This is a genomic window from Paenibacillus sp. SEL3 (genome assembly GCF_054602585.1).
The window spans coordinates 5,613,774-5,660,000 of the sequence record NZ_CM137725.1; the positions used below are offsets into that span (position 1 = coordinate 5,613,774).

45 protein-coding genes and 1 pseudogene (1 of these 46 cut by a window edge) are annotated in these 46,227 nt (G+C 45.8%); 37 read left to right on the forward strand and 9 right to left on the reverse strand.

What is annotated here, in order from left to right; genetic code table 11:
* From ACYCS5_RS25995 to ACYCS5_RS26045, 11 genes are all read left to right on the forward strand, one after another.
* Positions 1 to 810: the 3' portion of a FecCD family ABC transporter permease gene (locus ACYCS5_RS25995; RefSeq protein WP_029519159.1), read on the forward strand. 315 nt of this gene lie to the left of the window's left edge; 810 of the gene's 1,125 nt are visible here — the last part of the coding sequence; its start codon lies beyond the left edge, outside the window; it ends in the stop codon at positions 808 to 810.
* Positions 807 to 1,595, forward strand: a complete 789-nt coding sequence (locus ACYCS5_RS26000) for an ABC transporter ATP-binding protein (RefSeq protein ID WP_029519160.1) — start codon at positions 807 to 809, stop codon at positions 1,593 to 1,595. Before ACYCS5_RS25995 ends, ACYCS5_RS26000 begins: the two co-directional genes overlap by 4 nt.
* Positions 1,596 to 1,659: 64 nt before the next feature.
* Positions 1,660 to 2,682 (forward strand): ABC transporter substrate-binding protein, encoded by a 1,023-nt coding sequence (locus tag ACYCS5_RS26005; protein ID WP_459760326.1) that lies wholly within the window; start codon positions 1,660 to 1,662, stop codon positions 2,680 to 2,682.
* Positions 2,683 to 2,899: 217 nt separating this feature from the next.
* Positions 2,900 to 3,607: a metal ABC transporter ATP-binding protein gene (locus tag ACYCS5_RS26010; RefSeq protein ID WP_039273487.1), complete on the forward strand. Its 708-nt coding sequence runs from the start codon at positions 2,900 to 2,902 to the stop codon at positions 3,605 to 3,607.
* Positions 3,553 to 4,401: a metal ABC transporter permease gene (locus ACYCS5_RS26015; protein ID WP_029519163.1), complete on the forward strand. Its 849-nt coding sequence runs from the start codon at positions 3,553 to 3,555 to the stop codon at positions 4,399 to 4,401. The genes ACYCS5_RS26010 and ACYCS5_RS26015 overlap by 55 nt, the downstream gene beginning before the upstream one ends.
* Before the next feature lie 54 nt (positions 4,402 to 4,455).
* Positions 4,456 to 5,445, forward strand: coding sequence for a metal ABC transporter substrate-binding protein (locus ACYCS5_RS26020; protein ID WP_459760327.1), 990 nt, complete (start codon positions 4,456 to 4,458; stop codon positions 5,443 to 5,445).
* A 332-nt stretch (positions 5,446 to 5,777) separates the two neighbouring features.
* Positions 5,778 to 6,140 carry a response regulator gene (locus ACYCS5_RS26025; RefSeq protein ID WP_029519165.1) on the forward strand — a complete coding sequence of 121 codons (363 nt, stop codon included), beginning with the start codon at positions 5,778 to 5,780 and terminating at the stop codon, positions 6,138 to 6,140.
* Positions 6,141 to 6,225: 85 nt separating this feature from the next.
* A complete protein-coding gene (locus tag ACYCS5_RS26030; protein WP_459760328.1) occupies positions 6,226 to 6,714 on the forward strand; it encodes a hypothetical protein in 489 nt (162 codons plus the stop codon).
* A 104-nt stretch (positions 6,715 to 6,818) separates the two neighbouring features.
* Entirely contained in the window at positions 6,819 to 7,013 is a 195-nt protein-coding gene (locus ACYCS5_RS26035; RefSeq protein ID WP_013310131.1) for a hypothetical protein, read from the forward strand.
* Between the two features lie 12 nt (positions 7,014 to 7,025).
* On the forward strand, positions 7,026 to 7,361 hold the full coding sequence (locus ACYCS5_RS26040; protein ID WP_029519167.1) for a YolD-like family protein: 336 nt from the start codon (positions 7,026 to 7,028) through the stop codon (positions 7,359 to 7,361).
* A 124-nt stretch (positions 7,362 to 7,485) separates the two neighbouring features.
* A complete protein-coding gene (locus ACYCS5_RS26045; protein ID WP_069010190.1) occupies positions 7,486 to 7,827 on the forward strand; it encodes a cupin domain-containing protein in 342 nt (113 codons plus the stop codon).
* 61 nt (positions 7,828 to 7,888) lie between these two features.
* On the opposite strand, the gene ACYCS5_RS26050 is transcribed toward ACYCS5_RS26045, so the two are convergent.
* Positions 7,889 to 8,758: an aminoglycoside 6-adenylyltransferase gene (locus tag ACYCS5_RS26050; RefSeq protein ID WP_165147213.1), complete on the reverse strand. Its 870-nt coding sequence runs from the start codon at positions 8,756 to 8,758 to the stop codon at positions 7,889 to 7,891.
* A 402-nt stretch (positions 8,759 to 9,160) separates the two neighbouring features.
* Between ACYCS5_RS26050 and ACYCS5_RS26055 the strand changes: the two genes are divergently transcribed.
* Complete coding sequence (locus ACYCS5_RS26055; RefSeq protein ID WP_459760329.1) at positions 9,161 to 10,114, forward strand: GNAT family N-acetyltransferase; 954 nt, start codon at positions 9,161 to 9,163, stop codon at positions 10,112 to 10,114.
* A gap of 42 nt (positions 10,115 to 10,156) precedes the next feature.
* Positions 10,157 to 10,318: a hypothetical protein gene (locus ACYCS5_RS26060; protein ID WP_340955343.1), complete on the forward strand. Its 162-nt coding sequence runs from the start codon at positions 10,157 to 10,159 to the stop codon at positions 10,316 to 10,318.
* 42 nt (positions 10,319 to 10,360) lie between these two features.
* Here the strand turns inward: ACYCS5_RS26060 and ACYCS5_RS26065 are convergent, their stop codons facing one another.
* The 4 genes from ACYCS5_RS26065 to ACYCS5_RS26080 all read right to left on the reverse strand — a co-directional run bounded on the left by ACYCS5_RS26065 (position 10,361) and on the right by ACYCS5_RS26080 (position 13,223).
* The gene (locus ACYCS5_RS26065; protein ID WP_459760330.1) at positions 10,361 to 10,810 is read right to left on the reverse strand and encodes a DUF5301 domain-containing protein; all 450 of its coding nucleotides are present in this window, start codon (positions 10,808 to 10,810) and stop codon (positions 10,361 to 10,363) included.
* Positions 10,811 to 10,847: 37 nt separating this feature from the next.
* A complete protein-coding gene (locus tag ACYCS5_RS26070; RefSeq protein ID WP_459760331.1) occupies positions 10,848 to 11,678 on the reverse strand; it encodes a class I SAM-dependent methyltransferase in 831 nt (276 codons plus the stop codon).
* A gap of 155 nt (positions 11,679 to 11,833) precedes the next feature.
* Entirely contained in the window at positions 11,834 to 12,715 is an 882-nt protein-coding gene (gene hslO / locus ACYCS5_RS26075) for an Hsp33 family molecular chaperone HslO (RefSeq protein WP_318626561.1), read from the reverse strand.
* Positions 12,716 to 12,746: 31 nt separating this feature from the next.
* The gene (locus ACYCS5_RS26080; RefSeq protein WP_080658677.1) at positions 12,747 to 13,223 is read right to left on the reverse strand and encodes an Rrf2 family transcriptional regulator; all 477 of its coding nucleotides are present in this window, start codon (positions 13,221 to 13,223) and stop codon (positions 12,747 to 12,749) included.
* A gap of 244 nt (positions 13,224 to 13,467) precedes the next feature.
* On the opposite strand from ACYCS5_RS26080, the gene ACYCS5_RS26085 reads away from it, so the two are divergent.
* From ACYCS5_RS26085 to ACYCS5_RS26100, 4 genes are all read left to right on the forward strand, one after another.
* Positions 13,468 to 14,481, forward strand: coding sequence for an LLM class flavin-dependent oxidoreductase (locus tag ACYCS5_RS26085; protein ID WP_029519174.1), 1,014 nt, complete (start codon positions 13,468 to 13,470; stop codon positions 14,479 to 14,481).
* A 1,000-nt stretch (positions 14,482 to 15,481) separates the two neighbouring features.
* Positions 15,482 to 16,558, forward strand: a complete 1,077-nt coding sequence (locus ACYCS5_RS26090) for a glycosyltransferase (RefSeq protein WP_209948114.1) — start codon at positions 15,482 to 15,484, stop codon at positions 16,556 to 16,558.
* Between the two features lie 517 nt (positions 16,559 to 17,075).
* The gene (locus ACYCS5_RS26095) at positions 17,076 to 17,429 is read left to right on the forward strand and encodes a hypothetical protein (protein WP_029519178.1); all 354 of its coding nucleotides are present in this window, start codon (positions 17,076 to 17,078) and stop codon (positions 17,427 to 17,429) included.
* 513 nt (positions 17,430 to 17,942) lie between these two features.
* Positions 17,943 to 20,672 carry a hypothetical protein gene (locus ACYCS5_RS26100; protein WP_459760332.1) on the forward strand — a complete coding sequence of 910 codons (2,730 nt, stop codon included), beginning with the start codon at positions 17,943 to 17,945 and terminating at the stop codon, positions 20,670 to 20,672.
* Between the two features lie 130 nt (positions 20,673 to 20,802).
* Here the strand turns inward: ACYCS5_RS26100 and ACYCS5_RS26105 are convergent, their stop codons facing one another.
* A complete protein-coding gene (locus ACYCS5_RS26105) occupies positions 20,803 to 22,332 on the reverse strand; it encodes a glycosyltransferase (protein ID WP_459760333.1) in 1,530 nt (509 codons plus the stop codon).
* A 236-nt stretch (positions 22,333 to 22,568) separates the two neighbouring features.
* On the opposite strand from ACYCS5_RS26105, the gene ACYCS5_RS26110 reads away from it, so the two are divergent.
* The 10 genes from ACYCS5_RS26110 (at position 22,569) to ACYCS5_RS26155 (ending at position 34,565) form a co-directional block, all read left to right on the forward strand.
* Entirely contained in the window at positions 22,569 to 23,435 is an 867-nt protein-coding gene (locus ACYCS5_RS26110; RefSeq protein WP_029518455.1) for a glycosyltransferase family 2 protein, read from the forward strand.
* Positions 23,436 to 23,469: 34 nt separating this feature from the next.
* Positions 23,470 to 24,609, forward strand: a complete 1,140-nt coding sequence (locus tag ACYCS5_RS26115; protein ID WP_342435087.1) for a DegT/DnrJ/EryC1/StrS family aminotransferase — start codon at positions 23,470 to 23,472, stop codon at positions 24,607 to 24,609.
* A complete protein-coding gene (locus tag ACYCS5_RS26120; protein ID WP_039275128.1) occupies positions 24,606 to 25,247 on the forward strand; it encodes an acetyltransferase in 642 nt (213 codons plus the stop codon). The genes ACYCS5_RS26115 and ACYCS5_RS26120 overlap by 4 nt, the downstream gene beginning before the upstream one ends.
* A 288-nt stretch (positions 25,248 to 25,535) precedes the next feature.
* Positions 25,536 to 27,605 (forward strand): bifunctional aldolase/short-chain dehydrogenase, encoded by a 2,070-nt coding sequence (locus tag ACYCS5_RS26125; RefSeq protein WP_459760334.1) that lies wholly within the window; start codon positions 25,536 to 25,538, stop codon positions 27,603 to 27,605.
* A gap of 242 nt (positions 27,606 to 27,847) precedes the next feature.
* The gene (gene rhaI, locus ACYCS5_RS26130; protein WP_340885249.1) at positions 27,848 to 29,068 is read left to right on the forward strand and encodes an L-rhamnose isomerase; all 1,221 of its coding nucleotides are present in this window, start codon (positions 27,848 to 27,850) and stop codon (positions 29,066 to 29,068) included.
* Positions 29,065 to 30,540: a rhamnulokinase gene (gene rhaB, locus ACYCS5_RS26135; protein WP_459760335.1), complete on the forward strand. Its 1,476-nt coding sequence runs from the start codon at positions 29,065 to 29,067 to the stop codon at positions 30,538 to 30,540. Before rhaI ends, rhaB begins: the two co-directional genes overlap by 4 nt.
* Positions 30,541 to 30,560: 20 nt before the next feature.
* Positions 30,561 to 31,319, forward strand: a complete 759-nt coding sequence (locus ACYCS5_RS26140; RefSeq protein WP_029518449.1) for a DeoR/GlpR family DNA-binding transcription regulator — start codon at positions 30,561 to 30,563, stop codon at positions 31,317 to 31,319.
* A 252-nt stretch (positions 31,320 to 31,571) separates the two neighbouring features.
* On the forward strand, positions 31,572 to 32,300 hold the full coding sequence (locus ACYCS5_RS26145; protein ID WP_029518448.1) for a (Fe-S)-binding protein: 729 nt from the start codon (positions 31,572 to 31,574) through the stop codon (positions 32,298 to 32,300).
* Complete coding sequence (locus tag ACYCS5_RS26150; protein ID WP_029518447.1) at positions 32,297 to 33,817, forward strand: LutB/LldF family L-lactate oxidation iron-sulfur protein; 1,521 nt, start codon at positions 32,297 to 32,299, stop codon at positions 33,815 to 33,817. The genes ACYCS5_RS26145 and ACYCS5_RS26150 overlap by 4 nt, the downstream gene beginning before the upstream one ends.
* Entirely contained in the window at positions 33,810 to 34,565 is a 756-nt protein-coding gene (locus tag ACYCS5_RS26155; RefSeq protein WP_029518446.1) for a LutC/YkgG family protein, read from the forward strand. The genes ACYCS5_RS26150 and ACYCS5_RS26155 overlap by 8 nt, the downstream gene beginning before the upstream one ends.
* 34 nt (positions 34,566 to 34,599) lie before the next feature.
* Here the strand turns inward: ACYCS5_RS26155 and ACYCS5_RS26160 are convergent.
* Together ACYCS5_RS26160 and ACYCS5_RS26165 are read right to left on the reverse strand one after the other, a co-directional pair.
* A pseudogene (locus ACYCS5_RS26160) lies at positions 34,600 to 34,944 on the reverse strand (acyltransferase family protein); the annotation flags it as partial.
* A gap of 223 nt (positions 34,945 to 35,167) precedes the next feature.
* Complete coding sequence (locus ACYCS5_RS26165; protein ID WP_023988435.1) at positions 35,168 to 35,593, reverse strand: CHRD domain-containing protein; 426 nt, start codon at positions 35,591 to 35,593, stop codon at positions 35,168 to 35,170.
* Between the two features lie 168 nt (positions 35,594 to 35,761).
* Between ACYCS5_RS26165 and ACYCS5_RS26170 the strand changes: the two genes are divergently transcribed.
* The 3 genes from ACYCS5_RS26170 to ACYCS5_RS26180 all read left to right on the forward strand — a co-directional run bounded on the left by ACYCS5_RS26170 (position 35,762) and on the right by ACYCS5_RS26180 (position 38,011).
* Positions 35,762 to 36,184: a hypothetical protein gene (locus ACYCS5_RS26170; RefSeq protein WP_029518442.1), complete on the forward strand. Its 423-nt coding sequence runs from the start codon at positions 35,762 to 35,764 to the stop codon at positions 36,182 to 36,184.
* A 227-nt stretch (positions 36,185 to 36,411) separates the two neighbouring features.
* Entirely contained in the window at positions 36,412 to 37,572 is a 1,161-nt protein-coding gene (locus ACYCS5_RS26175; protein WP_029518441.1) for a rhamnogalacturonan acetylesterase, read from the forward strand.
* A 115-nt stretch (positions 37,573 to 37,687) separates the two neighbouring features.
* Positions 37,688 to 38,011, forward strand: coding sequence for an MGMT family protein (locus tag ACYCS5_RS26180; protein WP_029518440.1), 324 nt, complete (start codon positions 37,688 to 37,690; stop codon positions 38,009 to 38,011).
* A 155-nt stretch (positions 38,012 to 38,166) separates the two neighbouring features.
* Here ACYCS5_RS26180 and ACYCS5_RS26185 read toward each other — a convergent pair whose 3' ends face one another.
* Positions 38,167 to 38,355: a hypothetical protein gene (locus ACYCS5_RS26185; protein WP_459760336.1), complete on the reverse strand. Its 189-nt coding sequence runs from the start codon at positions 38,353 to 38,355 to the stop codon at positions 38,167 to 38,169.
* Between the two features lie 318 nt (positions 38,356 to 38,673).
* Here ACYCS5_RS26185 and ACYCS5_RS26190 point away from each other — a divergent pair, with 318 nt between their 5' ends.
* The 7 genes from ACYCS5_RS26190 to glpX all read left to right on the forward strand — a co-directional run bounded on the left by ACYCS5_RS26190 (position 38,674) and on the right by glpX (position 46,041).
* Positions 38,674 to 39,837 (forward strand): TolC family protein, encoded by a 1,164-nt coding sequence (locus ACYCS5_RS26190; RefSeq protein WP_318628436.1) that lies wholly within the window; start codon positions 38,674 to 38,676, stop codon positions 39,835 to 39,837.
* A 13-nt stretch (positions 39,838 to 39,850) separates the two neighbouring features.
* Positions 39,851 to 41,311, forward strand: a complete 1,461-nt coding sequence (locus ACYCS5_RS26195) for an efflux RND transporter periplasmic adaptor subunit (protein ID WP_029518438.1) — start codon at positions 39,851 to 39,853, stop codon at positions 41,309 to 41,311.
* Between the two features lie 6 nt (positions 41,312 to 41,317).
* On the forward strand, positions 41,318 to 42,037 hold the full coding sequence (locus ACYCS5_RS26200; protein ID WP_029518437.1) for an ABC transporter ATP-binding protein: 720 nt from the start codon (positions 41,318 to 41,320) through the stop codon (positions 42,035 to 42,037).
* On the forward strand, positions 42,034 to 43,245 hold the full coding sequence (locus tag ACYCS5_RS26205) for an ABC transporter permease (protein WP_029518436.1): 1,212 nt from the start codon (positions 42,034 to 42,036) through the stop codon (positions 43,243 to 43,245). Before ACYCS5_RS26200 ends, ACYCS5_RS26205 begins: the two co-directional genes overlap by 4 nt.
* A 239-nt stretch (positions 43,246 to 43,484) precedes the next feature.
* Positions 43,485 to 44,099: a helix-turn-helix transcriptional regulator gene (locus ACYCS5_RS26210; RefSeq protein WP_223822107.1), complete on the forward strand. Its 615-nt coding sequence runs from the start codon at positions 43,485 to 43,487 to the stop codon at positions 44,097 to 44,099.
* A 13-nt stretch (positions 44,100 to 44,112) separates the two neighbouring features.
* A complete protein-coding gene (locus tag ACYCS5_RS26215; protein ID WP_029518435.1) occupies positions 44,113 to 44,916 on the forward strand; it encodes a pyruvate, water dikinase regulatory protein in 804 nt (267 codons plus the stop codon).
* Between the two features lie 147 nt (positions 44,917 to 45,063).
* The gene (gene glpX / locus ACYCS5_RS26220; protein WP_165150815.1) at positions 45,064 to 46,041 is read left to right on the forward strand and encodes a class II fructose-bisphosphatase; all 978 of its coding nucleotides are present in this window, start codon (positions 45,064 to 45,066) and stop codon (positions 46,039 to 46,041) included.
* Positions 46,042 to 46,227: the final 186 nt, after the last annotated feature.

A 46,227-nucleotide genomic window follows, 5' to 3' on the forward strand; every position in this document is an offset into this window, starting at 1 on the left:
GGACTAGCTGTTACAGGGGCGACTATACAGGCATTAATTCGTAATTCGTTAGCGGATCCCTATATTTTAGGTGTCTCGTCTGGGGCTTCGGTGACAGCCACATTGGTAATTGTGTTCGGAGCTTTCGGGTTTTTAGGACGACTTGCGCTGCCTTTATCTGCTTTTATAGGATCGTTAGCTGCAATGCTTATGGTGTTCGCGTTAGCCCGTGTAGCTGGGAGCATATCGACGACCCGCTTATTGCTGGCAGGGGTGGCGGTGTCTATGATGCTGTCGGCTGTGACTAGCTTTATCGTGACGATGGCCCCGAATGAAAAAGGCATTCGTGACGCGATGTATTGGATGATGGGAAGTCTGGCAGGTGCTCAATGGGACACGCTTTTCATTCCAAGCCTTATTGTAGTCGTTGGAACGGCTGTGCTTCTGACCCGATACCGGTCGCTGAATGCTTTGCTAACGGGTGAAGAGACCGCAGTAACGCTTGGTGTGAACGTACAGGCGTTCCGCGTATTACTGGTTGTGGTGGCGTCTCTTTTAACCGGGGCAGTCGTATCCGTTAGTGGCTCGATTGGCTTTGTCGGACTAATGATTCCGCACATCGTTAGGCTGGTAGTGGGATCAGATCATCGGCGTGTACTGCCCGTCAGCCTGTTGGCGGGAGCTATTTTTGTCGTGTGGGCTGATGTATGTGCCCGGCTTGTGCTGGCTCCACAGGAGCTACCGATTGGTATTGTGACGGCTGTGTGCGGAGGACCTTTTTTTGTGTGGCTGCTGCGTCGTAGTTCCTACTCGTTTGGAGGCGAAAAATGAATATAGAAGTCGAATGCGTGACCTTCAGTATTCACGACAAACGGCTGATCGACGGCATCTGTCTCCAGGTAAAAGCAGGGGAGCTAGTCGGATTGATCGGTCCGAATGGCAGCGGGAAATCAACGTTGCTCAAAAATATGTATCGTGTGCTAAAGCCTGATAGTGGTGTAGTTACGTTGGATGGCCAGGATATGCTGCGGATGAAGTATAAAGAGACGGCCCGACAAATGGCAGTGGTGAGTCAGGATGCGCCGCAAACGTTTGATTTCTCAGTACGGGACATCGTCCTGATGGGTCGCCATCCGCATAAGAAACTGTTGGAAGCAGATACTGTCGTCGATCATGAACTGGTCGAGCAGGCGCTGGAGCGGGTAGGCATGAATGCTCAGGCAGATCAGGGCTTTGCCACCTTGTCTGGCGGCGAAAAGCAACGGGTATTGATCGCCAGAGCTTTGGCCGGGCAGGCGAAATTTCTTGTTTTGGATGAGCCGACGAATCATCTGGACATCCGGTATCAGCTGCAAATTCTGGATTTGGTCAAAACACTTCGGATAACTACGCTAGCTGCACTGCATGATTTGAATTTAGCGGCATTTTATTGTGATCGAATGTATGTATTAAAAGAAGGCAAAGTGGTAGCCTCCGGCATAACAGAGGATGTGCTTCAGCCAGACCTGCTGTGGAGTGTATTCGGGGTCGAGACAGAAATCTGCATTCATCCAAAAACCGGAAAGCCGAATATTACCTTCTTACCGGATTCTCTCAGGAGAGGAGGCCATCCATGATGTTAACAGAAAAGGCGATACGATGAGGTAAGATTAACTACAAATAAAAGAGGAGACGGTACATATGAAAAGATATAGCAGGCCCGCGTTACCGCTGGTTATGCTCGCTTTGGCAATGATGCTGTTTTTATCAGCCTGTGCAGCAGGAAACACGGCCCAAACAAGCGATCCATCCGCAAACGGGCAGCAACCTGCCGCATCCCAATCAGCAACCAAGGAGACGTCGGTAGAGCTTGAGAACATGGGCGTTAAAATGGCATTTCCCGAGGCGCCTAAACGCGCGGTTACACTGAACCAGCACGCGACTGAGGTTATGCTGGCTCTTGGACTGGAATCCTCTATGGTAGGAACTGCGTATTTGGATGATCAGATTTTGCCAAAATATAAGGCTCAATATGACAAAATCCCGGTACTGGCCGAACAATATCCGTCCAAAGAGGTGTTTATGGCCGCTGCACCGGATTTTGCCTATGCGGGCTGGAAGAGTGCCTTTAATGATAAAAATCTGGGTTCCCGTGAGGAGCTAGCCAAACAAGGGGTGCTGACCTATATACAGGAGTCCTCAAATAAGTCGGGCCCCACATTAGAAGATGTATATCAGGATATACTAAATATTGGGCGTATTTTTAGGGTTGAGGAGCGTGCAGAAAAGCTGGTAAATGAAATGCGTGAACAAGTGCAGTCCATTCAGACTCAAATTGGTGTTGTTGAACAGGCACCCAAGGTGTTTGTTTATGACAGCGGAGAAGACAAGCCCTTTACGGCTGCCAACAATTATCTAACGTCTTTGATTGAAAGTGTGAAGGCGAAAAATATTTTTGATGATATCGACAAAAGTTTTACTGAGGTAAGCTGGGAAGAGGTTGTGAACCGTAATCCTGACGTCATTGTCATTCTCGACTATGGAGATACTTCACTGGCGGATAAAGAGAAGCTACTCCTGAGCAAGCCTGCATTAGCTGGTGTGGAAGCGATCAAAAATAAACGCTTTATAGTCCTGCCATTGTCCGCGGCGGCTGAAGGCGTGCGTGCACCAATTGCACTGAAAACCTTGGCTGCAGGCTTGTACCCGGACAAAGTGAAGTAAACAAACAAAAGAGTTGCCAAATCATTGACGAACCTTGCCTAAACTGTTAAACTTGCTAATGCGTAAAGGTTACGTTTATCAAACGCTTATTTTTTTATCACCAAATCGTAATAATTACGGTAGATGGTTTAATGATCATAAACGACCTGGAGAATCTGCGCAAAGGATGATTGCTCAGATGGCTCCAGGCTTTTTAAAGGAAAAGGAGATTTGCGTCATGTTATTGGCCTCATTGGAACAGGTCACATTTGGCTACGGAGATGTTCCTAACTTGGTGGATGCCAATGTTGAAATTTTTTCGGGAGAATTTGTAGCCATTACCGGACCGAATGGTGCTTCCAAGTCAACCATGCTCAAACTGTTGCTCGGCTTGCTTCAGCCTTGGAAGGGCAAGGTGTTCATGTCTAATCGTACAGGTGAAGGCAAAAAGCTCGTTGTTGGATTTGTATCCCAACAAATTGCCGCCTTCAATGGCGGATTTCCAAGTACGATTTTGGAATTTGTCCGTTCAGGAAGATATACTCATGGCTCTTGGTTACGCCGTATGCGGTCTGAGGATCATGATCTGACGGAGCAGGCGCTGCGTCAGGTAGGCATGTGGGATTTGCGTCACCGTAAAATCGGCGAATTGTCCGGTGGACAGAAGCAACGTATTTGTGTGGCGAGAGCACTCGCTCAGGAATCCGATTTGCTCATTTTGGATGAGCCCACGACCGGCATGGATCAGGAAAGCCGCTACCACTTCTACGATCTGATGAATCAGCAGGTTAAGGAATATGGAAGAACCGTGGTCATGGTGACCCATGGACTATCGGAAGTACAACATTATCTGGATCGAATTATTGAGCTTGAAAGGAAGGAAGATGGCGGATGGAAATGCTGCACTACGACTTCATGCAGCGGGCATTTTGTGCCGGTGGGGTAATTGCACTGCTGGCCTCGGTGCTTGGAGTATACCTGATGCTGCGGCGTCAGGCTCTCATGGCGGACATGCTATCGCATGTATCGCTGGCAGGGGTGGCAGCGGGTGCCTATTTAGGCATTAACCCGACGATAACCGGATTTATTGTTGCCGTAATCGGCGCGATTATCGTTGAATACGTCCGCAGGTCTTATAAAACATATAGTGAGATATCTGTGGCTATTATTATGGTAGGTGGCCTCTCGACGGCCGTTATTTTAATGAATCTGAATCAGAGCATCAACAAAGGATTTTCCGCTTATTTATTTGGTTCGGTAGTAGCTGTCAATCAGACAGAGCTGATGTTGATGATCGTTGTGGCTGTCATCGGAGGTATTTTCTTTTTTGTATTCCGGCGTCCTTTGTATCAGATTACCTTTGATGAAGAAACGGCGAAGACCAACGGTCTTCCTGTCAAGTCCATCTCATTTGCATTTAGTATTTTAACAGGGATGATTGTAGCTGCTGCAATGCCGATTGTCGGTGTGCTGCTTGTCTCCTCACTCATCGTGCTCCCTGCAGCGCTGGCGATTCGAATTGCACCGAGCTTCGCGGCAGCCATCTGGATATCTATGGTCACTGCATTGATCGGCGTATTTATGGGTTTAACGGCATCGTATGAACTTAGTACACCCCCAGGGGGGACAATTGCCATGGTGCTGTTATTATTCCTGATTGTAGGAGCTGGTATACAAAAGCTGGTCCGCAAGCTGGGCAAGCAACAAGCTTCCCGACGGCAGAATGCGGCAGGTCAGTGAGTGTAATTACAGTGAGAATAACTAAAAAATCTAACGGATAAAGGAGTAATGAATATGAATACATGGTTCAAAAAATCATTTGTATTGTCTGCGGGACTAGCACTTATTTTGTCTGGCTGCGGAGCCAAATCTGATAATACAGCTACAAACGCTTCCCAAACCGAGCCGAATGCGGCACAAACAGCAGACAAGCTGAATGTGGTCACCACTTTTTATCCAATGTATGAATTTACCAAGCAAGTTGCTGGAGACCATGCTAACGTAATCGCGTTGATTCCTGCTGGTGCTGAGCCGCATGACTGGGAACCGAGCGCCAAAGATATGGCACAGGTAAAGGATGCTGACGTGTTTGTTTATAACGGTATCGTCGAAGGCTGGGCAGAACAGGCTTTGAGTAGCACGTCCAATAATAAGCGTGTTGTAGTTGAAGCGAGCAAAGGGTTAAACCTGATGGAAGGCACCGCTGAGGAGGAAGAAGGAGAAGAAGCACATGCAGAGGAAGGCCATGATCACGATCATGTGATGGACCCTCATGTATGGCTTAATCCAGTCTTGGCCCAAAAAGAAGTGGAGTCCATTGAAGCAGGGCTTGTAGCAGCCGATCCAGCAAACAAAGCTGATTATGAGAAAAACGCTGATGCTTATATCGCCAAGCTGAAAGAGCTGGATACCGAGTTCAAAACAGGTCTGAAAGATGTAAAACGTAAAGACTTTATTACGCAGCATGCTGCTTTTGGTTATTTAGCTAAGCAATATGGTCTGACCCAAGTACCCATTGCCGGATTATCTCCAGAGCAAGAGCCTACACCGGACAAGCTGGCGGGTATTATCAAATTTGCTAAAGAAAATAATGTTAAAACGATTTTCTTCGAAACTCTTGTTGATCCGAAGGTCGCTGAGACCGTAGCTACTGAAATCGGTTCAAAAACCGATGTACTGAATCCGCTCGAAGGATTGACGGATGAAGACAAACAGAAGAACCTGGATTACCTTGGTGTGATGAAAAACAATCTGGAGGCTTTGAAAAAAGCTCTGAATGAATAAGAAATGCTAAACGAATAAGTTTATAAACTGACGTCGGAATGATACCGACGTCAGTTTTTTTATAACTATCCAAGAAGATTGTGCTTTTATGGCTAGTGCTCAAGATACAGTAGATATATAGTCCTTTGTAATTTGCTTTTCAGAAATGATTTACGTCATTGTGAAACGTTTTTTTGAAAACTAATTCTGTAGTAGCTAGTTTCAAATTTCTTTTATAATTCATTGGTAGCGTTTTTATTTTTACAGATTCTTTCTATTAATTTTACCAGTTTTTTCACCGATATTGAAGTTTGGGCGTGCATATCATTTGACAACGGATTGGAGAGATTAATTTGGCAGCAGTTATAGTAGTGGATGATTCTTTGTTTATGCGTTCTGTACTTAAAGATATTCTTTTGGATTTAGGTCACGCTGTTATTGCGGAAGCAGAAAACGGGTATGATGCTGTTTTGAAATACGCACACTTTCGTCCCGATTTAATCACCATGGATATTAATATGCCTAAGATGGACGGGCTTGAGGCTGTTAAAAAGATCATAGAACTTGATCCCCAAGCCAACATTTTGATGTGTTCTGCTTTGGGGCAGCAGGAAGCGATTATAAAAGCATTTCAGGCAGGTGCAAAAGACTTTATTGTTAAGCCATTTGAGATGGAAAGGGTCGTGAATGCAGTCACAAAATTGCTTGATAGTTAATGAATCAAGATTTTTAATACATAATTATTGAACATGTAGAAGCAGGAATTCCATGCTTATTTTCACGAATATGGAGATGAATAGAATGAGCAATCGAGTGTTGTCTCAAAAAGTATTTATAGACGAACTGATCGCTACGATCAAGAAAGGAGGGCTTGTCCCTGTAAATTATGAACAACTCGTCAGCGAACAAAGAGAAAGAATGGATGCTCTTAACAATGAACTCACCCTTCGAATTGAGGGATTAGAGACAGATTTGATCTCTGCTTCGACATATTCCATTCCTTTTTCCAATGGCGAAATTATGTTTCTTGCTCGCTATATTGTACTCATTGGGGATCATACCGAGGGATACTTTGTGTTCTATCGAGCAGAAGACTGTGAAAGCCCAGAGGAATATCAGTTTTTAACAAGCTCTTATCAACTTCCCCATTTATTACTTGAATTATCTCTTTCTTTAAAAGAACATGGTACTAATGAGCCGCTTGATATTCTCACTTATTGGAATGGCCCTGTCCATCCTCTGAAAGATTTGAATAAAGAAGATATTAAGCTATCCACTTATGAATTTTAATTCCCTTGAGAGAGTCAAATCCCTCAGGGGATTTTTTTACATTGATAATCAAACGCATGTTCGCATATAATACAAACAAACGTTCTGATAAGGAGTGAAGGATCATGTTGGAAAAATACGTGGGGCAGATCGTGGAAATCGTGTATTTGGATCGGAAGGGCAAACTGTCTCATCGGCGTATCGAGGTGCATCGTGTGCAGAATGGCTTGATACGAGCCACCTGTTTACAGACAGGCCAGCCACGTGTTTTTCGATTAGATCATGTATTGGCATGGCATCCGGTAACCAGAACAGCATAGGAGGGGCTTACGATGGGGAAAAAGCTTGAAGGAAATGGCATATGGGAAAGCTCGCGCATGATTTTGCCTGAGCATCGGGAGGCATATTTAAGACTGATGAAGGAGCAAGGTAGGCGCGGCAAACCGACACTGGACGATCAGGAAATGCAGCAGATTGAACAGGCCATCATCGTATCCTATAACGAACGTAAGCCTATTACGCTAAAAGTGTTCAATCCATTTGATGATGAGGAGCTGCGTGGACTGGTCACGGTGATTAACACAAGTCGGCGAGAAGTGAAGCTGTCCCGTGGGGAAGAGGATTTTAGCTGGATTAAGTTGGAGGAAATTATCGAGGCGGATATATAAAAAACAGTCTGACTAAGTCGGAGTGCTTTTTACATTTGTCCCGCCGTTTTTTTAAAAATAAGATTGTAGCTCTATGAATTCATATTTAAAATAAAACTGTAATTGCAAAAAGGAGGAGTTCAATATGAAAATAAGTAAAAATAATGCTGAACATTATATATGGGGAGATCAATGTGATGGTTGGCGCTTAGTGAAAAATAAGGATTTGAGTATTATTCATGAGCGGATGCCCGGAAATACTCATGAGGTCAGACATTATCATCATCATGCACGCCAATTTTTCTTTATTTTATCAGGTACAGCGGTACTTGAAGTGGATGGTGAACAAATCCAATTAGGATCTCAGGAAGGGTGTGAGGTTCCTCCTATGGTACCTCATCAAATGTTTAATGAAACGAATGAGGATGTTGAATTTTTGGTTATCTCTCAGCCTGCGAGCAGAGGTGACCGGGTTCTGACCGAATAACTTAGAGTATAAAAATAAAACCAGCCTAGCACATATAAATTAAGTGCCGACTGGTTTTTTATCAATAAATGTCCTTAGCATCTGCTGGGAGAGCTTTTACGCGATGGAGATAGTTCGTAACACGTTGATCGTCCAGAGTCGGATATTCGTAACCATAATGGTTCGCTACTTCCAAGGCAACTTCTCTAAATAAATTTCCCATGATCAAAAGAGACTGCCACATATGTTCATAATCTGCATCCGCAAACGTTTGGATGTAGAGCGTCCAAAGTTCAGGCTCAAGATGGTTCTCGAAATATTTTCCCTGTTTACCCGGATCTGCAGTGAAGTCTGTTCGTATACCAATATGCCATTCCAGCATCAAGTGAAGCGCATCCCTTACAGGCCGATCTAGCATAAATTTGGCATAGGGCAGCTCCTGTCGCCATAATCCTTTAGCTACATAAGTACTGACCCACCAGAACTCGTTGCAGGAATTCGCATAGACTTGGGCAGTTGGAGGTATCGTCTTATAATCTTGAAGACTTGGCGGTAGGAAAGGCTCCACCAGTCCATCTTTATCCAGCAGCAGTACACTTAAGCTGTCTCGGGTCCAATTGGCGATGTTATTCGCAGGGTAGAGTGTAAGATCTATGCGATTGCCGTCCGTAAATAACATGAGAAAAACAAAGCGATCATGGGGCGTCGAAGTAGGTTCCATATGCTCATCGGGCGTCTGCATAATGATCAATTCACCAAAATGGTTGATCCAGCGACGTTCCTGAATAAAGCTGTCCATGGAAGATACGAGAAAGACGATATCAAAATCCTGAAAAACGTCTCGTGGAGCATGTGGATTAGCGCGTGAACCATTCATAATCACGGCACGCACCCGTTCGTCCTCTTGAGAAAATTGGAGAATGGTATGCAGCATCTCTTGTTCACTTCTCACTATAGTTGTCTCCACAAGCGGTATCGAAAGGAAAAAAACGTAGATAAGACAGCAGTAGAAATAATGGCCACCAGTTCAATGATCATCAAGAAAAACGACCTCCTGTAGTTCAGTTTATCTGGAAAAAGTCTCCTGTACTTACAATAGCCTATACACAGAAGCTATTCAACAGTGCAGCCGAGGCCATCTTTATTACCAAAAGTACACTTGACCGAATTGTATGTGTTATCCATAATGAAGCGGAGGCATCAAGTACAGACCATCTTAGAGCCTAATCCTCTAATACGTTTAAAGGAGTGATGATGTTTGAATACGAACAAACAAATCAAAAAGCTTATGAGAGGTTTATGTCTTTAGATGAATAAGAATCTCTCATAGGCTTATGGGAGGCAAAACAGACAAATGTGTGCTCATCACATGATTCAAGAAATGGAACTCGCGGAATCTTATTTTTATAAGGCATTCGGTCTTTTTGATACAATGAAGCATCACATATCGATTCAAGGTGTCATTAGCGGCATCATACCGGGTAGAATTTTTTTATCTAATGATGGGAATACCGCTGTATTGAGCAACCCCCAAGGCATTTTTCTGGGAGGAAGTCCGGACAATAAAGCCTTCTTTAAAGAAATCAACATGTTGCTTCAAGAAATCCTATTACCTCAACTTGCATTTAAAGGAAAATTAGACTATGTGCTATATTACCCGGCAGATGAGAAGTGGGAAGCTGCTCTTGAAACCGTGATGAAGGATGTACGGCCTATGAAGAGTGGCCGAATGACGTTTACTCAGCATTTAGACGGTATAGCTAGCCCGCTTGGGGAGGATATCGTAGCAATAGATCGTGAACTATTAAAGCAGCGGCATCTGGCGGGTCTTGAGGATATCATTCATGAGATCCTGGACGGTTGGCCCTCTCAAGCCGCTTATGAAAAAAATGGATTTGGATGCGCTGCCATTCAACATACGGAGGAAGGCCCGGCCATTGTCAGCTGGTGCTTGACCGATTGGGTCGTGGGTCAAGAGTGTGAGTTAGGCATTCAAACTGTTGCGAGCTATCAGAAAAAAGGATGGGCCCGAAAGGTAGCTCTCGGTGCGCTTTCTCTGGCCAAACAACGGGGGATCGACAGCGTCGGCTGGCAGTGCTGGTCCGATAATATAGCTTCTCAAAGAACAGCCTTATCTGTAGGGTTTACAGTGCTTGCGGATTTTCCGGTTCTGTTTGGATGGAATCTTCCCTTAAACAATCTTCTGGTGAACGGGAACTATTATATGCATGGCAATATAGAATATGGTGTAGCACCTGATTACGCCCGCTCAGCCTGGAGTTACGCACAAGCACTTGATCAAGGCTGAGATTGGAGTGGAGATGCGGGGCTATATTGGAATGCCGCCTGCATGTTTTATTTGACGGGTGAACAAAAACGCGCACGACATTATTATCAGAAGGCAATCGAGAAGGGATGGATCGACATCCATCAGCCACATTATCATGATTTTATTTATAAGGAAGCAAACAGCGAGCAGATTGCTCGTACTCTTGCTGAATCGATTGAATAAAAGGATAGAATGCAATAGAGGAAGGCCGCCATATCTGGTGGCCTATTTGAATAGTTTACGAATGGGCTCTACATCATAATCACTCGTAATTTTATAGGAAGTAACTTTATTTTTCGTTTTGGTTTCATCATATATTTCTATATAGTTTTGGTCATACAGTGTTATGCCAAATAAGTCCCTTTCGTTTTCGTGATCTACGAAAATACTGAGCATGTATACAGAATTAAGACCTTTATCTAATACACTGGATTTTCTTAATTTCATTTCAGCAAGAGCATTGAGGATACTTTGAATTTCATTTTTGTCTTTTACCAATTGGTCTGTATAGTCTGGCGATTTACTAATGAGAATAGTATTAATCTTGGCTGTATCCATGCGATCCAAAACGACTTTTCTAAAAGAGGTATCCAGATTTACGATATAAACCATTCCGATTATAGCTGCGATCAGAATGATTGCAGACTTAACGATGTAACGATTACGTCTTCTCATAGGCTATATCTCTCCATAGTTGTAGAGGTGATGAGCTTCAAGACTTGGTACCGACTGCAAGCATATGCGGGCTCATACCGATCACAGATTCCTGCTCTTCAACCTGCCGTGCTATATCCAGCAAACGGCTGCGATGGGAAGGAAACGCCCACTTTTCCTCAAATCCGGGTGCAATCCAGACGGGTCCTTCCACGCCCAGTACACGAGGCTTCGGCAATCCAGCCGCCTGCCAGTCTGCGCGCAAGGCATCCGGTGTATGAAAGTAGGGCCGTGTGATAAAAGAGGGATAGGCCGCCGGTCGTACATGCTGACCATCTGTCAGCTCCTGTCTGACCATATCCATGAACGCATCTTCCTCCACAATGGTATTGCGCTCGTCGTACGATAGCCCCCACAGTAGCGAGCCAAACCTGGAAATAGCTGAAGTAATCAGCGTTCCGCCCTTCTTTAAGACACGCGCCGCTTCTTGTAGTGCTTTTACTCGTTCCTTCTGTTCCGTTAAATGATATAAAGGTCCCATCAATAGCACGATGTCCGCGCTTTCATCTTTACGATGAAGATTTCTGGCATCCGCGGTTTCCAGCTTACTGATGATGGGGTTATTCAGTTGCTGCTGACGAGCGAATTCAATGGCTTGGGAAGATAGATCAAATAGATGAACTTCGTATCCCAGCTCCGCCAGCCACGAAGAATAGACCCCTACACCGCCGCCGATATCGTAAATAACATGAGTAGACTCGCTGAGATAACGTGAAATGATTTCTTTTGATCTTTCCAGTTCTATTTTTCCTATGCCTCGCTCTAACCTGCCTATTTCTGCACCGCCATCATAATAAGCCAGAATTTCATGCGTATCATTTTCAAGCATAGCGCACCTCATCTCAGGTGATTGGAATAATATAACATTATCACTTACATCATGAACAAGTCTACCGTATTTAGGATAAAGAAATCGTCGGAAGCATTGGGAAAGAAAAAGCTGTTCCCCAGTAGCTAGACCTACTTTTTGGGAACAACCCATATTTAAATGATGTTTGTTTCCAGCATCCCTTCGAGATCTTCTTTGGTGAGATGGTAGTGTGCATTACAAAAGTGGCAATGAGCTTCAGCTTGTCCATCGGTATGGATCATATCTTCTATTTCCTTATTCCCTAAGCTGATAATGGCATTGGTAACACGCTCTTCTGAGCAGGGACAATGAAATTGTACAGGCATGGTTTCCAGTATGTTCAGGTTGCTTTCTCCCAAAATCTGACCCAGAATCTGCTCTGGCGTAAGACCTTCCATGACCATTGCGGAGATGCTTGGAATGCTCTCAATGCGTCTCTCGATAAAACTGATAACTTCCTCCTGCGTATCTGGCATCAGCTGAATAATGAAACCTCCAGCCGCCTGAATAGAGTTATCCGGGTTAACAATAACTCCCGCTCCTACAGAAGAGGGGATTTGTTCGGATTGGACGAGATAAGATGTGAAATCCTCGCCCAACTCACCCGATATGAGAGGGATTTGTCCAACAAACGGGTGTTTTAAGCCGATATCTTTGGATACAATGAGCGCTCCATCTGTTCCTACAGCTCTGGCGACATCTAATTTCCCTATCTGATTAAGCTCAAAATGGGTTTGTGGATTTTTTACATAACCCCTAACTTCACCTTTGGAGTTGGTATCGACAAGAATAGTGCCGATAGGCCCGCCACCGTTGATTCTGATCGTCAGTTTATCCTCATCTTTAAGCATGGCTCCCAGCATGACGCCGACCGTCATAGAACGTCCCAATGCAGCCGATGCTGTGGGCCAGGTATAATGACGCCGTTGGGCTTCACTTACCGTTTCCGTTGTTCTCACGGCATAAGCCCGTACCTGATTATTGTAGGCAAGAGCTTTTACTAAGTAATCGTTCATGTTCATGTTCCTCTCTGATAATTAGTGTTCTTTACAAGACCATTTTTTCCTGAATCCAGTTCTCCAAAGAAGTAATTTTGGCATCATATCCTTCTTTAAAAAAGTCAGCGGATAGTGACGCGATGGTTTCCCTTTTCAGAACGGCCTTCCAGGAGGCTTCCGCTTCTTCCATCAAATTTGTCAGTAAACAACACTGATCGTCTTTCTTTAATTCAAGCATTTCGTTGTATATACCACTGGAAGAATAAAGGGTTTGTTGTCCCTCAATCGCTAGGTAAATATCAAATACCCGTATATCCTCAGGTTTTTTCTTTAATTTGAACCCGCCCTTGACACCAGGTACAGAAGTAATCAAATCGGAGCTAACCAATTTTCGTAACAGTTTATGAAAATAAGTAGGTGAAGCACCTAACTGCTGGCTAATGGCCTCCCCAGGTAAAACAGCTTTGTCCGGCAGCATCGTGAGTAGAAGAAGAGCGTAGACAGATTGTTCGACACCTGTTTTCATATGCACTAGCAATCACCTCAATATTTATAACCAGGCTAATGTGGATAACCATTATCCACATATTTGCATAATAGATGAGCTTATCATAAAAGTAAACTGATTTTTGATAAAAACTAAAAATTTAAATCATTTGCAATTCATAACGGGACACATTATTATAATTGACGTATCAATTGATAGGTCAAAGAATTAAGGCGTTGAGGGAAATACGTATAATAATATTTTGACAGGGGGTTTATATATAATGACTACGCGGAACGTTGCACTATCTATATTAGATCTTGCACCTGTCATTGAAGGCGGCACTCCTGCCGATTCCTTCCGCGACACGGTGGATCTTGCCCAGCATGCAGAACAATGGGGGTACCATCGGTACTGGCTAACGGAGCATCATAACATGCAGGCAGTTGCTAGTGCAGCTACGTCCGTGATTATCGGGCATGTAGCTGCACATACAAACAAGATTCGGGTCGGTTCAGGCGGTATTATGCTGGCGAACCATGCTCCACTCATGATTGCGGAGCAGTTTGGAACATTAGAGTCGCTCTATCCGGGACGAATTGATCTGGGACTTGGCCGTGCTCCAGGCACGGATCAACCCGCGATGAGGGCACTGCGGCGAGGGCTTCATAGTACTGGGGAAGATTTCCCCGAGCAATTGAATGAGCTGCGTTCTTACCTGAATCCAGCGCTAAGCGGAGCAGTTCCGGGAGTAAGAGCGGTTCCTGGAGAAGGGCTGGACATTCCCATCTGGTTACTGGGATCAAGCGGATTCAGCGCACAGCTGGCAGGTCAGCTTGGGTTGCCGTTCGCGTTCGCCAGCCACTTTGCCCCGGCTCATTTGCTACAGGCTTTAGAGTTGTATCATCGCAATTTTCGACCATCTAAAGCACTGGATAAGCCCTATGTGATGGTCGGTGTTAATGTGCTTGTTGCAGATTCTGATGAGGAAGCGAAAAGGCTCTTTACATCACAAGAACAACAGTTTCTAAATGTGCTGCGCGGGCACAGCGGAGGACTGAAGCCACCAGTTGATGACATGGAGAAACTCTGGAGTGAGCAGGAAAAGGAGGCGGTTCGTGGTAATATGCTGGGGTATTCAGCCATTGGCAGTCCTGACACCGTCAAGCAAAAGATAGATTGGATTATAGACCAGACTAGAGCCAATGAGCTGATTACAACCTCTCAGGTATATGACCATCAAGCGCGCCTGCGCTCGTATGAGCTGCTAGCCAAAGTAATGCGAACAGACGATTAGTTGGTCAAACCATAAGGCCGTGCTGAAAAAGGTTCTCATAACCTGATCTGGCATGGCCTTATTATATTTTAAAGCTTATATTTACGAATCAAATAGGTTGGGGTCCAGCTCCACGCGTGACAGTAGCTGTTGATTAGATAGCTGCCGTAGGGTGAAAAGGCTTTGTTATGGGGATCGTACAACTCTCAGAACGTGTCCGCTCCATTCTGATGGGAGGCATACTGCTTTACCTGCAGGGATGTTATAAAGCCACCCTTCAAAAACCAGTGAGAAGACGATTTGGAAAACTGCGGGACTAGGTAAGCTAAAAGACTTAGAAATCCCCACAATTTGTAAGAATTTCTCCATTTGGAGGGTTGCGAAAATGTTGGAAAAGCGAGTCTATTCAGACATGGAATGTTGTTGTAACATAAAGTTACGCACCTTTCTTGTTGGCATGGTTGATTTGACACTTCCATGATACCAAACAAGTAAGGTGTTTTTTGTCAATACGGAAAAATTTATTCGATTTTTCCTTACTCACTCAAGGGGTTAGGCTGATTTTCTAGGTGCGAAAGTTGAGTTAATAATTTGTTAGATATGATTGTTTGTTTACCCACAAAATTTAGACATTTATTCAGTCAATCGGTCCGATCAAACCTCAACCTAATCAGCGGATATGACGGTGCTTGGAATTCGTGTATTCGCAGCCGTTGTTCATCACAAAAAATTATTGTTCAAAAGTTTGGTGGGATGAATTGAGCTAAAGAATTATATGATGAATGGTGAGAGTGGCGGCCGGAAGTCCAAACACTCCCAGCCTGACGAACCCGCCGTTCCTGCCACAGGATCACCTGCTTGCGAACCAGCGGAAGCCTTACAAATTTAAGAAGCTTTTCTAACCGTAGGAATGATTCAGCTATCCTGTACTAGAACATCGGCCATTGTAGCCACATATGTATACGGGAAACGCCTGTGGTGTACAGCTTTAGGGAGCAGCAACTTAAGAAAGGGTGAAAGTATGGAAATATTTAGTCAGCAAATTCAATCGCATACTAACCGGCGTCTTGCAGTAATTGATACGAAGTTTCCATGGAAGCTAAGTGGTTTTCGATATTGGGAGAACTTTAATATATTCGAGCAAAGGCCTGATACTTTGTTCTTTGCAACTGAACCTAATGATGATTATTTTCCTTCTAAAGTTTATCCTTTTTCTGATTTTATGAAAGTTGCAGTGTCTGAGGGGGTTACAGATGTATATTGTGTTTTCTTAAATTTAACACTTAGTTTGCTTGGTCATGGCTTTCTTCCGGATGGAAGTTATTTGCCAGGAGCAAATCCTAATCTAAATATTAAGCCATTCTTAGATGACCGAAATATTAATCTTCATGCTACCTTGTACCCTGGTGGCGGACTGGATCCATGGACAAAAAAAGAGTTTCTTTCCATTGCAGGACAGCATTGTTCGACCGTATTTACAAACATCAATGAAGTTATGGAATCGATTGTTGGAAGTATTTATTATCCCGTTGTGATTAATACCGACTTATATACATTCAAACAGAAGAAAGTTGAAATGCCTATACAGTTAACATTCTGTGCTTTTAATGCCATTAGAAAAGGTTTCCCCATTATGGCAGATGCATTTAATCGACTTACGGATGATTTTCATCTTAATCTAATTGGTGATTGGGAAGATCAATTACTTCTATTGAAAAATAAGAATTATACATTCTATGGCCTACTTTCCCCTGAAGAGTTAAAGTCAGTGTACGAAAGAACTCATATATTTCTAAATTGCAGTGTTCCGGATCGATTTGCTTTAGATGGTTTTCCAACTACGGCTGCCGTTGATGCGATATCGACAGGATGTGTACTTGTTACGACAAACCCCCGAAATGATAGATTTATTCTTGAGGAAGGAAAGGATTATTTTGAAGTTGAACCTAACGGGTACGCAATTTCTGAGAGGTTGTTTTGGATCCAGGATCACTTTGAAGAAGCGTTGATTGTTGGAAAAAATGGTTCCAATAAGATAAAAAGTAAATTTGATGCTAGTCAAATAGTGAAATCAAAGCTTGCTAACATATTTAAGTAATTTATAAATATTTGGGTTTTGACTATATTAACTCACGGTTTTCAGCTTTGAAGCAAGAGCTGCGAGAAGGGGATACCGCAAATCGATGGGGGTTTCATTATTTATGGAATGAGAAACAAAAGCAGGAACAATTTGAGGATTTAAAAAACAAATCTGTAAGAGTGTTGTAGCATGACGCAAGTGGTATTTGTAACAAGGATGAGGGCACCCCTTTCTCTTAGGGTGCTTTTTTTATGGTTTGGAATGATATAGGAAGGGGCAAATCTTTCATTTCCTTTCCTTGAGAGAGAATTAGGAGATTTCCAAAACTTGAGAACAACGAGTAGTTTGAGGCTCGATCGGACCGAATGACAGAATAAATAATATCTTGTTTTTTAATGGGTAAACAAACAATCATATCTAATAAATTATTAATATAATACATGGGAACTCCAGGTTCCTTTTCTATTTTCGTCCTAGTATTTTACTTGATTGCATGGAGTTATTGTTAATAACCAGTAAAGGAGGCGTTAACTTAATGGCAATATTAACAACTGGTCCTATTGAGAACAGTCCTGTTGGTGGGGTCAGGCCGATCCAACAGGTCACTGTTAAAATGGTAAACCGTGACTTAGTCAATTCTTCAACAATATTAATTCAGGGATTCATTTTAAATGGTTTACGAACATTACATGTACTAGAACAAATAGCTTTAGCCCCCAATGCAGTTGTTACGAGAAATTATCTAGCGAACTTCGACGCATATGAATTCGTTTTTACCACAAGCGGTTTGGCAGAAGAAAGTACTGATATTTCTGTTTGGGGAAAAAACGGGAGTGGTACAATCATTGGTGCTCAGCGTATTGTTGCGGATGAGCAGTTAGAGTCTTAAAACTCAACAAATGCACAGAGGTAAAGCCACAATCATATCACATGTTTTAGAAATAAAATAGAGGGAACATGATCTTGAGAAAGACCTCATTGTTTACAAGAAAAGCTTGCTTTTACTAGAAAGGAGGGAATATCTAAATGGCAGTATTATCTACTGGACCCATTGCAAACGATCCTGTTCTAGGAGTCAGACCCACCCAACTGGTCACAGTAAAAATAGATAACCGAGATTCTGTAAATTCTTCTACTGTTTTGATCGAGGGTTTTATTTTAAACGGCAGTAGAACAGTATATGTACAACAACTAGTTGTAGTGGGACCAAATGCGGTTATAACTAGGAATTTCTTTGCAAATTTAGACGCATTTGAATTCGTGTTTACCACAAGCGGACCAGCAGTGAATGAAACTCAAATTTCTGTTTGGGGTAAAGATGCATTGGGGCAATTAGTACCTGCGCATCGGTTAGTATCTGATGAACTTTTAGGAACCGATCAAGGCGTCCAAGGACCTCAGGGTGTTCAGGGAGCCCAAGGCGACCAAGGACCTCAGGGTGTTCAGGGAGCCCAAGGCGACCAAGGACCTCAGGGAGTTCAAGGCGTCCAAGGCGACCAAGGACCTCAGGGTGTTCAAGGAGCCCAAGGCGACCAAGGACCTCAAGGAGTTCAAGGAGCCCAAGGCGATCAAGGACCTCAAGGAGTTCAAGGAGCCCAAGGTGATCAAGGACCTCAAGGCGTCCAAGGCGACCAAGGAGTTCAAGGCGTGCAAGGCGACCAAGGACCTCAAGGAGTTCAAGGAGCCCAAGGCGATCAAGGACCTCAAGGAGTTCAAGGAGCCCAAGGTGATCAAGGACCTCAAGGCGTCCAAGGCGACCAAGGACCTCAAGGAGTTCAAGGCGTGCAAGGCGACCAAGGACCTCAAGGAGTTCAAGGAGCCCAAGGCGACCAAGGACCTCAGGGTGTTCAGGGAGCCCAAGGCGACCAAGGACCTCAGGGAGTTCAAGGCGTTCAAGGCGACCAAGGACCACAGGGAGTTCAAGGCGTCCAAGGCGATCAAGGACCTCAGGGTGTTCAGGGAGCCCAAGGCGACCAAGGACCTCAGGGTGTTCAAGGCGTGCAAGGCGACCAAGGACCTCAAGGACCACAAGGTGACCAAGGACCTCAAGGAGTTCAAGGACCACAAGGAGACCAAGGACCTCAAGGAGTTCAAGGCGTGCAAGGCGACCAAGGACCTCAGGGTGTTCAGGGCGTTCAAGGTGACCAAGGACCTCAGGGTGTTCAGGGAGCCCAAGGCGACCAAGGACCTCAAGGAGTTCAAGGCGTGCAAGGCGACCAAGGACCTCAGGGTGTTCAGGGCGTTCAAGGTGACCAAGGACCTCAAGGAGTTCAAGGCGTGCAAGGCGACCAAGGACCTCAAGGAGTTCAAGGACCACAAGGTGACCAAGGAGCTCAAGGAGTCCAAGGCGATCAAGGACCTCAAGGAGTTCAAGGCGTGCAAGGCGACCAAGGACCTCAAGGAGTCCAAGGCGATCAAGGACCTCAAGGAGTTCAAGGTGTTCAAGGCGACCAAGGACCACAGGGTGTTCAAGGAGTTCAAGGCGACCAAGGACCTCAGGGCGTACAAGGTGACCAAGGACCTCAGGGTGTTCAGGGCGTACAAGGTGACCAAGGACCTCAGGGAGTTCAAGGCGTACAAGGCGACCAAGGACCTCAAGGAGTTCAAGGCGTGCAAGGTGACCAAGGACCTCAAGGAGTTCAAGGCGTCCAAGGTGACCAAGGACCTCAGGGTGTTCAGGGCGTCCAAGGCGACCAAGGACCTCAGGGAGTTCAAGGAGCCCAAGGCGACCAAGGACCTCAGGGTGTTCAGGGAGCCCAAGGCGACCAAGGACCTCAAGGAGTTCAAGGTGATCAAGGACCTCAGGGAGTTCAAGGTGATCAAGGACCTCAGGGAGTTCAAGGTGATCAAGGACCTCAAGGAGTCCAAGGTGACCAAGGACCTCAGGGCGCTCAAGGCGACCAAGGACCTCAGGGAGTTCAAGGAGACCAAGGACCTCAGGGAGTTCAAGGTGACCAAGGACCTCAGGGAGTTCAAGGTGACCAAGGACCTCAGGGTGTTCAGGGCGTCCAAGGCGACCAAGGACCTCAGGGAGTTCAAGGAGCCCAAGGCGACCAAGGACCTCAGGGTGTTCAGGGAGCCCAAGGCGACCAAGGACCTCAAGGAGTTCAAGGTGATCAAGGACCTCAGGGAGTTCAAGGTGATCAAGGACCTCAGGGAGTTCAAGGTGATCAAGGACCTCAAGGAGTCCAAGGTGACCAAGGACCTCAGGGCGCTCAAGGCGACCAAGGACCTCAGGGAGTTCAAGGAGACCAAGGACCTCAGGGAGTTCAAGGTGACCAAGGACCTCAGGGAGTTCAAGGTGATCAAGGACCTCAGGGAGTTCAAGGTGATCAAGGACCTCAGGGAGTTCAAGGTGATCAAGGACCTCAAGGAGTCCAAGGTGACCAAGGACCTCAGGGCGCTCAAGGCGACCAAGGACCTCAGGGAGTTCAAGGAGACCAAGGACCTCAGGGAGTTCAAGGTGACCAAGGACCTCAGGGAGTTCAAGGTGACCAAGGACCACAGGGAGTTCAAGGTGATCAAGGACCTCAAGGAGTCCAAGGTGACCAAGGACCTCAAGGAGTTCAAGGTGACCAAGGACCTCAGGGTGTTCAGGGCGTACAAGGAGACCAAGGCCCTCAAGGAGTCCAAGGCGATCAGGGACCTCAAGGCGTACAAGGAGACCAAGGACCTCAAGGAGTCCAAGGCGATCAAGGACCTCAGGGTGTTCAAGGCCCTCAAGGAGTTCAAGGCGATCAAGGCCCTCAAGGAGTCCAAGGCGATCAAGGCCCTCAAGGAGTCCAAGGCGATCAAGGACCTCAGGGTGTTCAAGGCGATCAAGGACCTCAGGGCGTACAAGGCGACCAAGGACCTCAAGGCGTCCAAGGCGACCAAGGACCTCAAGGAGTTCAAGGCGTGCAAGGTGACCAAGGCCCTCAGGGTGTTCAAGGACCGCAAGGCGACCAAGGCCCTCAGGGAGTTCAAGGCGTCCAAGGCGACCAAGGACCTCAAGGAGTTCAAGGCGTGCAAGGCGACCAAGGCCCTCAGGGTGTTCAAGGACCGCAAGGTGACCAAGGACCAGCTTAAGGTCAAGGTATATTTAGAGGACTCAAAAGTTATTTATAACTTTTGGGTCCTTTTTTTGTCTTAAGTTAATGTTTGCAGTCCTGCTGTAACAAAAAAAAACTTTGTCGAAGTCTCATGGAAATGATTCAGAGAGACTTCGACAAAGGTATTGGAAAATAATTGTTGGCTAATATTCTAATCAGCCTTGTTGTAATTTACGGCAACACAACCACTTTCTCTTTGCAGGACGCAATAAATTTTCCATATTGAATACAAGTTTCTAATGAATCATTTGGCTCCATAGGCCACCATCGTATGGCTCCCCTGGGAGCTTTGGAGGCATAGGTTTCGATTTCTGATGGAATTCGACCTACAACCACAATTTCGATCTCCCTAAAGTTGTTTTCAATGCCCTTTTGGAGCGTTTTAATTAATTGGGTGTGCTCTATTTCAGGACAGGAATGGGGGATAGGGAACAATATCGAGAATTTAGAAGTATCTTCTTGAATAACGTGAGCAGATTTCCGGGCAGGATCATCCGTAGAAGTCTCCCATATACGACGATAAGGCAATTGCTGTGGTAAATCGAGTTCTTTCAGTCTCATTTGTATCCTTTGAAAATAGCATCTATTTAGTTCCCCTACAAGAACCTGAATCTGCTTATTTCTTAGGAATGTAGTGTTATTCCCATGTTCGTTACGATATTGGATATATATCAAATCGGGGATGTTTGCAAATTTAGTGCAAAGAAACGTCCGGACCAGCATATCGTAATCATCTGCAACCAGTAGTTCATTGCGATGTCCCCCGATCAGATGATAACAGTCCCTTGTCCACGCACGGGGATGATTGGGTAAACCGACCAAATGTCGAATGGTTTTGCCATTAATGGTCGTATGTTTTTGTACATTTTGCCATCTGTTCATTTCATGCAGCCAGACTCGATAATGAACACTGTAGCCAAAGCCACAATCCCAGCCATACCAATGTGCATGATTGCTCCCTGCATACACTTCAGCACAATCCCCATAAACAAAGCCACAGTCAGGGTTTTGTTGAAATGCTTTGACGATTTTCTCCAGGCAGTCAGGAGTTAGCTCATCATCATGATCGACTTCTACTAAAATTTCCCCTGTACATAGACCTGCTGCAAACCTTTTGATAGCCCCTATATAACCATTGCGGGAATCCTGGCGATATCTCCGCACACGGTGATCCTCTAAAGGGAGTAAATACTCCTTGTACGTTTCATCTTCATCACCGGAATCATCCACGATTACCCATTCCCAGTTCTTGTAGGTCTGCTTCAATAAAGATTGATAAGGTCGTTGAATTTTTTCCTTTGATCTGTAGCTGGCAGTAAAGACGGATATTAAAGGTGTGTTTGAAGAAAAATGTGTAGGAGGAATCGTTCTATTCTCCGGAAGAGGATCTGTTGCCTTAAGCCAGCAGAAAAATAAATGCATAGGTTGAATTTCGTCAGGTGATTGGAAGTGTAACCAGCGTTTTTTTTCGTGACCAGGCAATGCTTTTAGTGCTGAAAATTCTCCCCACTCTTCTCCGATCGAGACGTAAACCCGAGGTTTTTGGAGGCTATTGTCTATAAGTGGCTGATCAGCCTCATACAAGTTTATTGTAATGTGATTTTCTTCCAATCTATCTATCAATTCTTTTACATGATCCTTTAAAACCTTCTTCGATACAAATAAATGAGTTGTCAGTAGCGGAGTGAAATTCAATGACATGATCATTCCCCTTTACCAGTTTCGAACATCAACGAGAGGGAGGTGCCGTTCAGACGTAAGCTATTGTTTTTATTGAAACAACCATTTTCCTGGCATCATTTTATTTCCCAGTAGTATATATGTATGTGTATGTGTTCGGGGATGTGAGAAAAATACCAGCCCATATGAACATAGCGAATAAACCGTTTGAAACCTCCGTCGTAAACACCGAAGCATTAAAGAAAGGTGGAGTAAGTGTGGAATGCCCATTAGTAAGTGTAGTTATACCTGCATATAACCGGCCGCATACACTAAAAATCGCCATCGACAGTGTATTGGAACAAACTTACCCGAACATCGAAATTATTATCTGTGATGACAGTACAACGAATGAAGTACAAGAAATGATTGATTCTTATTTAGATTCTTTTCCCCAAGTTAAATATTATAAAAATGATAAAAATCTTTTTCTTGGAAATTGGCATAAATGTTTTGATTTGGCATCAGGTGAATATATCAATTACTTGATGGATGACGATATGTTTCATAAAGAAAAAATAGCAAGGATGCTCTATTTTTTTGAAAATTTTGAAAACATCACACTGGTTACCTCGTATCGGCAAACCATGAATGAATTAGGGGCTATTCTCCCACCGCTCTATGCAACGGAAAAGTTATACGAAGAAACAAGGATAATGGACGGAAGAATGTTGGCAAACGTTGCATTAACTCGTTGTTTAAATGTGATTGGTGAACCTACAACAGTGTTTTTCAAAAAAACAGATCTTATCGAACGGTTTGGAGTTTATAAAGGGAAACAGTATTCTCTTCTTAATGATTTAGCTTCCTGGTTGAACTTACTATCCAAAGGAAAAGCAGTTTATATTCCTGAAGCGCTAAGCTATTTTCGAATACATCCCAATCAAAATAATCAAACGCTTGGTCAAAATGCGTTCACGGAATGGTTAGATATTATGATTGCCTCGAGAGATGATGGATTTCTTGATACCAACGATTTGTTTAAAACTGCACTTCATTCTTATCATGAACGTATAAAAGGCCGTCCACAATTTGTTGCAGATATCAAGCGAATTGAAATGATATTAAAAACATTGGAATCCTAACTTGCTCATCCCATGTGCAAAGGAGGCTTGGCTTATGTTTGAAATTCCCTTCTTACGACCTAGTTTAGTAAAAAAGGAACGATTTATTGCTAATTTTGAGAAAATAGAAGAGACGCGAATTTACTCCAATTATGGCCCCTTAAATAACCTGTTTGAAGAGCGGGTCATTGCGCAAGTGTTTAATGGAATCGGTTCGGCTGTGACTGTTAGTAACGCTACCATCGGCTTGATTTTGGCTATCGCTCACAGCAAGCGACCACAGGGCAAATATGCAGTTATGCCAAGTTTTACTTTTGCTGCCACCCCACTTGCTGCTGAGTGGTGCGGGTTAGAACCCTATTTCCTTGACATTGAACCGGAGAATTGGCAAATGAATAGGGAGCAGTTAGAGCAGGCAGTCAAGCTGCTGGGAGATGAGATTGCGGTAATCGTTCCTTATGCCACTTTCGGTACAGCCATTGATTTGTCTGTATACAATAAGCTGCAGGAGCAAGGAATTCCGGTAGTCATTGATGCTGCTGCCAGTTTTGGGACTATATCTCCCGAGGAAGCCACCCATTTTGGTAAAGGCTTTGGAGGGGCCGTAGTATTCAGCTTTCATGCCACCAAATCTTTTGGTATCGGAGAGGGTGGATTGGTATACAGTTTGGACCAGCATCTCATTAAGCGAATTCGTCAGGCGGGGAATTTCGGTTTCTCCAGCAGCAGGGAGTCTGTCACCCAAGGTCTTAACAGTAAGATATCCGAGTATACCGCTGCTATCGCTTTAGCTACTCTCGATCACTTCAAAACTGTACGGGAGAATAGAAGGACGATCTACGAATATTATCTTCAAGAACTGCTCCAAGCAGACTTATTAGAACGAGGATGGTCTGTACAAAAAACACAAGGATCGGTTGTCCATCAATTTATCCCTATTCTTAGTCCGGATTCACACACGAATCAAGAGGTCGTTAAGTTATTAGCCTCTAATTCAATAGAAGCCAGAACCTATTTTTCTCCGGCGTGCCATCAGCAGAAGCAGTTCCAAAGTTATCCCCGGTCTACTCTTCATGTTACCGAGCATATTACCAAACATATTGTCAGCCTGCCCTTGTGGGAGGAACTGGATGAGATTATCGTTCGAAGAATTGTAAATGTTCTAAGAAGCTTGGGAAGAGAGACAGCCAGATGAGGAAACTCGTGATTTGGGGATCGGGCGGACATGCCAGGGAAATTAACTGGTTATGTGAAGAGTTAGGAGTTCGAGTGATAGGATTCTTAGACGAACGGCCTGAGACGAAAGGGCAGATCGTAAATGGGGTTCCTGTACTGGGGACGTTGACCGACATTAAAGCGTTAAAATATGAGGTGGAACTGATATGTGCGGGAGTGGGTGACCCAGCATTAAAGAAACGATTCGCTTATCATACAATTCAATCGGGATTTCGTATCGCAGCCCCGCTAATACATCCGCGTGTTCGTTTGTCTCGAAGAAACACCATTGGAGAGGGAAGTATGATCTTTGAAGGGGCTGTCCTGTCGGACAATATTAAGATCGGACAGCATGTGATTATCAATCGGAGTGTTAACGTGAGTCATGATGCGGTTATTGGCGATTATATAACCATAGCCCCTGGCGTGAATCTGGCAGGTAACGTAACCATAGATGAGGGGGCCTATATCGGCGTCGGTGTCTCGGTACGGGAGAGATGTCACATTGGTTGTTGGTCTATGATAGGTGGAGGTGCCTTTGTTAAAGATGATATACCCAGCTTTACCATGGCTGCAGGGGTACCAGCAGTCGTTAAAAAACGACTTGATATTCCCTGAGTAGTCTTTCTTTGGACGGAGCGTATTCGATTTGTAGTAATATGCTTGAATGAAGTGATTTACCTACCAAAAGGCCGTGCCGGAAAAGGTTCTCATAACCTGATCCCGGCGCGGCTTTTGATTAATGTACACAGATTACAGATGGATGAAAATTAAAATTTATTTTTGATTATTTTTGTATTACTTATTTTCAAATTAAAACAAAGGTGTTATAGTCTCCATAAACAAAGAATAACCACTGTAATAAAGCCTTTCAAAACTAAAACTAAACTTGGAGGTCTTTTTCCTATGGTACAAAGTCTGTGGATTTCTTCACAAGCGTCTGAGCAGAAAAGCATGCTGGAACAGCTCGTATACCGTTCTAACCTGATTGGTACAGAGAGGAGTGTGTGCAATTGGGGAGGCGGTAATACTTCGGCCAAAACGACGATACCAGATTTTCGCGGGCGTGAAGTAGAAGTGATGTACGTCAAGGGCAGCGGTTCCGATCTCGCAACAATGAAAACGCATAACTTCACAGGACTTCGTATGGAGGATATTCGTCCTTTATTTGAAAGAGAAGATATGTCTGACGAGGATATGGTCGCATATTTGGCGAACTGTATGATAGATGCCAAGCATCCACGGGCTTCAATTGAGACGCTATTACATGCTTTTCTGCCTTTTAGACATGTCGATCATACGCACCCGGACGCGATTATTAGCTTGTGCTGTGCGCACAACGGTAAGGAAATCGCTAAGGAAATTTTCGGTGACCGTTTTGTATGGGTGCCTTATATCCGTCCTGGATTTAAGCTGTCGAAAATGATTGCCCAAGGTGTACTCGATCATCCACAAGCTGAATTGGTATTGATGGAAAAGCATGGTCTGGTTACGTGGGGAGACACATCCGAAGCGGCTTATGCCAAAACGATCGAAATCATCCAAGAAGCAGAAAGCTATATTAAAGCCCGTCAAGAGGAAAATCAGGCGTTTGGAGGAACAAAATATAAAGCGCTTACTTTTTGGGAACGCCGAAGCATTGCATCTCAAGTTATGCCGTCGATTCGGGGAGCGGTCAGTGATGAGAAAAAGATGATTTTAACCTTTGATGACGCGGAAGATGTGTTGGAGTTTGTGAACGGCCGGGATTCTGCTGCTTTATCCCAGGTCGGGGCTGCGTGCCCGGATCATCTGGTCCATACCAAGATGAAGCCACTCTATGTAGATTGGACACCGGATGTGGAGGATGTAGAGGGCTTGAAAGTTAAGCTTGCCGAGGGTATAGCAGCTTATAAGGAGCAGTATCAAGCTTATTTCGAGCGCAATCGGCTTGAAGGGGATGTTATGTTTGAGGCTGCGCCACGTGTAATTTTGGTTCCGGGTGTTGGTATGATCAACACAGGTAAAAGCTGGAGCAATGCGCAGGTAAGCGGCGCCTTGTATCATCGGGCTATCGCTGTTATGCGAGGGGCAACGACGTTAGGAGAGTTTGTTTCACTCAGTGAGAACGAGTCATATAACGTGGAATATTGGCCGCTGGAGCTTTATAAGCTGTCACTCGCGCCAGCAGAAGTTGAATTTTCCCGTAAAATTGCGTTCATTACAGGTGGTGCAGGCGGAATTGGCAGTGCAACCGCACGTCGTTTGGTGGATGAAGGCGCACATGTCGTACTGGCAGACCTGAATCTGGAAGGCGCGCAAAAGGTAGCCGCAGAGATCAATAGTAGCTACGGAGAAAACTGTGCCATTGCCGTAAAAATGGATGTGACGCAGGAGGAGCAAATTCAGGCTGCCTATGCAGAAACGGCATTGACCTATGGCGGTGTAGATATCATCGTCAACAATGCAGGCCTTGCTACATCCAGTCCGTTCGATGAAACATCGTTAAAGGAATGGAATTTAAATGTGAATGTGCTGGGAACGGGTTATTTTCTGGTTGCACGAGAAGCGTTCAAGCTCATGAAGGAGCAGACACTTGGCGGCAGCATGGTGTTCGTCGGCTCCAAAAACTCGGTCTACGCAGGTAAAAATGTAACGGCCTACAGCTCGGTCAAGGCGCTGGAAGCGCACTTAGCCCGTTGTATTGCCGCAGAAGGTGGTGAATATGGTATCCGTGTGAACACCATTTTGCCGGATGCCATTCTGCAAGGCTCGGCAATCTGGAACTCCAACTGGCGTAATGAACGCGCCACTGCCTACGGCATTGAGCCCGACCAGCTGGAGGAGCATTATCGCAAACGGACGACGCTGCTGGTCAATATTTACCCGCAGGATATCGCTGAGGGCATTGCCTTTTTCGCCTCATCCAAGGCAGAGAAAACGACAGGTTGTATGCTGACCATCGACGGCGGCGTCCCCGCTGCCTTTACACGCTAGCCGAATTAAAATGAACCTGGGTAAGCGATAGACTCATTTCAACGGCTCAACACTTAGGATTATAACGAACTAATTTAATGTACTAATCTATTTCACTAATCCAAGCCACATGTTATACACACACTAACACTTTAAAAATAGAAGTGACTTTATGGGTGGTCAGCAGCGGAGCGATCGGAAGAACAATCCGCACGCGAAGCGATCTCCCATAACTCACTTCATTTTTCCAAGGAGGAACCATGATGAGTGACAAAGCGTACGCCTTATTCGAGGAACAACAGCAACAACGAGGCATTGACCTGGAGCGAGTAAAGGCAAAGCTGAAATCGCTTAGCATAGAAACACCATCCTGGGGATATGGCGACTCAGGTACACGATTTAAAGTCTTTCAGAAAACGGGCGTGCCGCGTGATCCGTTCGAAAAGTTAGAGGATGCGGCGCAGGTTCATGCCGTGACAGGCTTATGTCCATCCGTTGCCATTCACATTCCATGGGATAAAGTAGACAATTACGGCAAGCTTCGCAGTCATGCGGAAAGTCTCGGTCTGCGGATTGGGGCCGTGAATCCTAATCTGTTTCAAGACGAGGACTACATGCTCGGCAGTGTCACCAATGTAGACCCGGCCATCCGCCGCAAGGCCATCAACCATTTGCTAGAATGCGTAGATATTGCGAAGGAAACGGGCTCGAACGATTTTAGCTTATGGTTCGCAGACGGAACGAATTATCCCGGTCAGGGGGACATTCGCAAACGGAAAAATTGGATGCTGGAAGCGCTCAGTGAAATGTATAAGGCGCTCACATCTGACATGCGCATGCTGATTGAATACAAGGCGTTCGAGCCAGCCTTTTATCATACGGATATTGCCGATTGGGGCATGGCGTATAATTACGCAACCAAGCTGGGGCCGCAGGCACAGGTGCTGGTGGATACTGGGCATCATCTGCCGGGAGCCAACGTGGAGCATATTGTGGCGTTTCTAATTGATGAGAAGCGATTAGGTGGTTTTCATTTTAATAGCTACAAATATGCGGATGATGATCTGATCGTGGGCTCCGCGAATCCGTATGAACTGTTCTTGATTTTTTATCAAATTTTAAATGCGGCTCAGGATGTGGATAAAGATATTCGGCATACGGTGGACAAAATTGCTTATTTGATCGATCAGTCGCACAATATTGAGCAAAAAATTCCGGCGATGATTCGTTCGGTGCTGAATGTGCAGACTCAATATGCGAAAGCGCTCCTAATTAATCATGCAGAAGTGGAGGAAGCATCGAGCCGCCAGAATGTGCTGGGTGCGGAGGATGCTGTGCGACAAGCGTTTGAGTTTGATGTGGCACCATTGCTCAGAGCGATCCGTGAAGAGCAAGGGTTACCAGCAGACCCGATGAAAGCTTACTTAGCGTCTGAGTATGGCACGCAGATTTTGCAAAGAGGCAAGGGTGGTGCAAGCTGGTGAGTATCCTCGCTTATGATTTGGGGGCAAGCAGCGGAAGGGTTCTACTCGGAGAATTGACGGATTCACGTATAGTGGTGGAGGAAATCCATCGCTTTTCGAATGATCCGGTCAAGGTTGGGGAACATCTGCACTGGGATCTGTTGCGTCTGTATCACGAGGTTCAGCAAGGATTGATCAAAGCCAAGCATAGGGGAATGAATCCATCCAGCCTGGCGATTGACTCCTGGGCGGTCGATTTTGGACTGATCGGAGAAACCGGAGAACTGCTGGGCAACCCTTATCATTATCGGGATTGGCACACCCATGGGGTAATGGAAGAAGTACAGGAACGGCTGGGAAAAGAGTTTATTTTCCAGCGCACAGGCATTCAGTTTTTGACGTTTAATACCATTTATCAGCTGGCTGCTATGCGAAATGCGAGTTCACCGTTGCTGGAGCAGGCAAAGCATTTCTTGATGATTCCAGATCTGCTACGGTATTTTCTGACAGGTGAAATGTACAATGAGTTTTCCAATGCGATCAGCACGCAATTATATAATCCGATGCAGCAAAAATGGGATGATGAGCTTTTGTCTGGAATCAACATTCCCCATTCCTGGTTTGGTGAGGTGCTGGAGCCAGGAAATGTTGCAGGAACGATCCGCTCGTCGGTTATGAACGATCTGGGCATTGGAGCGATTCCTGTGATTGCAGTAGCAGAGCACGATACGGGATCTGCTGTGGCTGCCGTGCCTGCGCTGGAGCGCTCGTTTGCGTACTTGAGCTGTGGAACATGGTCCCTGATGGGAACGGAAACGGCACAGCCTGTAATCAATGACGATACGCTTCGTTTTAATTTTACGAACGAAGGTGGGGTCAGCCGAACTTACAGGCTGCTTAAAAACATCATGGGCTTGTGGATTTTACAGGAGGCGCGTAGGGAGTGGGAACGGCAGGGGTACTCCTATTCCTTCCCTGAACTGGTTCATATGGCAGAACAGGCTCCAGCATTCACTTCTTTGATTGATCCGGACGATGAATTATTTCTGCACGCCGGGGATATGAAAACACGAATTCGCCAATATTGCCGCAATACCCGACAGCCATTGCCCGAGACGCCGGGAGAAATCACGCGTTGTATTTTGGAGAGTCTGGCGTTAAAGTACCGTTACATTTTGGAGCTTACAGAACAGGTGTCAGGACAACGGTTTAATGGTTTACATATGGTCGGAGGAGGGATTCAAAATCGCTTGTTGTGCCAATGGACGGCCAATTCGATTCAAAAACCAGTGTGGGCGGGACCTGCAGAAGCGAGCGCAATCGGCAATCTTGCGGTACAATGGATGACACAGGGAAAGTTCGCCGATATATGGGAAGCCCGCCGGGTCATCGCGAATTCTATTTCCGTGGAGGAATATGAGCCTGCCGAGTCAGAAGCGTGGGAGGATGCCTATGGGCAATTCCGGCGGGTAGCGGGACTTTTTGTACATTAAAGATGTGGAGTGAGATTGCCATGCTGGTCGCAGAAAGATATGAGATGATTGTGCAGCTCGTGAATGAAAAAGGAAGCATACGAGTGTCCGAATTGAGTGAGTTGTGCAAAGTAACGGAGGAAACGATTCGCCGTGATCTGGACCGTCTGGAGCAGGCGGGACGACTGCGCCGTTCGCATGGGGGAGCGGTCAGTGTCAAAAACGAGCAGCCTGAAACGCCCTATGCGGTACGGGAAATTATGAACGCAGAGGAAAAGCGCAGAATTGCCGAAGAAGCAGTCAAGCAGATTCAGCCGAATGATCGTATTTTGCTGGATGCCAGCACAACCGCCTGGTATATGGCCTCAAGTTTACCGGATATTCCTTTGACAATATTAACGAATTCGATTCGGGTAGCTACAGAGCTGGCGGGTAAGGAAAAAATCGAGGTCATTTCGACGGGGGGGCAGTTGCTTCAACGCTCGCTGTCATTTGTAGGCCCGCTCGCAGAGCGTTCCCTGGAAACCTATTATGTGGATAAATTGTTTTTCTCCAGCCAGGGGGTTCATCTGGATCGCGGTATTAGTGAATCGAATGAACTGCAAGCTCGTTTGAAGCAGAAAATGGTCAGCATTGCAGACCGTGTGATTTTACTGGCCGATGCGAGCAAATTTGGGCAACAGGCGTTTACGCATGTCGTGAACCTGTCGCAGGTATCCGAGATTATTACGGATTCGAGGTTGTCGGATCCGATTCGCAGTCAACTTGCGGAGCAGGCTATTCCAGTTACGGTTGTGTGAATTTAAAAATGTCGAGGTGGAGAGTGTCGCTCCGCGTTTCATTTGCTCTTACGCTCGCTGTTGCAGTGGGATTCTTTGATGATGTAAAACACGTTTAGGTGAGAATCCCACTGCAAGCTTATGCTTACGTAGAGAGCTCTCCTTTGGAAAGCTTTTAGGCAAACGCTGACGCTTCTCCAGATTCAAATGAACCGATCCGCTGGTATCCTCTATAAAGTAATAGCTATTCCATAGACGTAAGGGGTGTTCCGTATGAAGGTATCTTTATTTATTACTTGCCTGAGTGATGCGATTTATCCCAAGGTGGGGGAAGCGATGGCATGCTTGCTTTCCAGATATGGTGTTCAGCTGGATTTTCCGAAGGTACAGACATGCTGCGGACAGCCGTCCTATAACAGCGGCTATTGGGATGAAACGAGGGTTGCTGCCAAAACAATTCTGAAAGCGTTTAACGACAGCGATTTTGTCGTATCTCCTTCCGGTTCCTGTACATATATGATTCATCATTACCCGGAGTTGTTTAAGGATGAGCCCGAATGGCTCGATTCAGCACGGAGGCTGGAACAAAAGACGTATGAGTTTACGCAATTTATGGTACAGGTGCTTGGCGTGACCGATGTGGGCGCGTCTTTTCCGCATACAGTAACCTATCATCCGTCTTGCCATGGCACACGTTTGCTCGGCGTGAAGGAGGAACCGATGAAGATGCTTGGCAGTGTAAAGGGGCTGCAATTAGTACCACTTCCCTTTGCTGAGGACTGCTGTGGCTTTGGCGGGACTTTCGCGGTGAAAATGCCAGATATTTCGGGAGCGATGGTGACTGAAAAAGTGGACCATATCAGGGAGACCGAAGCCGAGGTACTGGTCGGACTAGATATGGCCTGCTTGATGAACATTGCCGGAAATCTTCGGTATCGGGAGGAGCCAGTTCGGGTGATGCATCTGGCTGAGCTGCTGTACGAAGGGGTGAAGCACGCATGACCGTCGTACACACACATTCCATGAACCAAAAGGTCAAAAAACGTGCAGAGCTGGCCCTAAATGATGATTTTCTGCGGAATGCAGTTCGTTTCACTACAGAGCGTTTGCGTAACGGAAAGCAGGTGGCTTCAGAGCAACACGGAAATTGGGAAGAATGGCGTGAACGGGGCCGTCAAATTCGTCTGCATACCATTGCCCATCTGGACTATTACTTAAATCTATTTGTAGAAAATGCCCGTGCCAACGGGGTGCATATCCATTTTGCCGATACAGCAGCCGATGCCGTACGTATTACCCTGGATATTGCTGCACATAGCCAAGCCCGTTCCGTCGTCAAATCCAAGTCGATGGTGTCGGAGGAGTTACATTTGAATCAGGCGCTGGAGGGTGCGGATATCGAGACGATTGAAAGTGACCTCGGTGAATATATTATTCAACTGGCAGGAGAGCCCCCGTCTCATATCGTCATTCCGGCGATTCACAAAAACCGCTTTCAGATTGCCGAACTGTTATCCCAAGAAGCAGGTGAGAAACTGTCCGCGGATACGACGATTTTGGCGGGCTTTGTCCGCAAAAAGCTGCGTGAGAAGTTTCTAGAAGCGGATATTGGCATGACGGGCTGTAATTTCGCCATCGCCGAGACAGGCTCCATGGTCCTGTTTGAAAATGAAGGGAACGCACGGATGGTATCCACTCTGCCCAAAACCCAAATTACGCTGATGGGCATGGAGCGGATTATTCCATCCTGGACGGATTTGGAGGTGATGGCTACATTATTGCCACGATCCGCTACGGGGCAGAAGCTGACCATGTATATGTCTGGTATTTCAGGCCCTCGGCGCAGCCAAGATGCCGATGGGCCTGACGAAATGCACATCATCATCGTAGATAACGGACGTTCACTACAGCTGGGCAATCCCGAGTTTCAAGAGTTGCTGAATTGCATTCGCTGTGGTGCTTGCCTGAATGCCTGTCCGGTGTACCGACACATTGGCGGGCACGCGTATGGCGGGACATATAGTGGCCCTATCGGTGCGGTGCTTACGCCTGCCCTTCATAGCAACATCGAAGAGTGGAACGATATTGCGAGTGCGTCCAGTCTGTGTGGTGCGTGCTATGAAGCCTGTCCGGTCAAAATACCGCTGCATGATATGCTGGTATATTTGCGCAGACGCAAGGTGGAGGCGGGACAAGGAGATAAGCTGGAAACGGCAGGGATGAAAGGTTTTGCGACCGTAGTTTCCAACTCGAAGCGATTCGCAGTGGCGATTCGGCTAGGGCAGATCGCCCAGAAAGCGATCGTCCGTAAAGGTGAAATTACCTTGAAGCTGGGCCCGTTAAAAGGCTGGAATACGTACCGTGTGGCTCCCTCTCTGGCGAAAAAATCCTTCCGTCAGCAATGGAACACGCTGGAGCATAAGCTGGAGCAGGAACGCAACGTGATGCAGCCGGATGTTCTCAGCCGAATGGAGAAGATTTTGGCAGATAGAAGTAAAGGAGGGACGCAGCATGAGTGAGCATAGTAATCCTTCTGCGCAAGCAAAAGCGGCCCATGAAGCGTGGCTTCATCAAATGGAAGAAGAATCCCGTGCCAAGCAGGTACGCTTTATGGACGGCATCGCGACGCGGCTCAAGCGTCCACGACAGACGGAGCCGCCAGTTCAGCCGTTTCGCGGGGCACCTGCATTTTGGTACGAATTCGATTGGAGCGCGGAGCGGCGCATCGAGGAGTTCACTGCTAACTTTACAAGTGTTGGCGGGCATGTCGTGCGTCTGCCGAATTTGGAGCAGACCGCAGACTGGATCGCGTGCAAAGCGCGAGAGCTGGGAGCGGCCTATATCGTCCGGCAGAATGAGCCGGACCTGGATGCGCTCCAGCTGGAATCGGCACTGCCGCAAGTCCGTTTATCGGTGTGGAACACCGATCCAGTCGAGGATTGGAAGGCCCGCGCCGCTGAGGCGGATATCGGCATCGTCATCGCCGACGAAGCGGCTGCTTACACCGGCTCGGTAGCGGTGCTATCCTCGCCGGAGAAAGGCCGTGCGGTCAGCCTTTTGCCAACCGCACTGATCATTCTTCTGCCAGTAGAGCGCTTACGAACACGACTGGGCGAGATTCTAAGCCGCTTTGACGAAGTCGGGCGTGAGCAACTGCCTGCAGGCATTCATTTTATTACTGGACCAAGCCGCTCGTCGGATATTGAAAATGATTTGACGATCGGTGTACACGGGCCAGGTATCGTCTATACGTTGTTAGTGGGCTAGCGTGTAGCCCCCCTAACGAGCATGATAGAGGGGATGGTCCGGAACTGCCAGCCATAAGAGACAGGATGAAATAAAATAGGGAGAACATGACGTAAGGTAAGAGAATATACAGCAATCTCTGCTTATAAAAGCGACTTAAGAGCTGTCGTCCCATTGGACGATCCTTGTACTTGTAGAACAGTACCATGCTGCTAAGCGCGATAAATACGGGGGTTCCATACTTCATCAACACATTGAGCGCATTGTATACAACATATAGGCTGGAATTTGTAAGCTGAACCGTTGCATAAGAAGTGGCATGTACCATCAAGACGGCTAAAATCGCCATGGCTCTGACCAACTGCAATTCGGGAATTTTTTCTTTGGTCGTAGGCTTCATAAGCTTCATTTCCTTTCAGGAGTGAACTGTATCTTGTTGAACTCTTTCTATTAAAAGATAAAGTTCTTAACAACCCTAAAGGGAACGGCTTAAGAAACGCTTATGAACTTCTTAACTTTTGTTAAGAATTGAGGATTTTGCAAAAATCCTGAATTAAGAAAAGAACTTCCATAGCCTCAAAATGAGTGGTATGGAAGTTCTTTTTTATACTCATGATTATTCGTTATTTGCAACGTTTGATAGGTGCGCGTCTAATTTGTCCACGAATAGCACCATTCGGATGACGGATCGTGTGGACATTGACGTAGGCATTACCCTCTCTAATTTGGCACACCAAATCATAAATGGTTCTGCCTCTGAGTGGACCGGTAAGATCACATGCACGGAGCACGCCGCTAACGACGCCTCTTCTAACGGTTATTCCAAACTTCGAAGGACCAAACAGTGTAGCAACAACAGGGCCATTTTCACCTCTTCGTCCCAGATGAATATGCGCTTCGGTTACCCGTGAGATATTGCGTACAGTCAGTTCAAAGCTTAATTGTTGGCTCGTTGGACGGTAACGAAATTCGGCTGTTCCTGTCGCATTTGTTCTGACAGGAGGCACTTCATTAGCCCCCCTTAAGGTGGCTCTAAACTTATTAGACATGACATCCCTCCTTTCTCAGTGTTGGTTTAGTGTATTCACAGGGCTAGAGAAGGGGCTGCACATTAGCCTATTCATCAGAAGTTGTGTGTTTTACAAGTTATTCAGTCCAAGCACAAAACAAACTTTTTCATAGTCTATGAGTATCTGATAGAGAGAGGAGGAGAAACCATGGGAACATTTATTGATGGGAGAACATCCCAAAATGCTTCGACAGCCAACTCTATTGCCATTCCGATCACTCTTATAAATACGCCTCAATTGTTCGGGCAGATCGGGTTAAACACACTGGGAGCTACAGGTACGCCACGGGTTTTGCTTAAAGGAACTATATCGCTTCAACTTCCGCTTGCTTTAGTCGGAATAACGATCACTATTGTAAGAGGTACCCTGGTTACTGACCCTGTTGTTTATTCGGCCACGTCAACTTTTAGTTTGAGTTTGTTGGCTCCACAGGTTATTGCATTCTCAGCCGATGACTTTAACCCGCCGATTACGGAACAATTGGTGTACACTGCTTTTGTTTCAGCTAACCTGCTGGGTACAATACGTGTAGGTCCAGAGAGCTTTGACGGAATTTTGGTTGCGGATTAATGTAGTAATTTTGATATGACGAAATATCGCTTCATGAGGCTTCGCAGATGTAACTGCGAAGCTTTTTTGTGTACAAGACAAGTTTCAAGCTTAACGATTAAACTACTTTTCTTTTGCATAAGAATTACACAGGCATAACCCTGCAACAATGGGTAGAATTTTATGTATGCGCTTACAGTAAATATCCATTGCTTTGTACAATTAAAAATCTGGAGGAGGAATGAAGAATGGTGTGGAAAAAAGGATTGACTCATATGCTTTTAGCAGCTTTTTTATGTGGTGCAACAGGTGTGGGCATAGCTCTCCCGGCCCAGGCATCCGCTGGCGAGTACAAGTTTGATTTTGGCGGAGGTACGGTCGAAACGGGTTATACCGGAGTGAGCGCTTCGCTGTCTTATGACTTAGCACGTGGCTATGGCTTTCGTACCCCTGAGAATATGCGTAATGTCAGTGCTTCGGGGACTGGAGTGGCAAGTGATGCGGTACGTTTCCTGGTTACAGGTACGAAAAGCGAGAATACTTTTGATGTTGATCTTCCTCCTGGTTTGTATGAGGTGTCGGTTACTTTAGGAGATACCTCTCGTTCGAGTATTGCAGCTGAAGGGGTGTATCAGGTCATAAATATGACAGGGAATGGGGCCAAGGATCGCTTTCAAATTCCAGTAACAGACGGACAACTAAATCTGCTGGTTACTGAAGGCAAAGAGGGGGCGGTCTTCACACTCAGTGCAATGGAAATCAGGCAATTATCTAGCAATCCGGTTACGAATCGAACAATTTATATCGGTGGGGATTCTACGGTATGTAACTATTATCCGCTGGATAGCAGCGTGCAGGCGGGATGGGGTCAACTGCTGCCAGAGTTTGTGAACACGAATACTTTTCAAATTCGCAATATGGCGTCAGGAGGCCAAATTGCTAGAGGCTTCCATCAGGACGGTCAGTTGGAGGCCATCGTCCAATATATTAAGCCGGGGGATTATTTTATTCTCCAATTGGGCATTAATGACACCAATCCAAAGCATAACGAAAGCGAAGCAGAGTTTAAGGACTGGATGCGGGATATGATCCGGCAGGCGAAGGCTAAGGGGGCGACGGTAATCCTGTCAACTCCGCAAGGACGAGCCACTGACTTTAATGCTAACAATGTACACAACGCAGAAAATAGATGGTATAGAAGTGCTATTTTGGCGCTGGCTCAAGAGGAACAAACGCCTTTAGTCGACCTGAATGTTCTTAGCTCAGCTTATTTTACTTCTATTGGTAAAGTCGCTACACTGGCTTTGTACATGAACGGTGATACACTCCATCCAAACTATGAAGGTGCAAGGGAACTGGCACGATTGGTAGCACAGGATTTAAAAAGGCAGGGTCTGAGCGGATTCTAAATTTTAACGATGGGTTTTCCCCTGTTTCTTACATTTGTAGGAGCAGGGGTTTTTAGCATCTGTTCAGGGTGCTATAATTATTGAAAAAGCAATAGTAATACGGAGGAATTAGAACATGCAGCCTTTCACTGCCCGTGTGCTTCAAATTATACTGTTGATCCCTGAGGGAAAAGTAATGACTTACGGTCAAATTGCGGCAGAGGCCGGAAGCCCAAGAGGTGCCAGACAGGTGGTGCGGATTTTGCATACATTGAGCCAAAAACACCGGCTTCCTTGGCATAGAGTAGTCAACCGTTTGGGGGAGATTGCTTTGCAGGAGGATGAGTCCGCATCCCTGCAGCGTCTGTATTTGGAGGAGGAAGGCATACGGTTTAATGAAAACGGGCGCATTCCACTGGATCAATATCTCTATGATCCGCAGGCAGAGATGGAAGAATAGGCGCGGAACAAGCTATGCGGTTTTATATTAAATTTGATCATCATAAAGAACCGGGACAAGTCAATTAACGATTTGTCCCGGTCTTTTTCATCTAGCATACGAAGCAGATAACTAGAGGTAATCTGTTATTTATAGCATAAGATTCATTTGTCATTTTATCCGATAAGATGCTGCTGATCCCGTTGGGCAAGGTGAAAAGAAATGCTGTTCATCAGTGGTATATCGTTATTTTTCCGGGCTTCCCGGATGAGTTGTTTCTTTTTTTGTTCTGATTCACGTAAAAAGCGGGTCATCCACAAATCAGACAGTTCGTTAGTGGTTGTCATACGAGATTCTTTTATCATCTATTAACCCTCCCAGTGAGCGGCTGTTATTCTTTCTCTAGTATATGTTCCAAACCTTAATAGATGCTGTTGGTTTCCTTAAAATTAGCTGAAAATTAGGTAAAGTTAAGGTAAAAATAGGTTGAATCCATATCTGATTGGACGAAAAGTAGTATAAAGCGAGTAATCTGGAAGTAAAGGTTACAAAAATGTATTGTTTTGACACCTTGTACCAACACAAACCTGAAAGTACAATTAGAATGCAAGAGTTTGTGGAAATTTATGTCGAAAAAAACGGAAAAGATTCGAAGAATGCACCGAAAGGGGAGAGATTCATCTATGAAGCAAAAAGCGGCTGCCGTGCTGCTTGTATTGTCATTATCATCAGGCTTGGCCTCCACTGTACAGGCTGAGAGTTTATCAGGAAATGTAGCATCAAGTACGTCAGTTAAACCTTCTGCTGCGGCTCCATCGAAGACATCATCCATAACGGGTCAGGCTTTACCTACATTGACACTCAAGCAGGCCGCGGAATGGGCACAGACGAACAGTTACAATACACGTACCGCCGAACGGGACGTAGAGCGCCGCAGAATGGAACTGAAAAATGCAGAAAAGGACCTGGGCAATTCACCTGTCGATTTTATAGACAATGAGTATGTTGATGATGAAACGTCATGGAGAAATTACAGTTCCTCGACGCTATCTTATTTAGCCAGCAAAAAGCAGGCGCAGTTCGCCAAAGACCAGATTTATTTTAATGTGATGAAAAGCTATCAAAGTGTGTTCGTGGCAGAGAATCAGGTGAAAAATGATCTAGAAGCGCTTGAAATCGCCCAAGCGGAGGAAAAGATTGCACTTGCCAAATTTGCGCGCGGAAAGCTGTCTGAGTATGCGAAAAACGAGAGTACACAGGCCAGAAGCCAAGCTCAGCAAACCGTAGAGCAGGGGAAAATTGCGTTGCAAAAATCCAGGGATGCCCTGAACTTCCTCATGGGACAGCCTAATGGAACAGCTTATGAATTGGTCGATCGACCCGTGTACAAGGAACCGAAGAAGCTGGATATCGAATTACATATACAACAGCTGACAGACATGAATCCAAATTTATGGAAGCTGGAGGATAGCATCAAAACTTCGGAGCTTAATGTGAGATATTTCGATTTTAACAATGGTGCTGGTGCTTATGATCTAGCTAAAATGGATGTCGATACGGCTAAGGAGGAACTCGACAAAGGTCAAAAGGATTTTGCCGAATCTCTCCGTAATTTGTATGCCACAGTTAAGGAAAATCAAAAGAAATACGTACAACTGGAAGAAAGCTTGCGTACAGCAAAAGAGGCCTTGGAATTATCACGCAAAAAGTGGGCCAGAGGTCTAATTATTGAGATGGAATTGAAAAATAATCAGTTGAAAGTGAACCAGATTGAACGGCAAATGGAAGAGCTTGCGATCGAGTTGGATCAAAATGAGTATACGTTGAACAAGCCATGGAGCACATAGGGAGGAAACGGCATTGGCAGAAACGGTTTTAAATGACGCTTTAATCAAGTTACGGAGAAAACGGAGAAAAAAGTGGATCTGGACTGCAATTGTTCTACTGGTTGTCGGTGGAGGCGGAGCAGCAGTATACCTAAATTTGCCCAAAGAACAGGCGGCACCGTTGGTTCAGGATGAGAAGCTTAAAGTAGAACGCGGCGATGTGAGCGAGAAGCTGGATACGTCCGGTACCGTACAGGCTTCCAAGGAAGTGAAGTTGAATTTTACAAGCGCAGGCGAAAATAAGCTGGCAGCGGTGAACGTGAAGGCCGGAGACAAAGTGAAGAAAGGACAAGTCCTGGCTCTTCTGGACAGTTCTGAAATTAAAATGCAAATTCAGAGTGCGTCTGATACTTTGGAAATATCTAAAGCCAAGCTGGCTGAATTGGAGAAAGGTCCGAAGGCTGAGGACATTGAAATTCAGAAAACAAATGTACTTCGGGCCAAAATGGCTATCGATACAGCGCAAGAATCATTTGAGCTGGAAGAAGCCGAAAGTCAGAAGAAAACTTCCCAAAAGCAGTTGGAACAGGCGCGAAAGGCATATGAAGACCAAAAGTTTTTACATGATGCCGGGGCGGTGTCCAACAGTGAATTGGAGCAGGCAGAGCAAGCACTGGATAAAGCACAGACGGACTATGATGGTCTGGATCTGCAGTTCCGCAAAATCATGTCACAAAAACGTCGCACCATTTCAGAGGCTGAAATCGGATATCGTACGGCAATGGCAGAGCTTCGCAAAATTCAGGTTCCGGCTGATGCATCCAATATTCAAGCCTCACGGATAGAGGTTCGAAGACAGGCGACGGAACTGGAGCAGAAGAAAAATGAATTGAACAAGCTTCAGGTTACAGCACCTTGGGACGGGGTAATCTTGAAGGTGAACGGGGATGTAGGGACCAGTCCGACAGCTCCATTCATTGTCATGAATAACTCGGATTCCAACGACCTTAAGGTGGTTGTGAAGGTAAGTCAGACCGACATTGTCAAAGTAAAGAAGGGTCTTTCAGCCGTGTTGACTACCAATGCCTATCCGGGTGAATCATTTCCAGGGAAGGTGCAATTCGTGTCACCGGAAGCCTCTACGGATGAAGGGATGACGACGTATCTGATGGAACTGTCTGTTCATGACCCGAAAGGCAAGCTCAAAACGGGCATGATTATGAATGTGGCCGTTATTTTGGGAGTACACAAAAATGTACTGTTCGTACCTGCGACTGCGCTGAGATCCGAAGGGGGACAGGATGGCGTGTATGTTTCCGCTAATAATGCTGCAAATCCAGGGGCGCGCACTTTCAAGCCCGTAGAACTCGGATTTTATACGCCAGATCGAGTCGAACTCAAGTCAGGTGTAAAGGAGGGTGACACGCTTATTGTGCCTGCTCCTGAACCTCCGCCGGACCCTTCCGCTATGGGCGGCATGCAGGGAGGCTTTTAAACGGGTATGAGATACGTCATTCAGATTGAGGATTTGAAAAAAGTGTACCATGTCGGAGATCAGGAAATTCATGCTCTGCGTGAGGTTCAACTTGATATTGCTGACGGTGATTTTGTTGCGATTATGGGACCGTCTGGATCAGGCAAGTCCACGATGATGAATGTTATCGGCTGTCTGGATTTACCTACGTCAGGACAATTTTATTTGGACGGCTATTCGATCTTAGATGCCCGTGAGGATGAACTGGCTATTATACGTAATCAGAAAATCGGATTTGTATTTCAAAAATTTCATTTGCTCCCGCGATCAACGGCTCTGGAGAATGTGGAACTGCCTATGATTTATGCAGGTATTCCTGTCAAGGAGCGTCGTTTGCGGGCAATGGAAGCCCTCACTAGCGTAGGTCTAGGCGATCGGATGAACAATAGGCCGAACGAATTGTCAGGCGGTCAGCAGCAGCGGGTATCCATTGCCCGCGCACTTGTGAACAATCCGGTCATTCTCTTGGCGGATGAACCTACAGGCGCATTGGACTCCAAAACAAGTGTTGAAATAATGGGGATTTTTCAGCGTCTGAATGATCAGGGGAAAACGGTTGTATTGGTTACTCATGATCAAGAGGTTGCGGAATACGCCAAGCGTCTGATTCATTTTCGAGATGGGCGGATTGAAGAGGATCAGCCTGTTGGGAAACGAAGAATGGCGGCAGAGGAAGTGAAGGCATGAAGTTTAAGGAAATTATCCGTGTATCACTCAACAGTTTGCGAACCAATATGCTGCGATCTTTGCTGACCATGGTGGGCATTATTATCGGAGTGGCCGCTGTGATTATGATTGTAGCCATCGGTAAAGGATCAACGGCTACGATTACATCTCAGATCAACAGTATGGGAAATAATCTGCTGATGATCTATCCTTATGCTCCATATGATGGCTCTAGTTCCATGTCGTTCAATCAGACGAAAGGAATATCTCTAAAAGATATCGATGCGCTAGAGCAGCAAAAAGCAGTAGCAGAGGTAGCACCAAGTGCTATGACCAATGCAGATATTACGTGGAGTCGCAATAAGGTCAGTGGACAAATTGAGGGGACTTCACTGGCATTCGTTCATGTGAGAAAGCTGTCACTAGCTCAAGGCAGGTCGTTTACCCACTATGAAGTGGATAAACAAATGAATGTGGCCGTGCTTGGGAGTGATGCGGCCCGTAATATTTTTGGTCCGGATGCCTCCAGAGCGGTCGGTGAGACGATCATGATCAAACAGCTTCCTTTTAAGGTGGTCGGTGTGCTGGCAAATTCCAATTCCAATATGAGTAACAGCGGTCAGCAGGTATATGTACCGATTACAACGGGGATGGAACGGCTAGGCAATATGAGTATTCAGCAGGTGAACGCCTCTGCAACATCAGAGGAGAAGATTGATCAGGCAAGTGCAGAAATTCGGCAGGTGCTTCGTGTCAGACATGAGCTAAAGCCATCAGAGGGCGATGACTTTCAGATCATGACCCAGACGGAAATCTTAAAAACAGTGTCCGGGGTTGATCGGATTATGAATATGCTGCTGGCCGGTGTAGCTGCAATTGCGCTTGGCGTTGGAGGTGTCGGCATTATGAATATTATGCTGGTGTCCGTCACGGAACGTACGAGGGAGATCGGGATTCGTAAAGCGATTGGTGCGCAACGTAGTGATATTATGCTGCAGTTTGTGGCTGAGGCTGTTTTTCTCAGTCTGATGGGTGGACTAGTTGGCGTAATGGTGGGTCTCGGAGGTGCAAAACTGCTTGAGAAATTCGTCCAAATGCCGATTGTGTATTCGATAGAGCCCGTGCTTTACTCTTTTCTGTGCTGTATGGCAGTCGGAGTGTTGTTCGGAGTATATCCGGCGCGGAAGGCGTCTAAGCTGCGTCCAATTGATGCTTTAAGATACGAATAAGAGAGCGGGTACTTCGCCTTACTCGAAAGAGCAGGGTGTAAAGTGCCCGTTTTTTTGTGTTGAATAAGTGTTTTAAATGATAAAAAGACATGAATAACCACTTTAATTTTATATATGTGATGTTTTATATGCTTTTTAAGGTTGATTTATTGTTATATATGACGTATTATATTCAATATTAGATCGCAAGAAAAAAAGGAGGGACGTTCATCATCGACCTTACGGCAAGACAAGTAGAAATTTTAAACATCGTACAAAAGCATGCCCCAATTACCGGGGATCAGATTGCGGAAATGCTTAATCTCAGTAAGGCGACCATTCGGACCGACCTATCCAAATTGGGTATTCTGAATTACATAGATGCAAAGCCCAAGGTCGGATATTTTGTTGGAAAGCGGGGCACGCCGAACCGGGAGGAAAAATTCCGGCTATTGCAAATGAAGGTGGGCGATCTTCACGGGGTTCCAGTCATCGTACGTGAAACAACAACGATTCAGGAAGCTGTTGTAGCTCTCTTTTTGGAAAATGTGAGCAATTTGATCGTTACCGATGAAGACGGAGATTTGGCAGGGGTAGCTTCCCGCAAGGATTTGCTTAAGGTAACATTAGGGAATCCCAATGCAGCAACCATTCCTGTCAGCCTAGTGATGACCCGACAGGCGAATGTTGTCACCGTTTCCCCAGAGGATACGGTATTAGAGGCAGCGCGCAAAATTATTGCCCGTCAAATCGACAGTCTGCCTGTCGTCGTCCCTTCCGACTCCGACAAGCCAGGAGAGCACTGGAAAGTCGTGGGACGTATTACAAAAACAAATATTATTAAAATGTTGCTCGATATGGTAGCAGAGGATTAATGGGAGGAATCGAATGGTTCAGGCGAGCAGTCATTTTATAGCGATCTGTTCAGACTCGATTGGCGAGACGGCAGAAGCTGTCGTACAGGCGACCATGCGCCAGTTTGAGTTACCGGACACAGAGATCAAAAGATTTATGAACGTGAGGGATGAAGACGAACTGAGCCGGGTGATGGAGGAAGTTGCCGAGCGTAGAGGCTTTGTAGCTTATACGCTGGTACAGCCGGAATTGAGAGAGGCGATGAAAGAAGAGGCTGTCCGGCTGAATGTGCGGGCTGTCGACATTATGGGACCAATGATGCAGGCGTTTGCCGATACGTTCCATAACGATCCCAAAGAGAAGCCTGGTCTGCTGCACCGACTGGACGACAACTATTTTCGGCGTGTAGAGGCCTTGGATTTTGCGGTTCAATACGATGATGGCAAAGATGTGAGCGCCATTCTCAAAGCGGATATTGTATTGCTTGGAGTATCCCGTATTTCCAAAACCCCTTTATCCATGTTTCTCGCGCATAAAGGTTATAAAACGGTCAACATACCGGTTGTGCCGGAGCTGACACCGCCTGTTCAGTTGAAGGATGTTCAGCGTGGTCGAGTGTTCGGATTAACGATCGAGCCAGAGTTACTGTTGAAAATACGCAGTGAGCGACTAAAGGTTATGGGGCTTCCTAATAATGTGCAGTATGCTACAGCGACGAGAGTGGAAGAGGAAATAGCGTATGCGCAGTCTTTGTTTAAAGAGCTGAATTGTCCGGTTATTGATGTTACAGATAAGGCGATTGAAGAGACGGCAGGTTTAATTATCAGAATGTTATAGAGCTTAGTAGCTGCTCATATAACTAAAAATTAAAAACGTAGGATACAGGAGTTTAATAGATAAATAGAAAGATTGCAGCAAAGCTGCCCTAAATATATTCATTTGCTTAAGGGTAATAATTATTTTAGGAGAGGTGGAGGGATAGGTATGGAGAGTCAAATGGCATTGGAATTCGTTCGGGTAACAGAGGCAGCGGCACTGCAATCAGCACAATGGACAGGGCGTGGAGATAAGAATAGCGCAGACGAGGCGGCTACGGTAGCCATCCGCACTCATTTTAATGCGGTATCCATGGACGGCACGGTCGTCATTGGCGAAGGCGAAATGGATGAGGCTCCCATGCTGTATATCGGGGAAAGAGTAGGCAATCGCAGAGGACCGGCTATGGACATCGCTGTCGATCCACTGGAAGGAACCGAAACGGTGGCAAATGGTTTGAATAACGCTCTGTCGGTCATTGCTGCTGCACCTCGTGGTAGTCTACTCCACGCTCCTGATATGTACATGCAAAAAATGGCCGTTGGCCCGGCGCTGGCTGGAAAGCTGTCACTTGAGGACCCAATCCCGACCACATTGTCAAAAGCTGCACGAGCACTCGGTAAATCCTTGTCTGATCTTACCGTGTCCATTCTGGATCGTACACGGCACGCCGGGATTATCAAGCTTCTGCGGGAAAGCGGAGTTCGTATCAAATTGCTAGGCCATGGGGATGTGATGGGCGCGATTGAAACATGCCTGGATAGCGGTGTAGATTTGCATATCGGTTCTGGTGGCGCTCCTGAGGGTGTATTGGCCGCTGCAGCGCTGAAATGCATGGGCGGAGAAATACAGGGCCGTTTGTTGCCTCATGGTGAAGAAGAGATTGAGCGTTGCAAACGTATGGGCATTACTGATCCTGGCGCGTTGCTATCTATGGATGATATGGTTGGACGGCAAGGCGTGATGTTTGTGGCTACAGGTGTAACACCTGGAGAGTGGTTGCAGGGGGTTCGTTCTCTTCCCGGCCACAGAGCGGAAACTCATTCAGTCGTAATGCACTCGGATACAAAAACGATTCGCTTCGTGCGGAGTATCCATCATACAGCTGATTCTTCCGGTACGCTTGCGGTAGCGGCATCTTCTTGAACATTGAAGTCATGGCTTATAGTTCAATAAAACAGCGGTATCTAGGACTTATCCAAGGATACCGCTGTTTTTCATATTTTAGGGTCAATCTAACTGTCATAGAACAGATGAAGTTATCAACTCCATGGAATAAGAATCGAGTATACCTCACTTTTATTGAGTGACGTAAACATAATTATCTTTGTC

Excerpts from the sequence above, each read along its gene's own strand:
- ACYCS5_RS26150 (WP_029518447.1), top strand. The coding sequence starts at position 32,297 with ATGACCGTCGTACACACACATTCCATGAACCAAAAGGTCAAAAAACGT.
- ACYCS5_RS26125 (WP_459760334.1), top strand. The coding sequence starts at position 25,536 with ATGGTACAAAGTCTGTGGATTTCTTCACAAGCGTCTGAGCAGAAAAGC.
- rhaI (WP_340885249.1), top strand. The coding sequence starts at position 27,848 with ATGAGTGACAAAGCGTACGCCTTATTCGAGGAACAACAGCAACAACGA.
- ACYCS5_RS26005 (WP_459760326.1), top strand. The coding sequence starts at position 1,660 with ATGAAAAGATATAGCAGGCCCGCGTTACCGCTGGTTATGCTCGCTTTG.
- ACYCS5_RS26175 (WP_029518441.1), top strand. The coding sequence starts at position 36,412 with ATGGTGTGGAAAAAAGGATTGACTCATATGCTTTTAGCAGCTTTTTTA.
- ACYCS5_RS26010 (WP_039273487.1), top strand. The coding sequence starts at position 2,900 with ATGTTATTGGCCTCATTGGAACAGGTCACATTTGGCTACGGAGATGTT.
- ACYCS5_RS26030 (WP_459760328.1), top strand. The coding sequence starts at position 6,226 with ATGAGCAATCGAGTGTTGTCTCAAAAAGTATTTATAGACGAACTGATC.
- ACYCS5_RS26115 (WP_342435087.1), top strand. The coding sequence starts at position 23,470 with ATGTTTGAAATTCCCTTCTTACGACCTAGTTTAGTAAAAAAGGAACGA.
- ACYCS5_RS26085 (WP_029519174.1), top strand. The coding sequence starts at position 13,468 with ATGACTACGCGGAACGTTGCACTATCTATATTAGATCTTGCACCTGTC.
- ACYCS5_RS26065 (WP_459760330.1), bottom strand. The coding sequence starts at position 10,810 with ATGAGAAGACGTAATCGTTACATCGTTAAGTCTGCAATCATTCTGATC.
- hslO (WP_318626561.1), bottom strand. The coding sequence starts at position 12,715 with ATGAACGATTACTTAGTAAAAGCTCTTGCCTACAATAATCAGGTACGG.
- ACYCS5_RS26190 (WP_318628436.1), top strand. The coding sequence starts at position 38,674 with ATGAAGCAAAAAGCGGCTGCCGTGCTGCTTGTATTGTCATTATCATCA.
- ACYCS5_RS26000 (WP_029519160.1), top strand. The coding sequence starts at position 807 with ATGAATATAGAAGTCGAATGCGTGACCTTCAGTATTCACGACAAACGG.
- glpX (WP_165150815.1), top strand. The coding sequence starts at position 45,064 with ATGGAGAGTCAAATGGCATTGGAATTCGTTCGGGTAACAGAGGCAGCG.
- ACYCS5_RS26040 (WP_029519167.1), top strand. The coding sequence starts at position 7,026 with ATGGGGAAAAAGCTTGAAGGAAATGGCATATGGGAAAGCTCGCGCATG.
- ACYCS5_RS26180 (WP_029518440.1), top strand. The coding sequence starts at position 37,688 with ATGCAGCCTTTCACTGCCCGTGTGCTTCAAATTATACTGTTGATCCCT.
- ACYCS5_RS26080 (WP_080658677.1), bottom strand. The coding sequence starts at position 13,223 with ATGAAAACAGGTGTCGAACAATCTGTCTACGCTCTTCTTCTACTCACG.
- ACYCS5_RS26120 (WP_039275128.1), top strand. The coding sequence starts at position 24,606 with ATGAGGAAACTCGTGATTTGGGGATCGGGCGGACATGCCAGGGAAATT.
- ACYCS5_RS26045 (WP_069010190.1), top strand. The coding sequence starts at position 7,486 with ATGAAAATAAGTAAAAATAATGCTGAACATTATATATGGGGAGATCAA.
- ACYCS5_RS26095 (WP_029519178.1), top strand. The coding sequence starts at position 17,076 with ATGGCAATATTAACAACTGGTCCTATTGAGAACAGTCCTGTTGGTGGG.
- ACYCS5_RS26105 (WP_459760333.1), bottom strand. The coding sequence starts at position 22,332 with ATGTCATTGAATTTCACTCCGCTACTGACAACTCATTTATTTGTATCG.
- ACYCS5_RS26165 (WP_023988435.1), bottom strand. The coding sequence starts at position 35,593 with ATGTCTAATAAGTTTAGAGCCACCTTAAGGGGGGCTAATGAAGTGCCT.
- ACYCS5_RS26140 (WP_029518449.1), top strand. The coding sequence starts at position 30,561 with ATGCTGGTCGCAGAAAGATATGAGATGATTGTGCAGCTCGTGAATGAA.
- ACYCS5_RS26215 (WP_029518435.1), top strand. The coding sequence starts at position 44,113 with ATGGTTCAGGCGAGCAGTCATTTTATAGCGATCTGTTCAGACTCGATT.
- ACYCS5_RS26055 (WP_459760329.1), top strand. The coding sequence starts at position 9,161 with ATGTGTGCTCATCACATGATTCAAGAAATGGAACTCGCGGAATCTTAT.
- ACYCS5_RS26070 (WP_459760331.1), bottom strand. The coding sequence starts at position 11,678 with ATGCTTGAAAATGATACGCATGAAATTCTGGCTTATTATGATGGCGGT.
- ACYCS5_RS26035 (WP_013310131.1), top strand. The coding sequence starts at position 6,819 with ATGTTGGAAAAATACGTGGGGCAGATCGTGGAAATCGTGTATTTGGAT.
- ACYCS5_RS26060 (WP_340955343.1), top strand. The coding sequence starts at position 10,157 with ATGTTTTATTTGACGGGTGAACAAAAACGCGCACGACATTATTATCAG.
- ACYCS5_RS26090 (WP_209948114.1), top strand. The coding sequence starts at position 15,482 with ATGGAAATATTTAGTCAGCAAATTCAATCGCATACTAACCGGCGTCTT.
- ACYCS5_RS26020 (WP_459760327.1), top strand. The coding sequence starts at position 4,456 with ATGAATACATGGTTCAAAAAATCATTTGTATTGTCTGCGGGACTAGCA.
- ACYCS5_RS26170 (WP_029518442.1), top strand. The coding sequence starts at position 35,762 with ATGGGAACATTTATTGATGGGAGAACATCCCAAAATGCTTCGACAGCC.
- ACYCS5_RS26145 (WP_029518448.1), top strand. The coding sequence starts at position 31,572 with ATGAAGGTATCTTTATTTATTACTTGCCTGAGTGATGCGATTTATCCC.
- ACYCS5_RS26155 (WP_029518446.1), top strand. The coding sequence starts at position 33,810 with ATGAGTGAGCATAGTAATCCTTCTGCGCAAGCAAAAGCGGCCCATGAA.
- ACYCS5_RS26185 (WP_459760336.1), bottom strand. The coding sequence starts at position 38,355 with ATGATAAAAGAATCTCGTATGACAACCACTAACGAACTGTCTGATTTG.
- ACYCS5_RS26200 (WP_029518437.1), top strand. The coding sequence starts at position 41,318 with ATGAGATACGTCATTCAGATTGAGGATTTGAAAAAAGTGTACCATGTC.
- ACYCS5_RS26015 (WP_029519163.1), top strand. The coding sequence starts at position 3,553 with ATGGAAATGCTGCACTACGACTTCATGCAGCGGGCATTTTGTGCCGGT.
- ACYCS5_RS26205 (WP_029518436.1), top strand. The coding sequence starts at position 42,034 with ATGAAGTTTAAGGAAATTATCCGTGTATCACTCAACAGTTTGCGAACC.